The organism is Micromonospora trifolii (assembly GCF_050516465.1).
GTDB classification, from domain to species: Bacteria; Actinomycetota; Actinomycetes; order Mycobacteriales; family Micromonosporaceae; genus Micromonospora; species Micromonospora trifolii.
In genome coordinates this window covers 4,316,821-4,372,807 of sequence record NZ_CP191526.1, presented here as the reverse complement: position 1 = coordinate 4,372,807, position 55,987 = coordinate 4,316,821, and the positions used below count along the sequence as shown (strand labels likewise).

Below are 55,987 nucleotides of genomic sequence, written 5' to 3'. Positions count from 1 at the left end.
GGCGGTGGCTCCAACTTCGGGCACCGCCATGATGGGCGGGTGCAGGACACCGTCGCCGTCGCGCTGATCACTTCTCTGTCCACCTTGGCCGCCGCCGCCCTGACGGGGCTGGTCGGCGCGCTCAGCACCCGTCGGCAACTGGCCCACCAACTCACCGTCGCCCGAGAGGAAAGTGTCGAGCGCCGGGCAACGCGTCGGGATGAGCTGCGGCGGGACGCGTACGTCGGGTTCCTGAGCGCCTGCGACCAGGCGTACCGGCAGCTGGACCGGCGGTGGCTGGACACCGGCGGGGGTGAGCCGGTGCCCGGCTACGACGAGGCGTACGCGGCGATGCGTGCAGTGGACGAGGCGTACAACCTGGTGTTGCTGGAGGGCCCGGCGGAGGTCGCGGTGGCCGGCCGGGCCGTGTTGACCAGCCTCACCACGGAGTACGCCGACCAGCGCCGGTTCGGTGACGAGCCGGGCGACGGGAGCGCGCCGCTGCGCGACCGGCACCGGGAGCGCTGGCTCGCGGCGATCGAGGTACGGACAAAGCGCCGCCTCTCGTTCGTCGACGCGGTGCGCGCGGTGTTGGGTCACGACGGCTGACGAGTCGGCACTCTCCGGCGCGCCTGCCGATCGTCGAGCCACCGCCGGGTCCGTCCGCGGGTGCCGTAGAGGACAGTCCCCGCGACGAGCACCGTCAGCAGTCCCGTCCAGAGCCAGAACCGCCCGCCCACCCCGCCCGGTGGCTGTGCGTCGCGGACCCGTCCGCCGCGGATCACCTGATCGGCGACGTCGACGGCGTTCACCTGGGCGGGCGCGGTCAGCACGGTCCGTGGGGCGGTGGCACCGGGAGTGAGCGCCAGCACCCGTACGCTGCTCACCTGCTCGGCCGTCGCGGGCGGCCCGGTCTGCTCCTCCAGCGGAGGCTCGGGCGCGTCAGGGTCCTGCTGGTAGGCGGCCACCAGCGCCGAACCGTCCGGTGCCCAGCCGAGCAGCCGGATGGAGACCATCCCCGTCACGGCGGGCAGGCGTAGTGGTTCTCCGTCGCGCCCGGTACGGGGGTCGACCCGGCGCAGTGTCCACTGGCCGGTGGCCGGCTGTCGGGTGGCCAGCGTCAACGTGGCGCCGTCGGGGCTCCACGCACCCCTGCCGGCCAGCCAGGATTCGTCGGGCAGGAGGAACGAGGAGAGTTCCCGACCCTGCACGTCGGCCACCGCGACCGTGCGGCCGTACTGGTAGGCGAGTCGGCCCGGGGTGGCGGCGACGGTCGATCCGAAGCGCGCCTCCTGCGCGCCGGAGGCCAACGCGGTCCACCGCCCACCGTCCAGCGGGACGATGCTCAGCACCGACGTGTAGGTGGCTCCGTCGAAGGCGACCGGCACCTCGTCCCGGACGACAAGTGACGCGCCGTCGGCGGACCAGCCGACCGGTGTGCTCGCCACGGTGTTGGTGACGCTCGACTTCAGGTGCCGGGTCCGGCCACTGGCCAGGTCGACGACGTCGACGCCGGGCTCGTCCTCGTCGCCGTCGGGCCGGGCGAGGTGCTGGCCGTCCGGAGAGAGGTGCACCGTCTCGCCGGCCGCCGCCTCCCCACCCGTGCGCATGATCCGATAGCGGTCGGAGTCCGCGCCGACCAGCCCGACGATGCTCGCGTCGTTCCAGCCGCGCAGGCGTGGTGCGGGGCCGCTGAAGATGACCGAGGCGGACCCGAGCCGGGGACGGTCGGTGACGTGCAGCGTGCCGATCGGCGGCAGGCCGAGCCGGTCGGGCAGCGCGGCGTCGGCGGCGGCGGGGTCGAGGGCCGGGGTACGGGTCAGCGGCACCATCACCCCGGCCAGCGCGAGCAGCACCACTGCGCCGGCAGCGGCGGCCAGCCGGCGGCGGCGGGAACGACGGGCGGTGGCGAGAGCGCGCTCGTACACCGGGTAGGTGGGCACGTCCTCGGCGGTGGACCGCAGCGCGTCGCGGAGTCGGACGGTCATCGGGTGCTCCTCTCCGCGGTGTCCTGCACCAGCTCCGGAGCGACGGCTCGCAGCCGGCGCAGCCCGTCGTGGCCGTGTCGCTTCACGGCGCCGATCGAGCAGCCCAGCAACTCGGCGACCTGGGCCTCGGTCAGGTCCTCGTAGTAGCGCAGCACGATCACCGCCCGCTGACGGGGGCTGAGCTGGAGCAGCGCCGCGTTCAGGGTCAGCCGCAGCGTGGTGGCCTCGCTGTGATCCACGTCGGCCCGTTCGGTGGGCGTCGGCTCCAGCCGCTCGATCGGCCGACGGCGTCGCCACCAGGAGATCTGCTGGTGGTACATGACCCGCCGCACGTACGCCTCCGGGTTGCCGTCGCGCACGCGCCGCCAGTGCCGGTAGGTCCGGGCGAGGGCGGTCTGCACCAGGTCCTCGGCGAGCTGGTGATCACCGGTGAGTAGGTACGCGGTCCGGCACAGCGCCGGCGAACGGTGCACCACGAACTCGTGGAACGACTCGACCATGCCCACCCCCTCGTTCAGGAGAAACGCCTCCCACCCAGGAGATGGTTGAGGCCGGGCGGCGCCGGATGGCGCGGCGACGCCGCCCGGGCTCCTCAGCTGGTGAAGCCGCCGTCCACGTTGACCACCGCACCGGTCACGAAGCCGGCCTCGGGGCTGGCCAGGTGCGCGACGGTGGCCGCGATCTCGGCGGGGCGAGCGTACCGGCCGACGGCGGTGAATCCGCTGATCGCCGCCGCGTTCGGTCCGTCCGCCGGGTTGGCGTCGGTGTCCGTCGGCCCGGGGTTGACCAGGTTGACGGTGATGGCCCGTGGGCCCAGTTCACGGGCCAGGCCCCGGGTCAGCCCGACCAGAGCGGTCTTGCTCATCGCGTAGAGCGTCAGCCCGGGAAAGACCGCCCGCTCACCGACGTTGCTGCCGATGCTGATGATCCGTCCGCCGTCGCCCAGGTGCCGCAGGGCCGCCCGCGCGGCGACGTACGGCGCCCGGATGTTGACCGCGATCGTCTGCTCCACCTCTGCCGAGCCGAGCTCGTCCAGGGCGCCGACCAGGAACACCGCGGCATTGTTCACCAGGATGTCCAGCCGGCCCAGCTCGGCGGCCGCCCGGTCGACCGCGCCCCGCACAGCGGCCGGGTCGGCGCCGTCCGCCTGGATCGCCAGCGCCCTGCGGCCCAGCGCCTCGATCTGCTTCACCACGATCGCGGCCCGCTCGGCGTCCTGCCGGTAGGTCAGCGCCACGTCGGCCCCGTCCTGTGCCAGGCGCAGCGCGATGCCGGCCCCGATGCCCCGGGAGCCCCCGGTCACCAAGGCGACCTTGTCGTTGAGTGTCGTCGTCATGCAAACGATCATCTGGCCGCGCCGACCTCCCGTCTGGCGGTCATCGGACGCCTCGCTCCGACCGCCAGGTCCGATACCCGCCAGCGAAGTTGCGGGCATCCCGGGGGTGGGCGGACCATCGCGCCTTACCCTCGCGGGGCGAGCGATTCGGGGAGCGTGTGTAGTGGAACTGGCAGGCATTGGCGCGGTGCTGTTCGACATGGATGGCACCCTGGTCGACTCCGACGCCGCCGTCGAGCGGGCCTGGGAGCGGTGGGCCGCCGAGTATGCCGTCGACCCGGCGGCGGCGTTGGCGATCGCGCACGGCAGCCCGGCCGACCGGACCATCCGTCGGTTGCTGCCCGCGCTCGATGAGGCCGCGGTCGCCGCTGCCGCGGCCCGACAGTTGGCGTTGCAGTACGACGACCTGTCCGACGTGACGGCCACCCCGGGGGCGCACGAGCTGCTGAACGCGCTGGCCCGGATGGCGTTGCCCTGGGCGGTGGTGACCAGCGCCGACGCGCGGCTTGCCGAGGCCCGGCTCGGCGCCGCCGGCATCAAGGCGCCGGTGCTCGTCACGGTGGAGGACGTCAGCGTCGGCAAGCCGGACCCGGAGGGCTATCTGCGGGGCGCGGCGCTGCTGGGCGTACCCGTGGCGCGGTGCCTGGTCGTCGAGGACGCCGAGGTCGGTCTGCGGGCCGGGCGGGCGGCCGGGGCGATGACCGCCGCCCTGAAGGGGCTCGACGGCGACCTGCGTCTGAACGACCTGGCGCAGCTGGCACGCGGCCTGGAGGCGGCGCAGACGGCGCCCTGACCCCGCAGGGTCAACCAGTGCGCCGTCTACTCAGGCGGACGGCGGTCAGGGCGATCAGCAGCAGGGTTCCGCCGAAGAGCAGGGCGTTGAGGGCGACGGTGGGATACCCGAGGCGGGGTACGTCGAGGAACGGGTAGAGGTAGCGGTCCTCGGCCCCGCCGACGGCGCCCCGGATCAGGATCACCGTCAGCCACAGCAGCGGGTAGCCGAGCAGGCTGACCGCGTACGCCGGACGCAGCGCGGCCCGAGGTCGGCGGTGGAGCCACTGCGCGGCGGCCAGCGGCGGCACCACGGCGTGCAGCAGCAGGTTGCCGGCGTCGGAGATCAGCCCTCGAGCCTCGGGGGTCGCCACCATGGCGTAGCCGCTCCACGGGTTGGCCAGCACGAGGACGAAGACCACTGCGGTGCCGACGAGGTAGACGGTGAGCGCGGTGCGCACCCGGTCACCGCAGCCGGCCAGCAACACCACCAGATAGGCCAGGTCGACCTGCACTGTGAAGTAGAACAGCAGCTCGACGGGCTCCTCGCGGGCGGCGATTCCGGCGAGGGCCAGCCCGACGGCGAGCACCACCGCGGTGCTCACCCGCAGGAGCCGGTCGGCCACCGGCGGACGCTACCACCGCCGCATCGATGGTCGCCACGACGAGCAGCCGCGCCCGGTTCCCGGCGCCGGGTCGCCTGGTCGCTCCGACCTGGTCCCCGCGTCACCTCGCCGCGCCTTGGGAATGGCAACTCCCGCTGGGCTGACGGGCGGCAGCGAGGCGTACAGCTTGACCAGCTCGGCCAGGTAGCGCCCGGCGGACCAGGACGTCGCCGCCGCCCGGCCGTCCCGGATCACGGCAGCGCGCAATTCCCGCTCAGTCAGCAGCCGGGTGAGCAACGCCCCGAACGCCGCCGGGCTGGGCTCGGCGACCGGCCGGGTGGTGCCGGTGCCGGGCCGCTCGGCGAGCAGAGTGTCCACCATGGCCACCGGTAGTCCGTACGCCTCGGCCTCGGCGAGCACCAGGCCCTGCGTGTCGGTGGTGGAGGTGAACGCGAGCACATCCGCCGTCCGGTAGTGGGCGCCGACCCGCTGCCGTGGCACCGGACGGAGCAGGTGCAGCGCGCCGGTGACGCCGTACCGGCGGGCGATTCGGCGGACCGCGAGCCGGTGCCGCCGGGCCCCGAGCAGCACCAGCCGGGCGGCCGGCAACTCGCGGCGCACCTGGGCGAACGCGGCCAGCAGCAGCTCCGGGTTCTTCTCCGGCGTGGCCCGGCCCACCGCGAGCAGCACCGGCGCGTCCGCCGGGATGCCCAGCCGGGCCCGTAGCCGCCGCCGGTCGTCGGCGTCGGCACGTGGCGCGGCGGCCGGGGTCGGCAGGACCACGATCGGGGTACGCCCCGCCATCGTCGCCATCATCGCCGCGGTCTTCGCCGACGGGGCGATGAGGACAGTGGTGCGAGCAAGGAGAGTTCGCCCGAGCTCCACCAGCCGGGCCTGGCGACCCGGTCCGGGGTGGGCGAGCGCCCACAGATCCCGGGCCCGCCAGCGCAGGCCCAGCCGCAGGCCGGCGTACGCGGCCCCGATCGGGATCTCCGGGTAGTGCGCGGCGTACGCGACGAGGTCGGTGTGCCAGGTCAGCACGGTCGGTACGCCCCGGGTGGCGGCCCAGCGCAGGCCGGCGACGCCGAGCGGGCCGGTGGTGTGCACGTGCACCACGTCGACCGGTGCGCTGGGCGGCCGGGGCAGCGCCAACCGGTACGGCCGGGTCGGCACCGACAGCGAGGGCACCTCGCCCGGTCGGCGGCGACACCGGAACAGTGGGCCGGGGCAGTACAACACGACCCGGTGCCCGGCGGCGCGCAGCAGCGCCACTGTGGTGCCGACCGAGGTGGCCACCCCCTCCGGGTTGGTGAGGTGGCTGTCGCTGACGTGGGCGATCCGCACATGGCCATCGTCGCCGGCCCGCGCACCCCCGGCCGTGCCGTCCGCCCCGGACGGGGAAACCGTTGGCGTGTCCGGGCCGGTTCTGTTGCACTACCCGCTCGCGACGACGAAGGGGGAGACGCGGTGGAGTTGACGTTGACGCCGATGACGGAACAGGACCTGGCCCGCCTGCTCGGATCACTGGAGCAGGGGTACGCCGAGGACCTGGTGGCGCACCGGGGGATGACCCCGGAGGCGGCCCTTGAGCGGTCGGTCAACCAGATCCGGGAGTCGCTGCCGGCGGGTGCGGCCACCGAGGGGGCGCTGCTGCGGTTGGGCCGGGTCGGCGACACCGAGGTCGGCTGGATCTGGGTGACCCTGCCGACGGCCGCCGCCCCGGACCAGGCCTGGATCCACAACATCGAGGTGCAGGAGGAGCACCGGGGACGCGGGTACGCGCGGCGGATGATCCAGCTCATCGAGGCCGAACTCGCCCAGCTCGGCGTGCCCGTGCTGGGTCTGAACGTCTTCGGTACGAACGCCGTGGCGATCGGCCTCTACCGCAGTCTGGGCTTCGAGGTCACCTCGCAGCAGATGGCGAAGCGTCTCACCTCGGCGAGCTGAGCCGGCGGCGGCCGGGGACGGGTCCCTTCGGCAGGACTGTTCACCTGCCCAGCGGGAAACCGGCGCGGACCGCACCTGGGGAGGAGCGACGGATGACGCATGGCGCCGGACTGACCATCGGTGTGCTCGGCTCGTACGGTGGGCGAAACCTCGGCGACGAGGCGATCCTCACCGGCCTGCTCACCGATCTGCGTACGCAGGAACCGAACGCCCGGATCATCGTCTTCTCCAGGAACCCGGAGCACACCCGGGCCGCACACCCGGACGTCGAAGCGGTGCCCTGGGAGGGCGTGAGCCGGACCGACTCGGCCCTGGTCCTGGCCCAACTCGACCTGCTCATCCTGGGCGGCGGCGGCATCCTGTACGACCGGGAGGCCCGCCGTTACCTGCGGGTGGTCCGGGTGGCCCAGGAACGGGGCCTGCCGCTGATCACGTACGCGGTGGGGGTCGGGCCGCTCAGCGACGGGGTGGACACCGGCATGGTCCGGGAAACGCTCTCCAGCGCGACCCAGGTGACCGTCCGGGACCAGGAGTCCCGGATGGTGCTGGAGGAAGCCGGTCTGCTCAACCCGATCACGGTCACGGCGGACCCGGCGTTCCTCCTGCAACCGGAGGAGTTCCCGGCCCACCTGCTGGCCGAGGAGGGTGTGCCGGTCGGTAAGCGGTTGGTCGGGATAAGCGTGCGGGAGCCGGGCCGGGCCGCCGAACGCCTCGACGTGGATGGCTACCACCGGCTGCTGGCCCAGATCGGTGACTTCCTGGTGCACCGGATCGACGCGTACGTGCTGTTCGTGCCGATGGAGCGCGACGACATCCGGCACGCCCACGGGGTGCTGTCGCACATGGTCGCCGCCGAGCGGGGTCGAATCCTGCACGGCACCTACACTCCGCAGCAGGTGCTGGGGCTGATGCGCCACTTCGACCTGGCCGTCGGCATGCGCCTGCACTTCCTGATCTTCGCGGCGATGGTCGGTACGCCGTTCCTGCCCCTGCCGTACGCCGGCAAGGTCTTCGACCTGGCCCAACGCCTCGGCGTGCCGGCGCTACGCGGCGTGGAGCGGGAGGTCGAGGGGCCGCTGCTGGCCGAGGTCGACCGACTCTGGGACGAGCGGGAGCAACGGGCCGAGGCCACCGCACGACGGGTGGCGGAGGTGTGCGATCAGGCGCGGGGCACCTCGGAGGTCACCCGTGGCGTGCTGGAGAGCCTGCGCAGCCAGGCCCTGACCCGGGTCTGAGCGGCGGTCACACCGCCGGGCCGGTCCACCGGTAGCGCCACTCGCGGGCCTCCTCGCGGGCGGTCTCCAACTCGTAGATCTGCGCGTTGGCCAGCCCACCGGAGCCGAGGTGATGGTGGGTCAGCGGCGGACGGCCGTTGCTGTCCAGTTCGACGGTGATGGTCTGCCCGTCCGCCGTGCCGCCGACGAGAAGGATCTGCACGGATGAAGCCATGCGCCCATCCTGCCCGGCGCAGCGCCCGCCCGCAGCGGATAGCGGGGCAGCGGGGCACCCGGCCCGTGGCTAGGGTCGGCGGATGGAGCAGACGATCGATCCCACGCTCGGTCCGGTGCTCGCCCGCACCGGCGACGAACGCGCCGTCCTGACCTCGTTCCTCGACTTCCACCGGGCCGTGCTGCTGCGCAAACTGCGCGGTCTCTCCGACGCCGACGCCCGCCGCCGGCTGGTGCCGTCGGCGACCACGCTCGCCGGGCTGGTCAAGCACCTGACCCTGGTCGAGCGGAACTGGTTCCCGACCCTGTTGGCCCCCGAGCCCGGCGACGTCTACCTGACCTCCGAGGAGGACGCGGTCGCCAGCTTCACGCTCGGCGACCAGGAAACCATCGTCGGGATCACCGAGGCGTACGAGCGGGCCTGCGCCCGCTCCCGGGCGGTCGCCGCGAGCGTCGACCTCGACCACGTGGTGCCGCACCCGCAGCTCGGTGAGGTGTCGGTGCGTTGGATTCTGGTGCACATGATCGAGGAGACGGCCCGGCACGCGGGCCACGCCGACATCCTGCGCGAGCTGACCGACGGCGAGGCCGGCGCGCTCTGAGCCTCGGTCGGCGCACGCCGTCGACCGTCAACCGGTGGGCAACAGGCCCGGCGGGTACTCCATCCCGTCATGCGTACAGGCCGCAGCGGCAACCCGCCCCGCGTACCGGGCGGCACGCGCCAGTGGCTCGCCGCGAAGCCGAGCGGCGATCAGGCCGGCCGCGAAGGCGTCGCCTGCCCCGTTGCTGTCCACCACCGGCTTGTCCGGGACGGTGGGCGGCACGGGCACCGCCGTGCCGTCACCCGGGTACAACTCGGCGCCGTCCGCGCCGCGGGTCACCACCACCGTCCGGGGCGCCAGCGTGCCGGCGAGCGACGCGGCCCGGTCGCCCAACCGCACCGCGCTCAGCAGAACCAGGTCGGCGACCTCAGCGAACGGCTGATGGTAGGTGTTCTCGCCGTCCCAGTCGTGCAGGTCGGTGGAGAGTGCCACGCCCGCCGGAACGGCAGCCCGCACGGCGGGCAGCAACGGCACCGCCCAATCCATGATCGAGAGGTGGACGTGCCGGGCGTCGCGGACCAGTGCGGCCAATTCGCTGGCGGGAAACGGTGGACCACCCTGCCATGGGCGCGGGTCGTACAGCGACGTGCGCCGCCCGCGCGGGTCCACCAGGTTCACCGACCGGCGGGTGCCGCCCCGGTGCTCGGCCAGCAACGCCGGCACCTCGGCCCGGGTCAACGCCGCCCGGACCAGCTCACCGGCCGGATCGGCACCGAGGGTGTCGACCACCAGTACCCGCAGGCCGAGCGCCCGGGCAGCCAATGCCACCCCGGCACCGGTGTTGCCGATCCGCAGCTCGATCGGCTCGACGGTGTGGGAATCGGCAGCCGGTAGCGGCAGCGCGGGCACCCGAACCCGTACGTCCACGCCAAGCCCGCCAAGAACCAGCAGATCGACCACGACGCTGACGCTAGCCCGTTGCCGCTCCCACCTCCAGCGTCCCGCGATCTTGCACTTTCTGTGGCGACAAAAGGTGCACCGTTCGCAGAACGTCGACACGAACTGCAAGATCGGCGCGGGTGGGCCGGTGGGTGCGGACGCCTGGTCAGGCGGGCCGCCTATTCTGGGGGCGGGCGGCGACTAGGGGGAGCAGGTGCTGGTCATCCACGGGCTGTGGTTGCCCGGCGGCAGCTCGACCGGCGGCCTCGCCGTCTGGGCCGAGGACAGCGCCGCACCGATTCCCGCTCCGCGTTCGGGCCGGGCGGCCCGGGAACGCCCACACCCCTTCGCCGCCGGCCACACCGACCTGGCCGCCGTCCTCGCCGATGCCGCCGAGCCGAGCCGGCCGGACACCGCACTACTCACCCTGCCCACCCTGGCGGGCGCGCCGACCGACTCACCCGAGCTGATCCGGACCACCGTCGCACCTGCGGCCCGCGGCCGGCTCACCCTTGCCGGGTGGCGGGTCCCCACCCTGGTGTACGCCCCGGACGACACCCTTTCGCTGCTGCAAGCCCTGGACGACATCCCGGCGGTGGCCGGGGCCACCCTGCGGCACCTCGCCGAGCTGGCCGACTTCGCCGCCGACCTGGTGACCCGTGGCCGCGTCCTCCCCGGCGTGCGCGCGACGACGGCCGACCAGACGTCCGACACTGGCGCGACGGCGGGTGACTGGATGCGCGGCGCTGGTACGACGACGACGGCGTCGGGCGGTGCCGGGCAGGGGCCCGCGCAGGGGCCCGCGCAGGCGGTCTGGCGTCCGCTGCTGACCGGCACCGACGCCGCTTGGGCGCGCTCGTTGGCGCTGGCCCTTCCGCCGGCGGCCCGAGCCGCCGTCCAGCCGTCCGCCACCGCCGCGCTGCCGCCGCCCACCGCCGCGGCTGCTCAGGGGCCCACCGGGAGCGCCGCCACCTCCGCCCCGGCGACCGTCGGTTCGGGCGGACCTGAGCTGACCGCTGCCGCGCTGGTCGCTGATGCGCTGGATGCGTTGACCGACGCCGCCGCGCGGGCTGCGCTGGCGGCCACCACGCTGGCCCGAGGGCTGCGCCCGGGTGGTCCGGCACCGGCCTGGCTGGCCGCGCTCGCCGGCCCGCAGCGGGACTTCACCATCGACCCGGCCGGGCTGGCCACCCTCTCCGCCGAACTGGACGCCTGGCAGCGCGACGCCGCCGGTGGCCCGGTGCGGGCCAGTTTCCGCCTGGTGGAGCCGGCCCCCGACGAGGTCACCGAACCGATCCTGGCCACCCGGGCGGTGTCCGCCGACAGTGTGCCGGTGCCGGCGTCCGCCGACGGTGCGCCGGTGCCGGCGTCCGCCGACGGTGCGCCAGTGCCGGTGCCTGTCGACAGCGCGTCGGTGTCGGCCGCGTCGATCGGTGCCGGGCGCTGGCGGTTGGAGTTCGGGTTGCAGGCCGCGGACGAGCCCGGCCTGCACGTCGACGCCGGGGAGATCTGGCGAGCGCCGCAGACCCTCGGCGGCCTCGTTGGCCGGACGACCAGCCCGCAGGAGACGCTCCTCGCCGAGCTGGGCCGGGCCAGCCGGCTCTGGCCGGACCTGGACGCCGCGCTGCGTACCGCCGCCCCGGAGTCGATGGAACTCGACGTCGAGGGGGCGCACCGGTTCCTCAGCGCGGGTGCCCCGGTGCTGCACGCGGCCGGTTTCGGGGTGCTGCTGCCGTCCTGGTGGCAGCGTCCGTCGGCGCGACTGGGTGCCCGGTTGCGAGCGCGCAGCCGCACCGCGCCGGGCACTGTGGGCGGCGCCGACGCCGGTGTCGGTCTGGACGCCCTGGTCGACTACCGCTGGGAGATCGCGCTCGGTGACCAGCCGCTCTCCGCCGAGGAGTTGGCGGCGCTGGCCGAGACGAAGACCCCGCTGGTACGGCTCCGCGGCCGGTGGGTGGAGCTGGACCCGGGGCGGCTCGCCGCCGGTCTGCGCCTGCTCCGCTCCGCGGGCGAGCTGACCGTCGCCGACCTGCTCCGCCTCGGGCTGGCCGACGGCGAGGCCACCGGCGAGTTGCCGGTGCTGGAGGTGACCGCCGACGGGGCGCTGGGCGACCTGCTCGCGGGAGCGGTCGAGCGGCGGCTCACCCCGCTGGACCCGCCACCGGGCTTCCAGGGGACGCTGCGGCCGTACCAGCAGCGGGGGTTGGCCTGGCTGGCCTTCCTGCGCTCACTCGGTCTGGGCGGTGTGCTCGCCGACGACATGGGGCTGGGCAAGACGGTGCAACTGCTCGCGCTGCTCGCCGGGGACCCACCGGAGGCCGGGCCGACCCTGCTGGTCTGTCCGATGTCGCTGGTCGGCAACTGGCAGCGGGAGGCTGCCCGGTTCACCCCGGAGCTGCGGGTACACGTACACCATGGTGCCGAGCGGGCGCGGGGGGCGGAGTTCACCGCGGCCGCGCACGGCGCGGACCTGGTCCTCACCACCTACTCGGTGGCCGCCCGCGACGCCGCCGACCTGGCCGGCATCGACTGGCACCGGGTGGTGGTGGACGAGGCGCAGGCGATCAAGAACGCGTCGACCCGGCAGGCCGAGGCGGTTCGCGCGCTGCCCGCCCGGCAGCGGGTGGCGGTGACCGGTACGCCGGTGGAGAACCGCCTCGCCGACCTGTGGTCGATCATGCAGTTCGCCAACCCGGGTCTGCTCGGGCCGGCCGCGACGTTCCGCAAACGGTTCGCCGAGCCAATCGAGCGGCACGGCGACGCCGAGGCCGCCGAGCGGCTCCGCCGGATCACCGGCCCGTTCGTGTTGCGCCGGCTCAAGACCGACTCGTCGATCATCTCGGACCTGCCGGAGAAGCTGGAGATGGAGGTGCTCTGCAACCTCACCGCCGAGCAGGCCGCGCTGTACCGGGTGGTGGTCGACGACATGCTCGCCCGGATCGAGACCAGCGACGGCATCGAGCGGCGTGGCCTGGTCCTGGCCACCATGACCCGCCTCAAGCAGGTCTGCAACCACCCCGCCCAGCTGCTGCGCGACGGCTCGCCGCTGGAGGGCCGCTCCGGCAAGCTGGCCCGGCTCACCGAGATCCTGGAGGAGGTGCTGGCGGCGGGGGAGCGGGCGCTGCTCTTCACCCAGTACGCCGAGTTCGGTGCGATGTTGCGGGGTCACCTGTCGGCGCGGTTCGGCCGGGAGGTGCTGTTCCTGCACGGTGGCCTCGGCAAGGCCGAGCGGGACGCCCTGGTGCAGCGCTTCCAGTCGGCGGAGGGTCCGCCGCTGTTCGTCCTGTCCCTCAAGGCCGGCGGCACCGGGCTGACCCTGACCGCCGCGAACCACGTGGTGCATGTGGACCGGTGGTGGAACCCGGCGGTCGAGGACCAGGCCACCGACCGGGCGTTCCGGATCGGGCAGAGCCGACGGGTGCAGGTCCGCAAGTTCGTCTGCGCCGGCACGGTCGAGGAGAAGGTGGCCGCGCTGATCGCCGACAAGCGCAGCCTCGCCGAGCGAGTGGTCGGCACCGGCGAGCAGTGGATCACCGAGTTGTCCACCGGCCAGTTGAGGGATCTGTTCGCCCTGGAAGCCGGCGCGGTGGTCGAGTGAGCGAGCGGAGCGAGCGAACCATCAGGCACAGCAGCCTTGGGCCTCAAGTCGGCGCGGAGCGCAGCGGAGCGTCGGTGTGAGCACCGACCGTTTTGCCGACTACGGGCGCCCGCGTCGGGTCGACGGGGGTCTGCGGGCGCGCAGCGCCCGGGGGGCGATCGGCCGGTCCTGGTGGTCGCGGCGTTTCCTGGAGGTGCTGGAGTCGTTCGCGCTCGGCACCCGGCTGACCCGGGGCCGGTCGTACGCGCGGGCCGGTCAGGTGCTCACGCTCGACATCACTCCCGGGCGGGTCGACGCGGTGGTGCAGGGTTCCCGGCCGCAGCCGTACCAGGTGTCGATCGCGCTGAAGCCGTTCCCGGCGGCGCTCTGGTCCCGAATCGAGGACGAGCTGGCCGGGCAGGCGTTCTTCAGCGCCCGGCTGCTCGCCGGGGACCTCCCCGACGAGTTGGAGGAGCTGTTCGCCGCCGCCGGCGCGCCGCTCTTCCCGGCCGCCGTGGACGAGTTGACCCAGCGCTGCAACTGCCCCGACTTCGCGGTGCCGTGCAAGCACCTCGCGGCGACGTTCTACCTGCTGGCCGAGGCGTTCGACGCGGACCCGTTCGAGCTGCTGCACTGGCGCGGTCGGTCCCGGGCGGAGTTGCTCGACGAACTCCGCGCCCGGCGGGCCGCGACAACCGGTGCCACCCCACCGCCCCCACCGGTCGACTCACCGTCCGGACCGGACGGTGACGTGTCGACGGTGGACGCGGTGGCACCGGTCGGTGCCGCCCGCGCGCTCGCCGGGCTGTCGGCGACGCCGCTGGCGGAGACGGCGGACCGGTTCTGGTCGGCGCCGGTGCCGCTGCCGGATCGGCCGCCCCGACTGGTGACCGGCACCGACCTGCTGCTTCGCCAGCTCGGAGCGCCCGCCCCGGCCATTGGTGGGCCGGGACTGCTCGAACGGTTGCGCCGCGCGTACCGGGCGTTCGGTCCGGCCGACCGGTGAGCTGTCACGTCCACCGGTTGAGCCGTCCTGTTGAGCGGTTGAACAGTCACGTCCAGCGGCGGCGGAACCGCCACATGATCGCGGCGTTGGCCACCAGCACCACCGCGCAGATCGCGCCGGTGAGTCGACCGGCGAACACGGCTATCGCCGGCAGCGACGCCCACAGCACGATGGTCAACAACATCAGGTAGCGGCCCCTGCGGGCCCGGGCCCGGTGGTCCAGCCGGTTGAAAAAAGCTGGGTCACTTTCCCGGAGCTGACGGGTGATCTGGTCGAATCTGCGCTGATCCTCTTTGCTGAGCATGGCGCTGCCTTCCCCTCACGCGTTCAGCGGTTCGGCGGCATACCCGCTGCGGTGGCGGCTCACGCTCGCCCGCTGTTGCTACTTTTCCTCCGAGCGAGCGCGCTTCATGTCCGGCTTACCTGAACCTTAAGTTTGCCTTTGGTGTTGAACGACGTCGAAACTGCCGCGTACGGCCGCGAGGTCCGATCCGTGCTCGGCTGCCGCGCGTACGCCCTGCTGGGAAGGTCTGCGGGCGGGCCCGTCCCGCCGCCCGCCGCCGAGGTCGCACTGAGCGCTGTCTTAAGTGCCCTCACGAGTGGGTTCCGGCCACCTTGAAGGGCCCTGGGGCCTTGGTTACCTTGCCGTAGCAACCCCCTCAGGCAACAGTCGCCGCACCTGCCGCACCTGCCCGGTAGCAGCTTTCGGCGCTCATCAGAAATCGGGATTGGTACATGGCCGACCAGAATGTGCCACCACGTCGACCGCGGGACGACCGCGGTTGGGACGGACATCAGCACCCCAGCGCTGACGGCTACGGCGACCCCCACACGCCCGCGCCCTACGGCTACGACTCGCCCCACCCCTACCAGGGCGGCTACGCCGCGCAGGCCGACCCGCGTGAGCAGTACGCCGGGCAGCCCGCGCCGGCCCCGCGCGGTCCGCAGTGGGTCGGCCCGGAGGGCCTTGGCCGCCCGGCCCCGGCACGACCGGCCGGCACCGGACTGCCCACCCTCGACGATGACAACGAGCCGGGTCGCAAGGTCGGCCGACGTAAGGCGATGGTGGCCCTCGGCGGCACCGCCGCTGTCGTCGCCGGTGGCGCGGCGCTCGCCATGACCCCGCAGATCCGTGGCCTCTTCGGCGACGAGGCGGCGGCCGGCGACGCGACCGGCAGCACGGTGACCGACGGCACCGCGGCGCGTCCCAGCGGCCAGCAGCCCAGCACCGTGCGTACCTACACCGAGCAGAACGAGAGCTACATGGGCTCCCGGGCCGGTGAGGCGCTGAAGAAGAACGCGCCGGCCGGTGGGCGGACCTTCTCCGGCCCAGCCGCTGCCGCGGCGGCGACCAAGGTGACCGTGAAGACGGTGCTGGCCAAGGACCCGATCCTGCACCTGGCCCGGCGCGCCACCTTCGGCGCGACGCCCGCGGTGGTCGCCGACATCAAGCGCGAGGGCATGGACGCCTGGATCCGCGCCCAGCTGGACCCGGACAAGCTGGAGCCGAGCAAGGGTGAGCTGAAGCTGGCCGAGCTGCCGACCCAGAAGCTCTCCGTGCAGCAGCTGCGCGACCAGCGGGACAAGCTCAACGAGCGGGACGCCCAGCCGGAGCGGGAGATGGTCGACGCCACCATCGCCCGGCAGATCTGGTCCAAGCGCCAGCTGTTCGAGGTGATGGTCGACTTCTGGAACGACTTCCTGCACGTCGCGGCGGACTTCGACGGCGGCGAGGTGTACCGCAACTCGTTCGACCAGGACGTCGTGCGCAAGCACGCGCTGGGTAGCTACCCGGAGATGCTGGTCGCCGCGAACAAGCACCCGGCGCTGCTGATCTACCTGAACCAGAAGGACTCCCGCAAGGACGCGATCAACGAGAACCTCGCCCGGGAGAACCTCGAGCTCTACTCGGTCGGCGTCGACGGCGGCTACAAGGAGCCGGACGTCCGGCAGGCCGCCATGCTGCAGACCGGCCGCGGTGTCGACGACAAGGGCAAGTACGTCTTCCGCCCCGAGCAGCACTACGTCGGCAAGGTGAAGATCCTCGGCTTCACCCACGCGAACAACTCGGCCGACCCGAAGAAGGCCGAAGCGGCGATCGACGCGTACATCACCTACATCGCGACGCACCCGTCGACCGCGAAGTACGTGGCGCAGAGCCTGGCCACCCGGTTCGTCTCGGACACCCCGCCGAAGTCCCTGGTGGACCGGCTGGCCAAGACGTACACGACCAACAAGGGCATGATCAAGCCGGTCCTGATGACGCTGTTCTGCTCCTCGGAGTTCTGGGCCGGTGTGGGCCAGAAGGTGCGCCGGCCGATGGAGTACCTGGTCGCCACGTACCGCACCCTGGGTGTCTCGCCGGAGGCGTCGCCGAAGCACAACAACGGCGACAGCAAGCGCACCGCGTACGCCCGGGGGCTGCGCCAGATCCACGACAAGATGCGCGAGCTGGGCCAGTCCCCGATGGGTCATCCGACCCCGGACGGCTACCCGGACGTCTACGTCGCCTGGACCTCGGCCGGCACCATGGTCAACGGCTGGAACGAGGCGGGCGAGATCCTCGCCGGCTACCGGACCACCTTCACGTACACGGCGCCGGAGAAGCTGGTCGCCAAGCCGCCGGCGACGGCCGGGGCGTACGTGGACGCGCTCTCCCTGCGGCTGGTGGGCCAGAAGCTGAGCACGCGGGAGAAGAACCTCATCCTCGGCGTGGCCGGTGTGGCGACGACCACCAAGGTCGACGCCACGTTCAACGGGGCCATCACCGCCGTCGCGCGGGCGATCCTCGCTTCCCCCCAGCACCACCTCCGGTGAGGCACCCGATGGAGAAGACTGTGTACAACTCTTTCCCCCTGCACCCCGAATGCCCCGACGTGCGACGGCTGGCCGACAACCCGGCCGAGGCGTTGCTGCGCGCCGAGGCGGACATCGTCGCCGCCGAGAACGCCGCCGAGTTCGACAGGTACCGCACCCTGGAGAACCTGGAAGAGGCCCAGCAGGACGGTCGCGGCGTGACCCGGCGGACCTTCGTCGCCGGTGCCGCCGCCACCGCCACCGCGCTGGCCACCGCCCAGTTCGTCACCACCTCGGCGTCGTTCGCGGCGACCAAGACCGGCACCCTGATCCACGTCTTCCTCTACGGCGGGCTGGACGGCCTGAGCCTGATCGCGCCGGACAACGACGCGGTGCTCAACAAGGCCCGGCCCGACCTGCTGCTCGGCAACGACTCGCTGGCCCTGGGCCGCGGCTTCAAGCTGACCAGCGCGTTCAAGCCGCTGGAGAAGTGGCTCACGGCCGGTCAGCTGGGCTTCATCCCGGCGGTCTCCGACGAGCGGCTGTCCCGCAGCCACTTCCAGGCCGCCGACGCCTGCAACCTGGGTGGGCTGCCCAACGAGACCGGCGGCCGGGGTTGGCTCGACGGTCTGGTCGACAACCTGGGCAAGGGCACCGCGTTCCGCAGCGTCGGCATCGGCAGCACCCTGCCCCGCTCGCTGGTCGGCAACAACGGCGCGCTGTCGCTGAACAACGTCGGCTCCCTGCGGCTCAACGGTGACGAGCGGTTCCGGGCCGCCACCGAGAAGGCCATCAAGGGGCTCTTCACCGGGATCAACCACCCGGTCGAGGAGGCCGTGCAGGAGGGCATGGGCGCGCTGGCCACCGCCCAGAAGCTCGCCGCCAAGCCGTACCAGCCCGCCGAGGGCGTCAAGTACGAGGGCGTCGGCAACGCGTTCCAGCAACTCGCCCAGCTGATCAAGGGCGGCGCCAACGTGCGGGTCGCCACCGTCGGCATGGGTGGCTACGACACCCACGAGAACCAGGGCACCCGCGAGGGCGGCCAGCTGCACCGCCGGCTGAACGAGCTGGCCAGCGCCATGGCCGCCTTCTTCACCGACCTCGGCCCGAAGGCCGCCGACGTGACGATCATGGTGTCCAGCGAGTTCGGCCGTCGGGTCGGCTCCAACAACAACGGCACCGACCACGGGCACGGCGGCGTGGTCACCCTGCTCTCCGGCAAGAAGCTGGCCGGTTCGCTGCTCGGCACCTGGAACGGCCTGGACAAGCTGGATTCCGGTGACGTGCCGGAGTACAACAACATGTTCAACGTTTACGGCGCGGTGGCGCAGGGCCGGTTCGGGCTCACCAACGCGGAGGTCGACAAGGTCTTCCCCCGCCAGAAGTACGCCCCGATGAAGCTGTACGCGTGACGCATTCGCACACCCACGCCGCCGGCCGTCGTACCGGGACCTCGTCCCGGCACGGCGGCCGGTCGGCTGCGCCCGTACCCCCGCAGATCCCGGCCCGGCGCGGACCCGGCGGCCGACGGCTGCTGGGCGTGCTGCTCCTGGTCGGCCTGCTCGCCAGCGTGCTGCCGTGGTGGTTGGGCACCCCCGCCGGATCGTTGCGGAGCACCGCGGCCACCGTCACCGCGGCCGGCCGGATCACCGGCCTGATCGCCGGCTACCTGCTGCTGGTGCAGGTGCTGATGATGAGTCGACTGCCGATGCTGGAACGGTGGATCGGCGGCGAGCACATGGCCCGCTGGCACCGGGACGTCGGCGCCACCCTGCTGGTCACCGTGCTGGCGCACATGTCGCTGATCCTGGTCGGCTACGCCGACCTGCGTAACCAGTCGATCCTCGCCGAGGTCGGCACGTTGCTCGGCGACTATGAGGACATGGTCTCGGCGTTCGTCGCCACCGGCATCATGATGCTTGTCGGGTTCAGCAGCGTCCGGGCGATCCGGCGGGCACTGCCCTACGAGCTGTGGCACCTGCTGCACCTGTCCAGCTACCTGATCCTGCTGCTCGGCTTCGGCCACCAGTTCACCCACGGCGCGCAGCTGTACAAGCCCGGCCCGGTGCGCACCGGCTGGATCGCGCTCTACCTGCTGGTGATCGCCGCCCTGCTCTGGGGCCGCGTGATCGCGCCGCTGGCGTTCAACCTGCGCTACAAGCTGCGGGTCGCCGACGTGGTCGCCGAGAGCACCGACACCATCTCCATCTACCTCACCGGGGAGCGGCTCGGCCGGCTGGCGATGCTCGGCGGCCAACACTTCCGCTGGCGGTTCCTCACCCGGGGCTGCTGGTGGCAGTCGCACCCGTTCTCCGTCTCCGCCGCCGCCAATGGCCGCTGGCTGCGGGTCACCGTCAAGGTGGTCGGCACCCACACCGCCGACCTGCGCGACCTGGAACCGGGCACCCGGGTCTGGGCGGAAGGCCCGTCGGGCACCTTCACCGCCGCGCACCGGCTCCGCGAGCGGGCGCTGCTGATCGCCGGCGGCAGCGGCATCACGCCGATCCGGGCGATGCTGGAGGAGTTGCCGCCGGGCGCCGCGCTGATCTACCGGGCCCGCACGCCGGCTGACGTGCTGCTCAGCCGCGAGTTGGACTGGCTGGCCCAGGAGCGCGACACCTCCGTCTGGTACGTCATCGGCTCCCGCGACGACCCCGGCCCCCGCCAGCTGATGAGCCCCGACGGGCTACGGCAACTGGTGCCCGACGTCGCCCGACGCGACGTCTACCTGTGCGGGCCGCCCGGTTTGGTGGAACAGTCGGTGCGTGCGCTGCGGCGGGCCGGCGTGCCCCGGCGGCAGATCCACCTGGCCACGTTCGAGCTGTAGGAAGGGCATCCCCATGCGTCGCGCGCTCCTCGCGATCACCGGCCTGGCCGCCAGCACCACCGCGCTGGTGGTGTTCAAGGGCTCGCCGGGCACCACCCAGGTCGCCCAGAACCTACCGACCGCCCAGCCGGTCAACCCCACCCCGCAGGATGTCGAGCCGAGCGCCGACCCGTCGGGCGTGGCACCGAAGCCGTCGAAGACCGCCGACGCGCCCACGTCGCCCAAACCGACCAAGAGCACCGCCCGCCCGTCCGGCACCCGCACCACCACGAAGGCCGCACCCCGGACCACCACCAAGGCACCCCAGTCGACCACCCGCCGGGTCACCGGCAACGGCTTCGAGAACGAGTACGGGTACGTGCAGGTGCAGATCGTCGTCTCGGGTAGCCGGATCGTCGAGGCCGTCGCGCTGTCGCTGCCCAGCGGGGGTGAATCCGACATCCACAGCGGCGACGTCCGCAACCGTTACGACGGCGGCGGCGGCGAGGTGGTGCAGAAGCAGAACGCGAACCTCAACACCGTCTCCGGGGCCACCGAGACCAGCAACTCCTACAAGCAGTCGCTGCGGTCGGCCATCGAGCAGGCATTCTGACGTGCGGGCCACGCTGACCCGACCGGGGCTGTGCCGGGTCGAACAGATCATGGGTACGGCCATCACCCTGGACCTCGCCGACGACCTGCCACCGGCGACGCTGCGCGAGTTGGCCGATGAGGTCTTCGCCTGGATGCGCGAGGTGGACGCCCGGTTCAGTACCTACCAGCCGAACAGCGAGGTGTGCCGCTTCGACCGGGGTGAGGTGCTGCTCTCCGAGGCGTCCGCGGACCTGCGGTACGTGCTGGAGACCTGCGCCGACCTGTGGGGCGCCACCGACGGGTTCTTCGACGCGTACGCCACCGGTCGGCTCGACCCGTCCGGCTTCGTCAAGGGCTGGGCGGCTCAGGTCGCCTCGGACCGCCTCGTCGCCGCCGGTGCCGTCAACCACTGCGTGAACGCCGGCGGTGACGTACGGGTGCGGGGCCTGTCGCCGTCCGGGGAGCCCTGGCGCATCGGCATCCGGCACCCGTGGGACGCGATGGCGGCCTGCCTGGTGCTCAGCGGGACCGACCTGGCGGTGGCCACGTCCGGCGTGTACGAGCGGGGCCGGCACGTGCTGGACCCGCGCCGGGGCGCACCGGCCAGTGGGCTGCGCTCGGTGACGGTGGTCGGCACCGACCTCGGGGTGGCCGACGCGTACGCCACCGCCGCCCTCGCCATGGGCACCCCCGGTCTCACTTGGCTGGCCCGCCTGAACGACCACACCCACGCGGCGATAACCGACAACGCCCGCCAGCACCACTCCGTCGACCTCCCCCTGACCGACTAGCGGAGGGGGCGGTGGGTGCCGGCTGGGCGGGAGCCGGTGGGGCGTGGGCGGCCGGGGCGGGAGCCGGACGGTCGGGTGCCGGCCCAGCGGCGCCCTGGGTGGCTGCGCCGGGGCGGCTCGGTGCCGCCGGGGTGAGGCGCTCTGTCGTTGCTGGACATCGTTCCCCCGTTCGTGGCGCGCGTTCGCGCTCTTGCCATGTCAACGAGGACCGGTGTCCCGGCGACGCTGTCGGGCACCGGATCGAATCGTCGACCGGGCCGGTTTCACATGCCTCGTCGGGGCAGCGGCAGGTGACCGGGGAGCAGGTCGGGGGCGAGCGTCACCCCGGCAGCGCGCAGCGCCCCGATCAACGTGTTCTGCACGAGGTACGAATCCGGGAGCTGCCAGCGCGCCTGCTCCGGGGCGACCGCCCAGCGGACCGTGCCCTCCGGCAGCCGGGTGGGCGGCGCGGGGATCCACGAGCCCGGCCCGTGCCGGACCACGTGGAAGCAGTGCTCCAACTCCGGCCGGAGCGGATCGCCGGGGCGGACCAGGAACATCCACCGTCCGGTGGGCGTGACCAGCACCGGCCCGCGTACGCCGGTGCCGGCCGGGTGGATCTGGACCGCGTCGAGCACGTGCCGGCCGAGGTGGGCGGGCACCTCCAGCACGTCGAAGGCCCGGCCGGTGGGCAGCAGCACCCCGTGCGGTCGGCTCCGCCACCAGGTCGCCACCCGGGCCGGGTCGGCGCTGGCCGCCAGCTCCCAGTTCTCCAGGGCGGGGTGACAGCCCACTGTGGGACAGCCGGCCCGGCCGCAGACGAAGCGGCTGCGGGCCAGGCAGGCACCCGGGGTGACCTCCCAGCCGTGTACGGCGTACCGGATGGCGACCCGGCGCAGCCGGACCCGTTCCAGCGGCGACAGTTCGGCAACGCGCGGTACGACATTCCCCCACATGTGTGCCAACTCCTCTCGTCGGGCCCGGCGTTCGCCAGGTCGCATGTCGAGCACCGTCACTGCCGTAACCCACGATCGTTGAGGTTGACGAACGGCTCGTGCAACTTGCACGAAAACTACGAGGACTAGCTGTACGGCTGACGTACATCCTGTGCGACCAGCGAAAACCTGAAAGTGAACGGCAGTCGCCGTACCCGCAGACATCGCTCCGACTCGATTGGTCGTCGGTGGCAGGGGAGGATGGGGAGATGGACGAGCTACCCATAGGACGGCGAGTTGCCTACTGGCGGGGGCGACGCAAGATGTCGCAGCAGGTCTTCGCGGACCGGCTGGGCAAGTCCAAGAGCTGGGTGGACAAGGTCGAGCGCGGCGTCCGGCGGTTGGACAAGTTCTCCGTCCTCTACGAGATCGCCGACATCCTCCAGATGGACGTCCAGCTGCTGATGGGCAAGGACCCGGAGCGGCGCGCCGACGCCCTCAACTGCATCGACCAGGTCGAGGTGCAGGAGATCCGGGCGGCGCTGGAACGCTACGACTCGATGAGCGCGTACTTCGACGCGGCGCCGTACCCGCCGCCGATGGACGACATGCGCAAGGCCGTCAACCACGCCTGGCTCACCTACCAGTACGGCCGCTACGGGATGCTCACCCGGGCGCTGCCGAAGCTGCTGCGCGACGCCCAGGCGGCCGACGCCGCCTACGGCGGTGAGCAGGCCGCCGAGGCGGCCCACCTGCTCGGCCAGGTCTACCAGATCGCCTCCTCGGTGCTGCGCAAGCTCGGCGAGTGCGAGCTCGCCTGGTTGGCCGCCGACCGGTCGATGGCGGTGGCCCAGCGGGCCGACGACCCGCTGCTGGCCGGGATCGCCACCACCCGGGTGTGCAACGCCCTGGTCGCGATGGGCCGGGCTCGCCCCGCGCTGGAGCTGAACGTCCAGATCGCCAACCGGCTGGCACCGGGTGGCAGCAACGAGGTCTCTCCGGCCCGCCTCTCCGTCTACGGGATGCTGCTGCTCCAGGGCGCGATGGCCGCGTCCCGCATCGGCGACTCGGCCAGCGTCGACGACCTGATCAACTGCGCGCAGGAGGCCGCCACCCTGCTCGGCGGCGACCACAACCACTACTGGACGTCGTTCGGTCCGACCAACGTCGAGCTGCACCGGGCCGCCGCCGCCGTGGAGCTGGGCGACGGGGGGCGGGCCGTGGAGGTGCACCAGCTGCGCATCGCGGAGCCCTCCTTCAACGCGCTGCTGCCCGAGCGCCGCGCCCACCACCTGCTCGACATCGCCCGCGGGTACGCCCAGATAGGTGACGTGGCGAACGCCGGCGAGATGCTGCTGCTCGGTGATCGGCTCGCCCCGTCGGAGATCCGCTGCCGGCCGATCGCGCACGAGGTGATGTCCGACATCCTCCGTCGCACACGTGGTGCGCCGCCTTCTCCGGTAGCGGAGTTGGCTGAGCACATGGGAGTAGGGGTATGAGCGCGGAGCCGGTCTGATGGCCGGTGCAGCGCACAACAGCGGGCACCGCGAGGTGCTCTACGTCATCGCCTGCGGTTCGCCGCTGGCCCGGCACGTCGGTCGTCTGGTCGACCTCGCCCAACAGGACGGTTGGGACGTCTGCGTGGTCACCACGCCGGACGGCGCGAAGTTCGTCGACCAGTCGGCCCTGATTCGGCAGACCGGCCACCCGGTGCGGACGCACTACAAGAATCCCGGTGACCCGGACGTGCTGCCGCCCGCCGACGCCATGATCGTCTGCCCGGCCACCGTCAACACTGTCAACAAGTGGGCCGCCGGGATCACCGACACCCTGGCGCTCGGGCTGTTGGTCGAGGCCCAGGGCAAGGGCGTCCCCATCGTGGCGGTGCCGTACACCAACGCGGCGATGGCCTGCCACCCGGCGTTTCGTGCCGGGGTGGCGCGGTTGGCCGAGTGGGGCGTCACGGTGCTCTTCGGCGACGACGTGATCGCTCTGCATCCGCCCGGCACTGGGGAACAGCACCTGCACGCCTTCCCCTGGGCGATGCCGCTGGCCGCATTGCAGACCGTCTCCTGGAGCGCCGCCTAGCGCGTCCGGCAGATCTTCCACCCGAAGCGGCCGGGCCGGGTGTCACCGCCCGGTGGCCCCGACGCCGGTAAGCTGGCCCGCCGTGAGCACAAGCGGATCCGCCCCCACAGTCAGCGACGTGGTGGCCGCGCTGGAACGGCGCTTTCCGCCGGTCTGGGCGGAGGAGTGGGACCGGGTGGGCCTGGTGCTCGGTGAGCCGGCCGCCCCGGTCCGCCGGGTGCTCTGCGTTGTCGACGTGGTGCCCGAAACGGTCGACGAAGCCCTCGCCGCCGACGCGGACATGATCGTTTCGCATCACCCGCTGCTGCTGCGCGGGGTGTCCTCGGTCGCCGCGACGACCTTCAAGGGGCGGATCATCCACCAGTTGATCCGGTCCGGGGTGGCGCTCTACGCGGCGCACACCAACGCCGACGTGGCCTCCCCGGGCGTCTCCGACGCCCTCGCCGCCCGCTTCGGGCTCACCGGTCTGCGCCCACTTCAACGACCCGCGCCCGGCTCGCCCGCCCACGGCGACGACCGGGGTTTCGGCCGGATCGGCGAGCTGCCCCAGCCGATGACCCTCGCCGAGCTGACCCGGCACGCCGCAGCGGTGCTCCCTGTCACGTCCTGGGGAGTTCGCGCGGCGGGGGATCCCGGGCGTATGGTTCGTACCCTCGCCGTCAGCGGCGGGTCGGGGGACAGCTTCCTCGGCGCCGCGACCGCCGCCGGGGTGGACGCTTTCCTCACCGCCGACCTGCGGCACCACCCGGCCGGCGAGCACCTCGCCGCCGATGGTCCCGCCCTGATCGACGCCGCCCACTGGGCGACCGAACGACCGTGGCTGGACGACCTGGCCGCCTTCCTCCGGGAGGCGCTGGACGTCGAGACGCTGGTGTCCGACCTGGACACCGACCCGTGGACCGTGCACGCCGCCGCACCCGTTGTGGACGACAAGGAGCCCGACCGTGAAGGCTGACCCTCAGGTGCAGCGCCGCCTGCTCGACCTCCAGGCGATCGACACCAACCTCGCCCAGCTCGCCCACCGTCGGCGAACGCTTGCCGAGCGGGCCGAGCTGGAGTCGCTGGCCCGGGAGCTGTCGTCGATGGAGGACGAGCGGGTCCGCGCCCAGGTGGCGGTGGACGACCTGGACCGGGACATCGCCCGGTTGGAAAAGGACGTCGAGCAGGTCCGGGCCCGCAAGGAGAAGGACGAGAACCGGCTTGCCGCCGGCACCGGCCCGGCCCGTGAGCTGGAGGCGCTCCAGCACGAGCTGGTCTCGCTCAAGCGCCGCCAGGGCGACCTGGAGGACGCCGAGCTGGAGCTGATGGAGCAGCGGGAGACCGCGCAGGGCGTACTGGACGGCGTGGAGCAGCGGCTGGCCGAGACCCGGGACAAGCGGGCCGCGACCGAGCAGCGCCGCGACGAAGCGCTGGCCGAGATCACCAAGGAGGAGGAGTTCAAGCGGGGCGCCCGTCAGCCGCTCGCCGGCGACCTCCCCAGCGAGCTGGTCAACCTCTACGACAAGATCCGCGAGGACACCGGGCTGGGTGCCGCGCTGCTCACCGGGGGCCGCTGCGGCGGGTGCCGCCTGGACCTGTCCGGCGCCGACCTGGCCCGGATCCGCAAGGCCGCCCCCGACGACGTGGTCCGCTGCGAGGACTGCCGACGGATCATGGTCCGCACCAACGAGTCGGGCCTGTAGGTCGTGGCGCCGCGCGTGGTCTCCATGGAGGCCGACGGTGGGTCCCGGGGCAACCCCGGCCCCGCCGGCTACGGCGCGGTGGTCCGCGACCCGGAGACCGGCGAGGTGCTCGCCGAGCGCTCCGAGTCGCTCGGCACTGCCACCAACAACGTCGCCGAGTACCAGGGCCTGATCGCCGGGCTGACCGCCGCCGCCGAACTGGGCGCCGCCGAGGTGGACGTCCGGATGGACTCCAAGCTGGTGGTCGAGCAGATGTGCGGCCGGTGGCAGATCAAGCACCCCGGCCTGCGGCCCCTCGCCGCCCAGGCCGCCGCGCTGGTGGGCCGGTTCACAGCGGTCCGGTTCAGCTGGATTCCGCGCGAGCAGAACCGGCACGCCGACGCCCTCGCCAACGCCGCCATGGACGCCGCCGCGGGTCGCCCCCCGGCGACTGCGGCCCCCGCCCGTCCTGCGACGGCTGCAACCACCGGCCAGCCCTCGACGACGCCCGCCACCCCGATCGTCGGCAGCGACCCGGCGACCGCGCCGGCCTCCTGGGAGCCACGGCCGACCTTCACCGCCACCCGACTGATCCTGGTCCGGCACGGCGAGACCGAGTACACCGAGCAGCGCCGCTACTCCGGGCGCGGCGACGTGCCGCTCTCCGAGCGTGGCCGGGCCCAGGCCCGCGCCACCGGCACCCGGGTGGCCGAGCTGGCCCCGTCCGTCGCGGCCGTGCTCAGCTCACCGTTGTCCCGGTGTACGGCCACCGCGGCGTCGATCGCCGGGGCGCTCGGTGACGTGCCGGTCCGCACCGAGGACGACCTGATCGAGTGCGACTTCGGCCAGTGGGAGGGGCGCACCTTCGCCGAGGTGCGCCAGCAGTGGCCGGGGGAGATGGACGCCTGGCTCGCCTCACCCCGGATCGCGCCGCCGGGTGGGGAGTCGTTCACCCACGTCGCCGAACGCGCGCACCGCGTCATCAGCGGGCTGCTCACCGCGTACCCCGGTGAGACCGTGGTGGTCGTCTCGCACGTCTCGCCGATCAAGCTGGTGCTGCGCGACGCCCTCGCGGCCGGCGACGGCTTCCTGCACCGGCTCTTCCTGGACGCGGCCGGCATCTCGGTGCTCGACATGTGGCCCGACGGTGGCGTGGCCGTGCGCACTGTCAACGACACCGCCCACCTCTCCACGCTCGACTGAGCCGCCGCACCCTCCGTTCGTAGGGCCGGTCGGGCGCGCCGTTCGGCGCAGCCGGCCGGCCGTTCGGCGCAGCACCCTCCGAGCGGGCAAGGTGGCCGCCATCACAGAGTCGTAGCCTCCGGCCGTTACATCGAGAGCCACGACTCCCCGGAGGTGTGTCAGATGGCTGCACCCGAACCGGAGGCGCCGCCCACGGCGCCGACCAGGGCGAAGGACCACAGCCCCTGGAACTGGTTGCTCTTCATCCCCATCGTGGTGCCGCTGATCCCGGCGTTCTTCAATGGCGACTCGCCCCGGGTCTTCGGCTTCCCGCGCTTCTACTGGCTGCAACTGGCCTTCATCCTGCTCGGCGTCGGCACCACCACGTTGGTCTACCAGATGACGAAGAAGCGGGGAGGCCGCTGATGTGGCGCGACCATCTCACCGAGATCATCGTCTTCTCCCTGCTGTTCCTCCTGGTCAGCGTGATGGGCTTCGTGGCCGCCCGGTGGCGGGCACCGAAGGACATGGCGCACCTGGACGAGTGGGGGCTGGGCGGGCGCAGCTTCGGCGGCTGGATCACCTGGTTCCTGGTCGGCGGTGACCTCTACACCGCGTACACCTTCGTGGCGGTGCCGGCGTTGATGTTCGGTGCCGGCGCGGCCGGGTTCTTCGCCGTGCCGTACACCATCGTCATCTACCCGCTGGTCTTCCTGGTGCTGGTGCGACTCTGGTCGGTGTCGCACCGGCACGGGTTCGTCACGCCGGCCGACTTCGTCCGCAACCGGTTCGACTCGCCGGTGCTGGCGCTGCTGATCGCGATCACCGGCATCGTCGCCACCATGCCGTACATCGCGTTGCAGCTGATCGGCATCGAGGCGGTGCTCAAGACGATGGGCGTCACCGGCGACAACGCGCTGGCCCGACACCTGCCGATCATCATCGCGTTCGCCATCCTGGCCGCCTACACGTACCAGTCGGGGTTGCGCGCGCCCGCGCTGATCGCGTTCGTCAAGGACAGCCTGATCTACATCGTGATCCTGGTGGCGGTCATCTACCTGCCGTACAAGCTGGGCGGCTGGGGTGACATCTTCGCCGCCGCGGACGCGAAGTTCGACGCCTCGCCCAACCCGAACGACGGCATCCTGCTCAACGGCAACAACCAACTTCAGTACGTGACGTTGGCGCTCGGCTCGGCGTTGGCGCTCTTCCTCTACCCGCACAGCATCACCGGTGTGCTGGCCAGCAGGAACCGCGACGTGATCAAGCGGAACATGTCGGCGCTGCCCGCGTACAGCCTGCTGCTCGGGTTGATCGCGCTGCTCGGCTACATGGCCATCGCGGCCGGCGTGAAGCCGCTGCCCGGCGCGAAGGAAGGCACTGTCGACAGCAACACCGTCGTCCCGCTGTTGTTCGACCAGCAGTTCCCGGACTGGTTCGCCGGTGTCGCGTACGCGGCGATCGGCATCGGTGCGCTGGTGCCCGCGGCGATCATGTCGATCGCGGCGGCGAACCTGTTCACCCGCAACATCTACAAGGAGTACCTGAAGAGGGACGCCTCCCCGGCCCAGGAGGCGAACGTCTCGAAGATCACCTCGCTGGTGGTGAAGGTCGGCGCGGTGGCCTGCATCGTCTTCCTCGACCCGCAGTTCTCCATCGACCTCCAGCTGATCGGTGGCGTGATCATCCTTCAGACGCTGCCGGCGGTGGCGCTGGGCCTCTACACCCGTTGGTTCCACCGCACCGGCCTGATCGTCGGCTGGGTGGCCGGCATGGGGTTGGGCATGTGGATGCTCTACCAGGTGGCCAGCCCGACCCGGAAGCACTTCGGCGGCTCGGCGTTCCCGCTGTCGGAATTCGGGTTCGACACCACCCGGACGATCTACGTCGGCATCGTGGCGGTGGCGGTCAACCTGGCCGTGGCGGCGCTGGTGACGCTGGCACTGCGGGCCGCGAAGGTCGAGGAAGGCGTCGACGGCACCGAGCCGGACGACTACTTCGCCGACGAGGGCGACCCCCGCATCACCCCGGGCCCCGAGCGCGACGCCGACTCGGCCCGCGAACCGGTCGCCTGACCCCAGGCACACGTACGCCCGGGCGCCGACGTGGTTCGGCGCCCGGGCGTCCCTGTTTGCGCGCGCTGTCCCGCGCTGGCCCGCGTCGATCTTGCCCGCGCGCTGTCCCGCGCGCTAGCCCGCGCGCTGGCCCGCGTCGATCTTGCAGTTGTGGTGCCCGATCGGTGGTGATTCACGCCGATCGTCCCCCACCACAAGTGCAAGATCGGCGAAGCGGGGGTGCGGCGAAGCGTGGCGGGGCGGGTGGCGCGGGGTGGGGGCTGCGGCTGGGGGTTAGCGGGGGCGGTTGCGGTTTATCAGGGCCTGGTTTAGGCGGCCCAGTAGGGCTGCCAGGGTGGAGCGGTCCTCGGGGCTCCAGTCGGCCAGCATGTCGCCGTAGAGCCGGGTGCGGGCGGCCTGGACGGCGGCCATCCGTTGCAGACCGGCCGGGGTGGGGGAGATGACAGTGCCGCGGCCGTCGGACGGGTCCGGGGTGCGGGTGATCAGGCCGTCGCGCTGAAGCGCGGAGACCTGCCGGGTGACTGTCGAGCCGTCCAGGTTGAGTCGGGCGGCGAGCGCCGAGACGTTCTGCGGGCCGGCGTCGGCCAGGTGGCGCAGGATGACGTACGCCGCGCGGTCCAGCACCCGGTGCTCGGCGGTGCCGGTGGCCCGCCGGGTGGCCTCGCCGAAGCGCATCAGCAGGGCCACCTCGGTCTCGATCTGGCCGAGGGTGCTCTCGTCATGGTCGTCACTCATAGCTGCATGATACAGAATAAGTATCTGTACGATACAGCTATCTGAGGAGTCGGAGTGGATCGGCGTTCCGAACCGAACCGCAGTGCCATCTAGGCCACCACACTGGTGGCCTTCCTCGCCATCGCCGGCATCGCCGTCGTCGACCCGATCCTGCCCGCCATCGGCGAGGCGATCGGGGTCACCGCCTGGCAGGTCGAGCTGCTGTTCACCGCGTACATCGCGGTCATGGCCCTTGGCATGATCCCCGCGACGCTGGCCAGCGGCCGGTTCGGCTTCAAGCCGGTGCTCATCACCGGCGTCTCCGTGGTCGGCCTCGCCGCGATCCTCGCCTCGTTCAGCGACAACATCGTGCAGCTCTCCGTGCTGCGCGGCGTCTGGGGGCTGGGCAACGCGATGTTCTTCGCCACCGCCATGGTGGTGCTGGTCAACCTGGCCATCGACCGGGAATGGGTGGTGGGCCTCTTCGAAACCGCCCTGGGTCTCGGCTTCGCCGTCGGACCGCTCATCGGTGGCCTGCTCGGCGAGGTCAGCTGGCGGCTGCCGTTCTTCGTCTGCGGCGTCTTCATGGTCCTCGCCCTCGGCGTGGCCTCCCGCAAACTCCGCGAGCCCACCAACCGCCAGGCACCGGTACGCGTCGGCCAGATCTTCGCCACCTACCGCCGGCCGGCGTTCATCGCCCTCTGCGTGGTCACCGCCGCGTACAACTTCGTGTTCTTCGTGGTGCTCGGCTACACGCCGCTCTTCCTCGGCCTGGACGTCATCCCGCTGGGGCTCGCGTTCACCGGCTGGGGGCTCGGCCTGGCCGCCGGCATCATGGTGATCGGCCACCGGCTGGCCCACCGGATCGGCGCGGTACAGACCGTCGGCGTGGCCATCGCCGGGCTGCTGGTCTGCATGGTCCTCTTCGCCACCTCCACCAGCACCGCCGAGGCACTCGTGGTGCTGGTGCTCGCCGGACTCTGCATGGGCCTGGCCAACGCCAACCTCACCGACCTGGCGCTCGGCCTCGGCTCCAGCGACCGACGCGTCGCCACCGGCGCGTTCAACCTGGTCCGCTGGGGCGCCGCCGCGCCGGCACCGATCATCTCCGGCAAACTCGCCGAGCAGTCGCTGTCGCTGCCGTTCTGGGTCGGCTTCGGGGTGCTCGCCGTCGGCGTGCTGGTCTACCTGGCCTTCGCGCACCTGATGGCCGCCGGCTACGGCGAGCGGGTTCTCTGGTCCCGCTGGAACCGCGCCGCCGCCGACACCGAACACGAGCCCGTCGGCGAGACCTATTGACCGCCGGTCGGGCGGGTCAGTTCAGGGCGCGCCAGAGCAGGTAGAGGCCGATCGTCGTGCCGAACACCACGATCACCGTCTTGAGCACCACCGGCGGCAGCCGGCGGACTAGCCGGGCGCCCGCGTACCCCCCAATCAGGGTGGCGGGCGCGACCACCGCGACCGCCGCCCAGTTCAAGGGGCCGAACAGGGCGAACACCACGAGCGTCGTGAACCCCACCACCGCGGAGAGCAGATTCTTGATCGCGCTCACCCGGGCCAGTGTCGCGTCCAGCACCAGGGCCAGCCCGGCCACCAGCATCACCCCGAGCGCCGCACCGAAGTAACCGCCGTACACCGCACCGAGCGCGACCATCGTCTGCACCGCAACCGTCCGCCGCCGTGGCGACAGGTCCCGGGGGTGACCGACCAGGCGGCGCAGCGGGTCCTGGAAGGCCAGGACCGCTGTCGCGCCGAGGACCAGAAAGGGTACGACCAGCTCGAACGCGCGAGCCGGAGTGGCCAGCAGCAGCAACGCCCCGACAATCGTGCCCACGATGGTGGTAGGCACGAGCGTGGCTAGCGCGCGGGGGCGCGGCAGGTCCTGCCGGCTGCCCGCCACGCTTGCCAGGTACCCGGGGAAGACGGCGACGGAGTTGCTGACGTTCGCCGGCACCGGGGGCAACCCGATCGCGATCATCGCCGGAAAGGTGATCAGCGAACCGCCACCGGCCACCGCGTTGACAGTGCCAGCGGCGAGACCGGCGGCGAGCAGCAGCGCGGCGTGGGAGAGATCCATAGCCCCACGAGGCTAGCCGTTGCCCTACGACACGCATTCGGCGGATCGTTCGTGAGCTGCGCGATCTTGCCCAGGCGGGGCGGGAGTGTTGGAGCAGCGTCTGTCGTTAGGATGAGAGCGCGACGGACGAGTCGACCGGGCGGCCGCGTCGGCGGGCTTCGGCCCGCCGCCGAGGAACGTCCGGACTCCACAGGGCAGGGTGGTTGTTAACGGCAACCCGGGGCGACCCGCGGGAAAGTGCCACAGAAAACAGACCGCCGACCCCAACGGGGACGGTAAGGGTGAAACGGTGGGGTAAGAGCCCACCAGCACCCCGGGTGACCGGGGTGGCTCGGTAAACCCCACCCGGAGCAAGGCCAAGCAAGGGCCGTCACCGCAAGATGACGACCCGGCGCAGACGCTTGAGGGCTGCCCGCCCGATGTCTGCGGGTAGGCCGCTGGAGCCTGCCGGCAACGGCAGGCCGAGATGGATGGCCGCCGCCGGCGCAAACCCCTTGGGGTACGCGCCGAGCACAGAATCCGGCGTACAGGTCGACTCGTCCGTCGCCCCACCAGCCCAGAGATCCGATCTAGGCTCTGATCTGGTCATTCGTTGGGTGCCGTTGCGGAGTGCGATGCTTGAACTAGAAGCGATCTATTCGGCGGCGTTGCGGCGTCCTCTGCTGGATCCACAAGGATCCGCGACACGCGTCCGCCAACTTGACATGCAACAGATCCAGAGTGCATCGCTATGCTCGTCCCTCGGCGCTGCGGCCGGTTCGAAGGATGTACGCGGGCATCGGCGAGCTGCTGCAGCTCGTCGAGCGTCAGCAGGTAATCGAATCGATCGAATCCGCGCTTGCGGCTGTCCATGATCCGGCGATACTCGCCCAGCATCCGCATGTAGGTGTCGAGCATCCGCGAGTGGGAGTTTCCGCGAGTGGGAGTTTCCGCGGTCGTTCCGCTCGACCTGCGGCTTGAGCTCCGACCATCGATCATCTCGCATCTGGTACTCGACGTACGTCGCCATGTGGCCTTCTAGCGCGTCGTTGTGGTCGAAGCCCCGGAACTCAAGCTGGAAGGCCAGCTTCTCGTCCACCGGCGTGCCGCCCTCCTTGAGGTGGTCGATGCTGAAGGTGATGATCCGGAACATCTCGAGGATGTCGGACACTCGACCGCAGTCGCGCTTCGACAGCTCGGTCCTGAGTCCCGCGACCTCCAGCCAGTACTCACCGGCGAACCCCTCTTCGAGGATCTTCGTGCGCTTGAGCTGGTACTCCAGGTCACCGTCGACGTCGTTCGCGTCCTGCGGCAGCACACGCGCGAGGATGCGGTGCAGCAGCGAGAGAACCTGCCGGTCGAGGGTCCGCATGCTCTCGGGCGCAGGCGCATCGCCGTGCCTCACGTCCGCCGCATACACGGGCACCACAGCCTCTAGCAGTAGATCGCGGACGTATTCGCTGAGGGTCACCCCCTCGGCGTCCGCCATCTCCTTGAGCTGATCACGGACATGGTCGTCCACTCTTACATTCAACACAGCCACGTTGTCCTCCGAATGAACCGGATGACGCTACCTGTCGTCGTGTCATACGGTTTATCATGATCGAGGACCATCGGATGAAAGGTCCATGCGGCGGTGCGGCGCGCTTGTGTGAGTGCGAGGACCCACAGAACGCGAAGGCGTAGCCCTCCTCGGCCTGAGGCCCGGGCTCACGCCACCGAGGGAACAACGTGCAATGTGTCCGCTACTGCCGCGATCAGCGGGCTGAGGCCTCGCAGACCAGGTGGCGGACACGTGTCGCGCATCAGTCGAACGGAGAACATGCTACGTTTTCTGCCGTTGTTTCCTTATGTGTACTCCAAGTCTTCTGGGTTGCCCGTGCAGCGACCGGACTGTGGCGGCGATTCGCCGCACGGACCCGGCGTGTCCTTCCCTATGCTGCTTGCGCTTGGCCCGGCTGCCGGCCTACTAACATCCACCACCCTCGGCACACCGCCTACGACGCTCAGTGCTTTTCGCCCTCTCGCGCCATGAGTTCAGCAATCTGCATCCGAGGCGTCAGTCTGATCATTCCTAAATTCCAAATTCCTTATTTTTCGCGTTGCTGCAGCGTTGACCCTGAAGGTGGCGAAAGTGTCAGAAATTGGTCCTCACTCTTATCGCGGCGTCGTCCAGATCCTCCTGCGACTACTGCAACCTTCACTAGATAGGCGACGGATCCAACTTAATGCCGATAGAGCCCTTCAGGTTCCAGGTGGCGGAGCTGTCGGCGACATCATAGACACCTTATCCAGCGAGCAACTAAGCGGCCTGCACGACTACCTTATGAGTCCTGATCTAGATTATGTGGCACACCAATTTTATGCCGCCAGGTCTCTCGAACAGCGCGGCAAGAACTCGGAGGAATTGCTGTCCGCTTGCCGACAGCAACTGCGATCAGGAATACGGAATCGTTTAGATTTGAAGGATGACAGTCTGTTTGAGGTGGCGGAGCTGATCTTCTCGACCGTCTTAGTAGCGACCCAGACAGCTTGGAACCAAGCGAATGGCTCAATACTTCACTCGACTTTGGATTTCGCAATCGCTGGCCGACTCACGGCCGCGGCCGTCCGGAATGCTGACTTGCTTTCGAAGATCGACCATCTCAGTCAACTTCATGCTTTCGAGAACGAGCTGCGCAGCCAGATCGCTAGTCTCCACGCGGAGATGCGCCTACCTCACGCCGGCACAAGTAGGGCTGTTCCCTACTCGCAGCTGTACGTTCAGCCCATCCTCTGCCACATCGACGAAATCGACAATCTCAAGAGAGAGCGGTCAGCGTCAAGGATCAGAGATTCCACCGTACAGATCGCAGATTGTCTAGCACCTGGTGGCCGGCTGGTAATTCTAGGCGCCCCAGGAGCCGGAAAGTCGACGCTAGTAAGTAAGCTGTCCCACGATCTCGTTACCAATTCGGATCCAACCTTGCCCCAGCTGACGCCCTTGATTTTGATTCTCAGGGACATTGTGGACGGGCTGACACGTGGCGGTTCCAGCATTGTCGATTATATTGTCGACAGGTGCAAGGATCCCTACAACATAGAGCCTCCGGAGAATGCAATTGAGTACCTGCTTCTGAATGGTCGCGCTGTTGTCATTTTCGATGGGCTCGATGAGCTTGTTGACACATCTCTGCGAACCAAAGCCGTAAGATTAATCGAAGGATTCGTTTCTCGTTATCCACTGACGCCAATTCTAATCACTTCTAGACGTGTAGGCTACGATGCGGCTCCCTTAAACGAAAGCGTCGTAACCGTAGCCATCTTGTCTGACTTCGACGAAGAACAAGTGGAGCAATACGCCTCGAACTGGTTCCGCCTTGACGACTCGATTCCTGCCGGTGATAGATTCGCGCTAAAGGATTCGTTTATTCGAGATAGTGCGATGGTACGCGACCTCAGGGTCAATCCTCTCATGCTATCGCTCCTTTGTAGTATGTATGCCACCGAGCGCTATATCCCACGAAACCGTCCAGACATCTTCGAGAAGTGCGCAACGATGCTATTCGAACGATGGGATAGGATGCGTGGCATTGAGAGCGGAGTGCCCTTCGGGGCGCACATAAGAAGCGCTGTTCAGCACTTGGCGTGGGAACTATTTACCAAGCAGAAGTATGGCGGGGCCATGCCGAGGAGAGAGCTTATTGAGAAGCTGGCTGCCGAGTTTTTCGGCAAGCGTCACCAGGACCTGGACTTAGCGAGGGATGAGGCAGAACGATTTCTCGACTTCTGCACTGGTCGAGCATGGGTCCTTACAGACGTGGGCGCCACTGAGACCGAGCCTCGCTACGGTTTCGTCCACAGGACGTTTCTTGAGTTCTTTACGGCTGAACACCTCATTCGTACTCGTGAAAGCTCCCCAAGGCGTGTTCTCCAGGCGTTAGGGCGGCGATTGGAGCGTGAGGAGTGGGAGATCGTCGCCCAACTAGCGCTACAGATCCTGGAAAGGAACGTTTCCAGCGGTGCGGACAAGTTCTTCGCTGCCCTTGCGGACCGCGCCGCCCAGGCTCCTCAGCCTCAGTCGGCAAGCCTCCTGTCCTTCGTGGTTAGAAGCGAGCCATTCGTGACGCTATCAGTCGCTACTGCGCAAAAGCTTCTGAAAATCATGATTGAACATGAATTGCAAATCCATGACTCCTTCCGGTACTGGAATGATTTTCAAGCATGGGCGGCGAGAATATCTCGGGCACCAGAGGCGTTCTCTGGTACTTTCGAGTTCATAGATCAAGTGTCGGCAGAAAACAGCCCTGTGATCGCAAGAGCACTCGCCAATGAGCTATCGGAGCGAGTGGCCGACCTGGCAGACGAAGACATAGCAGGAGCTGCCTACCTCTATCACGCGGCATGCCTTTCCGAGAGTCAGGATGTACGCAGTGCCGTATCTGGATTGGATCTGGCCGCTTACCCACTAGTGCAACGGTATGTCGACTCGTCCCCAGGCATCGGCTACTACCAAGTGCTTGCGTCGAAGGATGCGCCTGCCGTGCAACTGGAGTCCGCATTAACGAGACTCGGTGGTACGGTATTGTTTCAGAGCCCGAGGGCGAGTGTTTTTCGGTCTGCTTACACAAGCATCTCTGAGCAATTATTGTCGGAATCCAAGTCGCGTTTTACTTCCGATGACAATGTGCTTTTCGCAATTGATCGATTCCTGGGTCGACTTGATTCGCGGCCATGGTTTCTCATTTCGGAGAATGAACCGTCACTTCTCTCGATTGATCTTAGGTATGGCAAGGAGAATGACATGACACCGATGCAGCAATCTCTCCGGTTGGCGATTCTTGCACCCTACGTTGAAATTGGACTCTTGAGCAAGAGGCCATTTGATGTGCCGGATTGGCATCGCCTCGTTATTGCGCGGACTGGGTCAGATCCCAGTGTGATCAAGGGCATCTTGGGGGCCAATGCTGCTCAGGCAGTGGGTGTGACAGCATTCCTGGAGGCGTGGGCGGCGGGAGAACTGAACACCGTCGCCTACTCCGGAGGCGCACGTATTCCTTTGCAGAGTCAGGAGCCGGCCATTCCGTCTGCCGTCAACCCGCTCTAGGGATCGTCGACCCCGCTCTAGAGAGCAAAGTGGCGTACGGCCGGTCACATCAATCGGGCGTACGGCTCGCAGGCCACTGGCGGCTCGGGCGGCGATCTGCTCGGCTTGCCCGGGTTGACGCAGGCGCCGGAGCCTGGGCGCGCGTCTGTCGCTCCGCTGACGCTCCGGCTCTGGCCACGCAACAGCTTCGGCGGCTGGCGCGGAAGCGAGAAGCCTGAGGGCCGCCGCAGGCCGACGGGGGATAGGGCCGGCATCCGGCCGAGCCGCGCGGCCGCGAGGCTCGCGCGGCGTAGGAGAAAGCACGCCGGTCGTGTCGTCGAGGTGGCGGCGGTTGCGGGGTTTGGTTAGTGCCCCTCCGGCTTGGCGCTGGCCGAAGTTGCGCTGGCGGGACATTTTAAGGGTGGGGGCGGTAGGGCATCTAGCCAGCGACCCGCTCAGGGCCGCTCTCAGGATGTATCGAAGGTGCGAAGTGTTCTACGGCCAAGGCTGCGGCGTATCTCCGCGGTCATGGGATGGTCTGGTCCTTGAGCTGCCTCACTAATCGCCAGCGCGCGCTGGAGCAACGACACCGCTTCCGCCGGCCTGCCCAGCGCGTCCAGTATTTGAGCGAGCATGTTGAGCTTGATAGCGACATTGGGGTGGTGTGGGCCCAGCGCTGCCTCGCTGATGGCCAGCGCCCGCTGCTGCAGTGGCAGCGCCTCGGCGAACTTTCCCCGCTCGGCCAAGGTGCCCGCGAGGTTGTTCAGACCGGTGGCGACCTGGGGATGGTCTGGGCCGAAGGCAGCCTCACTGACTGTCAGTGCACGCTGCTGCAACGGTAGGGCCTCCACGGTCCGACCGAGATTCTGAAGTGCATACGCAAGGTTCCCTAGGGCGATGGCGACGGTCGGGTGGTTCGGACCGAAGGTCGCCTCAATGATCGACAGTGCACGCTGCAGCAGCGGTAGTGCTTCGGAGGCCCGGCCCACGGTGACGAGGGCTCCGCCGAGATTGAGCAACCCCTTGGCGACGTCGGGATGGTCGGGCCCGAGGGCCGTCTCACCAATTGCAAGCGCACGCTCCCGTAGCGGCAACGCCTCCGTCGCCCGGCCCAAGGCGTCGACGGTTTGCGCAAGGTTGCTCAGCCAGATAGCAATAGTCGGATGGCCAGGGCCTAGGGCGGCCTCGCTGATGACCAGTGCACGCTGCTGTAGCGGCAATGCCTCGGCCGGCTTGCCCAGATCGTTCAACGTCTGCGCAAGGTTGTTGAGCCGGACACCGATCGTGGGGTGGTCGGGTCCGAAGGCGGCCTCGCTGATCGTGAGCGCACGCTCCCGTAGCGGCAACGCCCGCGCCGGCTTACCCATCGCTTCGAAGCTCAGTGCCAAGTTGTTTAGCCGGGCGGCGAGTTCAGGATGATCGCGGCCTAGAACGGTCTCGCTGATTGCCAGCGAACGCTGATGGAGTGGCAATGCGTCGGCGGGCCTCCCCAACTCGGTCAACGTTACCGCCAGATTGCCCAGACGGATGGCCACGGTGGGATGGTCGGGTCCGAAGGCAGCCTCACTGATCACAAGGGCACGCTCCCGCAGCGGCAATGCCTCTGCGGACTTGCCCAGCGCCTCCAAGGTTCCCGCGAGGTTGTTGAGCGCGATGGCGACGGTGGGATGGTCAGGAGCGTAAACAGCCTCATTAATTGCCAGCTCACGCCGCCGCAACGGCAGCGCCTCCGCCGGTCTGCCAAGCTCGGTCAACGCCCGCGCGAGGTGGCTCAGCCCGATACCGACGTCCGGGTGTTCCCGGCCGCGGGCAGTCTCAGTGATCGTCAGACCCCGTTGCAGGAGCGGCAGTGCCTCCGAGGCCGCGCCGAGCGCGGTCAATGTCTGCCCGAGGTTGAACAGTCTGGTTCCCACTACGGGGTGATTCTCTCCCAGGCGGGTCTCGGTAATGGCCAATGCACGTCGTTCTTGTGGGAGAGCAACCTTATGTTGACCTTGGGTCGAGGCGAAGAAAGCTGATTTCGCCAGCAGTGCTGCGGTTCCTACAGTCGCCTGATTGTCGGTAGTCGCGCGGGTTAGTGCATCGACGTGAGGTGTCAACTCACGCCAAGCTGGCCATATCCCGATGTTGATATGAGGGTCCGCATGAGGTACCGCGTCGGTAAGGAATCGTGTGGCGGTCGCAACCGGGGTCTCGGTGCGGAAAATTTCATCGTATAGGTCGCTGTCTTGTTCTCGCAGCACAGCTTGCACGAGTCGATGTATCGCGACGCTTTGCTGGTTGAGAATGATCATACTGTATGACGCAAGGAGGCCAAGAGATTTGTCTGCCGCGTCGGCATCAGACGCATCGGCGACCAGGATGCGGCGGGGAATGTTGTCGGGGGCGAAGTACGCCATGACACGCAAAAGAAATTCCGCTCGCGGATCCTTGCCCCTAATTGCTTCCAACGTGATATCCCAGACGCGTGCTATTGTGCGTGATGCTTGCCCGCCCTCGTCTACGCCCAGGAATGCTTTAGCAGGCTTCCTTCTTAGAAGGTTCAGATACTTTGCAACTGCAATCCGCTGCTCCGCGATATAGGCGCCTGCCTGCTCTAGCGCGAGCGGAAGGTAGCCAAGTTCCGCCGCAAGGTCGGCCAATGCTTCAGCCTCGACAGGGCTTCCCACAAGGTCCACTAGCAGATCGACGGAAGCGTCGGAAGTGAGGACGTCCAGTAGCAACGGCTTGGCCGACCCCCGCCAATTGATGTTTCGGCGTGTGGTGATAACGATATGCCCGTGCCGGCCGACCTGAGCAAGGAAAGCAGCGATGGTCGCATGATCTTCGACATTGTCCAGTACTAGCAGCCAGTTCGAATGGCATTGCAGCCATTGCATCGCCCAGCCGGCAGCATCAACCGTCGTGCTCCCCAACAATGAATGGGCCGGTTCGAGCTTGCGAGCTAACTCCGCTAACGACTCTTGCAGTACCTCGCCGTCTTCGGCGGATGCCCACCAGATCAGCGGGTGAACGTCGATATGGCGGGCGGCGTACTGCAACGCCAATTCGCTCTTGCCCACCCCACCTAGGCCGTAAACTGCCTGTGTTACCACGCTGGCCCGATGTCCGTGGAGGGCCTGATCTAGAAGCTGAAGGTCAGCTTCACGACCCACGAACGGATCGGCCGGCGAACGGGGGAGGCTGGCCAGCCGCGCCGGCATCGGCACCTCATCCGGCGCCCGTAAGGCACCCACGGAGACATTGATGACTTTGGCGTTATCGCCACTGATCGCCGTGCCGCTGTTCGTTCCGATAGCAATCGAACGCGTACCTATAGCGGTCGGCCCAGGGTCGATGGCGTCAGTCACCGCTGAATCGTGGCATTCTCGCCCGTGCTGGCAACGCCCGAATTGTTGTCGATCGCGATCGATCGTTCTCCGGACGCCTCGACATGCACCGACCCGGCTGGCAGCATGGCTGTCACCTCTCGGGCAAGCTCAGGGTCGGCCGCAAGCGCCTTTCGGATCTGCAGTTTGAGTGCGGCGGCGCTGTCCTCCTCGCCGGCTGCCACGTCGATGACGGCACCCTCGATCGCCTGCCGCGACTCTTCGCGGCCCAGAATGCGGTTCAGCAGCCGATGGCCCACCCCCACCGTCGCGTCGGACGTCTTCTCCACGACCGTGTCGCGAACCCTGTCCAGAGTGCTCATGCCGTACGTTGTCACCGCGGCGGTCACGTAGGGCATTACCGCCGCAGCGGTCTGCGCAACTTCGAGATCCACCTCACCTGCATACACCAGGCGGTGATATCTATGGAAGTGCCATCCGGGACATTCGCCGCTGGCGAGACACGAACCAGCCGAACAGTCAGGGCTTACCAGAGCAGTTCTAGTAGGTCCGCATGAGGACGGGACGCCCGCCAGACCAGCCGAGTGGTGCGCTGCGTGGTTAAGGCCGCACGACAACTTGGGCGACGAACGCGGCCCAGTCAGCGGGAGCGAAGGTCAGTGCCGGTCCGGTGACGTCCTTCGAGTCGCGGACAGCCACAACACCGGGCAGGTTGCTTGCCACCTCGACGCAGTTGCCGCCGCTCGCGCCGCTGCGGGTGGACTTGCGCCACCGGGCGTTACTGAGGTCCATGATGGCTCTCAACTTCCTTCAGCAGGTCGATGGACTGCCGGCGCGGTAGAGCCTCGTTCCGGACGCTCTCCCACCTTGCCTGAAGCGTAGCTACATCATCGTCCTTGTCGATGACGTCCCCGCCAAGCTGGTTTTCAAGGTGGCCAACCCACACGCCCTCGCTGGACCGAGCCAGCGCGAACGGTCCGGACAGCCCGATGTGCAGGCCGCTGCCGATCGGAATGACGTGGACGTGGACGTGCGGAAGTTCGGCCATCGCGACCAGGTGGGCAACCTGCTGGGCCATGATCCCGCCCAGACCGTCACCCGTACGCCTTATCGCGGCTTCGTCCAGCACGGCGACAAACTGCGGCCGGCGCTCGCCGGTCAGGATCGCCTGCCGACTCATGCGCCCCTGCACGCGTTGCTCAACCTCGTCATCGGTGAGGCTTTCGACTGTTCGCAGGACGGTTCGGGCGTAGTGCTCCACCTGTAGAAGTCCGGGGATCAGGTTGGGCTCGAAGTAGCGGAGCTGTGTCGCTTCGCGCTCAGCGTCCAGCCAGGGCAGGAACCACGACGGTGCGCCGAACTTCGTCGCCAGGCGCTCGAAGAGCCCGCCGTTGCTCAGCGCCCGGTCGGCACCCTTGATGAAGTCGATCGTCAGCGCTCGCGTGCTGCTCTCGACGGCGCTGACATGTGAAGCACTGAAGCCCGCAGCGCGGCCGAACGACTCTTGCGTCATGCCGGAGGCCCCTCGGGCGCGGCGGATCTCGCCAACGATGAACGCCGATAACGGCCCTGGTACGTCAGCCATACAACGCCCCTCAACTCAAAGATCGACTGCCCGAGGTGCCACACGTCGGCTCCCTGTTAGGCCAGGTCACCCCGGACCTCGGTTGCACCTTCCGAGCGTAACTACCTCCACAGCAGAGTGTCACCAGGCGGCGCGGCCGGCAGGCCCACGAGATCCGGCGGTCGCGTTCGTAGCGGGGCCGCTTCCGACGGGCGAGCACTCACGGGAGCGGCCCCTTCCCACCAGCACCAAGGGGAGACCGTGCCCGACGACAAGCCCGAGAAGATCGGGAAAATGAAGGCCGGCGACGTGGTCCACCTGACCACCGCGGCGAGCGTGCAGTTCCTGCGCCCGATCTTCGTACGCGTCATCCGTGAGCTACCCGAGCGGCACACGTACGACGGATGGGTCTGGATTGAGGGCTACGAGCTGAACGCGGCGGGCGACGCGGTGGCGCGGCGCGAGCTGTACGTGATGCGGGCGGGCGTGCGCTTGCAAGCCCTGCCCGTCAAACCGACCAGCAAAGCCAAACGCCGGTGGCACCCGGTGAGGGTCGGATGACCGCGCGTCCTCGCCCGCACCTGCCGATGCGCCCGGCGTGGCTGTGCCGCAACTGCGCCGCGCCCTGGCCGTGTGCCCCGGCTCAGCTCGCCCTCGTGGCCGAGTTCTACGGTCATTCGATCGTGCTGGCGTTCTACCTGGCCGCGTCGATGCAGGAGGCGATCGACGATGTGTACGGCCTGGGGCTGCGCCCCGACCCGTCCGCGATGCACGCCCGGTTCCTCGGCTGGTTGTCCCTGGCCCGCCGACCCCACCGACGCTAAGCCCAGCCAGACAACGAACCGGCCGGGTGGGTTGCCCCACCCGGCCGGTGTCCGGATCCCTGCAAGCAGACTTTAGTGCTTCTTGAACACCGGCATGGTGTCCAGCGTGGTGGTGATGTTCTGCGTGGTGCCGCCCCGGTACGTCTTCCCGGTGAAGATGTCGGTCCAGCTGTTGCCGGGCGGGAACCACACCGACGTCGTGGCGGTGGTGCCGGGCGTCGTCACCGGTGCCACCAGGTAGTCCGGGCCGTAGAGGTACTGGGAACCGGCGGTGGCGTACGCGGCCTGCTCATTCGGGTACGCCAGGTACATCGAGCGGACGATGGGCGTACCCGTGCGGGTGGCCTCCTTGGCGGCGGCGTAGGTGTACGGCAGCAGCTTCTCCCGCAGGTTCAGGAACTTCTTGGCCGACGCGTTCGCCGCCGGGCCGTACTGCCAGGGCAGCCGGTCGCTGTGGTTGGAGTGCAGCCGGTCGATCGGCTGGAACGTGCCGAACTGCACCCACCGGGCGTAGAGGTCGTCGGGCAGCTTGGTGCTGCCTGGTTCGCTGCCCGGCTCCTGGAGGCCGCCGGTGTGCCCGCCGATGTCGTGGCTGACCGCGGCCAGCCCGGTCGCGGCCGACTCGCCCGGCGTGTAGCCGACCTCCATCTGGAGGGTCGACCAGTCGGAGGTGGTGTCGCCGGTGAAGTGCAGCGTGGTGCGCTTGTCGGCCCACGGTCCGGTCGACACCGGGGTCGGGCTGCTGTAGCCGCCGGCCTGCAAGGAGCCGTACGCCCGGGAGAAGGCGAAGCCGGTCTTGTCGGCGTACTGCTGGTTGATCCACGCGTCAGCGGTCACCCCGGCGAGCGAGGACTTCGTGTTGTCGCAGCACCAGTCCAGCCACCACAGGTCCGGGCCCTTGCTGCCCTTCGGGATCATCCCGTCGTGCAGCTGCATGTACGCAGTGAGCTGGTCCGGGTCGCCGAAGTCGAACGCGTAGCAGTCGGCGCCGCCGTTGCAGCCGACGCGCTGGAGCTTGCCCTTCGCGGTGGCCTGCGCCTGCGCGAACTTCGGGTCCGAGCCGAGGATGCTCGGGTGGATGTTGATGCCGGTGTGCAGGCCCTGCTTCCTGGCCCAGTCGAAGAACGCCTTCGGGTCGGGGATCCGGGTGGGGTCGATGCTCCAGCCGTTCCACTTGTCCGGCGCCTTGACGTCGGTGTCGAGAACGAGCACATCCAGCGGCACACCCTCGGCCTTGGCCCGGGTCACCAGGTTCTGGAACTCGGTCGCGGTGCGGTCGTAGTACTCGGAGTACCACACGCCGTACGCCCACTTCGGCAGCAGCTTCGTGGGGCCGGTCAGGGTCGACAGGTCCTTCAGGGCACGGGTGAAGTCCTGCCCGTACGCGAAGACGTAGCCGTCCTGTTCGGCGGCGGGCCGGGGCTTGGTGTCGCTCAGGGCCGAGGCCGAGTCGTCGAGCAGGTACCAGCCGTCCTGGTAGAGCAGGCCCGGAGCGGTGAGGGCGGAACCGGTCACGCCGTCCAGGCCCCGCCGGTAGCCGCCGAGCGGCGCGTGCGGGGCGAGCAGCGGGGAGCCCTTGCCCGTGACGGCGACCGTGTCGACGTTGACGTTGCAGCTGGCGTCAGTGGGACAGCCCAGCGTCACGGTGTTGGTGCCGCGGTTGAGGTGGACCGGGACGGAAACGGTGTTCCAGTAGTCCCATCCGCTGGTCGGCGGAAGGGTCGCCGTGACCGGCGCCGCCGTTCCCGCGGTGACCGACATGGTGCGCGTCTGGCTCGGCTGGGCGCCGGCCTGGCCGTTGGCGTAGCGGATCTGCACCTGGTAGTCACCGGCCGACGGAACATCAGTCACGGTGAGCGTGTCGGCGGACGTGGTGCTTTCCAGGCCGGCCAGGAATCCCGTACCGGAAGCGCCGTTGTGGTCGTTCGCGGGCCTCGCGCCGCCGGTCAGCGCGCCGGTCTCAGCCTCTCCCAGGGTGCCGAACCGCAGGGGCTGCGGCTCGGGCGTGGCCGGCGCCGGGAACGGATCACCCGGGTTGACCACCGCGAGGCTGTCGACGTTCACGTTGCCGGAGTCGTTGGGACCCCGCACGACACGGATCTCGTGCCGGCCGGCGGTGAGGTCGACCGGCACGTTGGCCAGGCCCCAGGTGTCCCAGTTCGCGGTGGGCGGCAGCGTCAGCGTGTGGCCGGCGTCGCCGTCGACCTGCACGGTCAGAGTGCGGTCCACGTTCTGGCCGTCGCCGCCGGTGCTGTTGGCGTAGCGGACGGCGAGCTGCTTCGTGCCGCCTTCGGGAGCGTCGAGCGCGAACGTGACCGAGTCGCCGGACGAGGCGAAACCGGCAGCGAAGCCGCGTCCGGTGAATCCCTGGTGGTCGGTGGCCACGCCGGGGCCGTTCAACTGCAGCGATTCGGCCTCGCAGAGCGCTCCGAACGCGCAGGCCGGGGCGGTGTGGCCGGCCCAGGGTTGGCCCTGCACGACCTGCTTGCCGGTCTTGAGCTGCACTGTGAGGTTGTCGGCGGTGAACGCGCCCGAGCCGACCCGGTACCGCAACGTCATCGCGCCGGTGTCGATGGTGAGCCAGCCGTGGTCGACGTGCTTCGTGAAACGCGTACGGGGGAAATCATCGCGCCCGATGGCGTTGAACGTGGCGGCGTCGGTGAACCTGCCGTCCTTCTGGTACTCGGTGCGGATCAGGGTGGGGGACAGCACCTCGAAACGTGCGTCGCCCGACCGTACGGCTTCGTCTTGCGCCCGGTGGCGACTGGCCTGGGCCGGCGCGGACGGGGCGAGCGCCAGCCCCGTGATGAGAATGCCGACTGCCGCGGCCGCTGTCGCGCTGCGGCGGGGTGAGTTCCGATAGAGCAAGATGCGCTCCTCGTCTCAAATGGAGGAAATGAGTCGATGACAACGCTGTCACTCGCTCGAAACGCATGTCAACGGGCCCCGGAGGGTGTCCCTTCTCTCTTTCGTCACCCGCCGCACTCGTCCGGCAGGCGTCGCTGCGGACGGTGACGAAAACGGGTGCCAGGAGGTGGACTACCGCACGACCACCAGCTCAGACGTACGGGGTCCAGGGCTCGGGCTGCTCGGCGTCCCAGCCCAGCTTGTCGAGTGCACGCAGGACCGCGACCGCGCGGGGAGTCCAGAAGAGCAGGATCTGGTCGCGTCCCTCGACGTCGAAGCAGACGGCGGTCGCCGGCACCGGAAACCGTCGGTGAAACGGATGGTGCGCCAGCGCGGCCACGTAGAAGTGTTCCAGGGTGTCCGATCCGGTACGCGACGTGAAGGTCAGCGTGCTGTCGTCGGCGTGCAGCTTCACTGTCGGCCAGGCCATCCGTCGGACAGCTCGGAGGGGGTCGCCTCGGGTGAAATCGAGGCGGTCAACGTAGGTGAGCCCGCCACGCGCATCGAAGGTTTCCGAGATCATCATCGGATGGTACGGCGGGTCCGAAGCGCGGCGGTGGCGGCTACCAGATAAGTGCGCGCTCGTCGATGAATCGAGGCGGTTCGCCGAGGAAGGTGTCGGCCGGAACTGCGCCGTGCGCCAGATTGAGCGTGTCCAAGCGGTACAGCCAGGCGCCGTCAGTCGTGCCGGTGAAGCGGTAGTTGATCTGCCAGCGCAGCCATTCGCCGTGCGCGAGTCGCACCGCGGGCGGCCGGCGGTGACGGCGCGGCCTACCCCAGGCCGACGCGAGCAGTTCAACCCGGAGTTGGCCGTCCACCAGCCGGAGACGCACCTCGCTCCGGTACGACACGCGTCGCAGGCCCTCGCGAGGCTCGAACCCATCGGCCTCCGCCATGTCCACCTCGTGGGTGAGCGGTGCCGTCCGTGCCGGCAGGGCGAACGACACCGGTACGGCGTTACGCCGGACCGCCTCGGCGCCGCCACGCGAACGCTTGGTCCACGACGTGCGAACCCACTGCACCACAGCATCCACCCGGCGATACTCGGCCGCTACCTGTCCTGCCGCAACCCGGATTCGCTCTCCCATCGTTTCAACACGACGGGCTTCTCACTCGGGGCCGGCCACACCTGCACCCGCAGCCGCTCCATCGTCTGCGGGGATTCGTCGGAGTCGACCCCCAAGCGCTCCGCCTCGGCAAGGTTGCTGCTCGCTGCCCGGACACGAACGGGCCCTACCGGCACCCGGACCCTCGCGGCACCCGGCTCGTAATCGGTGCAACCCATGACCACGATGCGGCCCGACCGAACCTGCATGCTCCCCTCGACCACATGGTCGTAGCCGGCGGAGTCGTCGACGGGCGGAGCGTCCAACACGTCGACTATCACCGCGACCGTGACGTTGACCGACGTGCCGATGGCCATCGCGTCGTCGACCACGGCCAGCCGGTCGACAACCGCCTGGTCCGTCCATGCCTCGCTCAGGTCACCCGTCGACCCGTCGTCGCTCAGGTGAATCTGGTGGTAGTCCGCGAAGAGTTCCACGTCCAACGAATCCACGCCACGCTCCTATGTCGATCGGCCTGCGATGATGTGGTACATGACTCGCCGACGCGCAGACAAGTTGGCGAATGCTGTCGGTCTCGTGACGCTCGGCTTCGGTGTGGTGTTGACGGCCATGCCACGACGCAGCGCGGCAGCCCTCGGATTGGGTGATCGCCCCGTCCTGGCCCGAGCGGTCGGTTTGACTGATCTCGTCGTCGGTTCCGGCGTCTTGTGTGGGCGCCCCCGTTGGCCGTGGATGGCGGCGCGCGCTGCTTTGAATCTCGTGCTGACCGGCTGTTACGCAGCGGAGGCCAACCGCTCGGACGGTGCCCGAGGGGCCCACGCGGGAGCCATTGCCATGGCGTCACTCACCGTCGTGGACGCGACCTTAGCCCGTGCCTTGGCGGCCCAGCGTGGCGGGCAGTGACACCCGTACTGCTTCCGTCGGCGAGTGTGTCGTCAACCGCGTGCCTCGGTGCTTGTCGAGAAATTCGGTCAGTCCGCTGAGCGGAGCAGCCGTCATGAGCGGGTGATCGTCGGCTTGCGGAGAGAACGCCGCAAGCACAGCCGACCGCAGGTCCGCGTCGAGCAGCGGCAAGACGTAGGGCGTTGAGGAATCGGGGTGGAAGTTCTCCGGGCAGGTGCCGCGCAGGAACATCAGGTCGAAGACCCGGCGGGTGGGGCTGCCGAGTTGCGGCTCGTCACCTGTGGTCAGGATCGTCCCCAGCCGAAATCCGGGCGCGGACGCCGCAAGGCGGTCCAAAAGCTCCGTTTCCTTGCTGTTCCACCACCGTCTGACCTCATCGTCGGGCACCTCCTCGACGATCGCGACCAGCCACAGCTCTTCGATCACCGCCTGCCGCCGCTGCGGCCCGTTCAGTAGTGCGGGCTGCCAGCCCTGCCGGTATCGGGGGAATGGGGATGCCGCTCCAGGGTCAGTCAATCGATGCGCTCAGTCGACTGATGACCCGGAGCAGCTCGTCCCGATTGTGTGCGGCCTTGAGCCAGTTCGGCAGACGTGCCACCAGCGTCATGCCACCAGGCTGCGGGCCCCGCTCCCGAAGTCGAGCGCCGATGTATCCGGACAGGAGGTCGAGGTGGGTGCGGTTGAACGCCCAGAGCATGTGCCCGCCACAGCACTGGGCCCTCAGCCACAAGGGTAGGTGGAAGAACGGATCCACTGGACCGTTCCAGGACGAGACCGCAGATCCCTGTGGGGACCAGGACGCTGAGTACGCGCACCCTGGGCACGTGAGTCGACGGGGCCACGAGGCCACCCACCTACTGTTGCTCGGCTGTGGGGCGTTGACCGCCCGGTGCCCACAGCGTGGGCAGACGACGTAGATGTCCTCGCCTGCCAGCTCGTACAAACTGACCAACGGATCGCGGAACCGATCCTGCTCGTCGCCCTGGCTTTCGTTCACGACGGAGACTCTGCCGCGTCTCGTCCAGCCAGCTTTCGTCGTCGAGGAGGCTGGTGGACCGATATCGGCTTGAGGTCTTCATGACCCAGCCGGTGTGCGATGGCCTGGGCTTGAACATCCGGGTCGGTACCGTCGACCGGGAAGGTCACGACGTAGCTTCCCGGTAGTGCATAACGCTGCCCGCTCAGGTCGCGGGCGTAAAAGCTGATCTCGACCAGGTCCGGACGATCCTCGGGCGCACGGATCGCTACGTAGCTGCGGATCCAGGCTCCGCCGTCCTGGTCCCACCCCTCACGCCACAGCGTGGCCTCAAGGTTCTCGGCGACCGACCGGGCCGGCCACGTCCGGGTGGTGCGCTCCGTCGCCTGGGCTATCTCCTGCGCGTACGCGTGCGAGTCGAACCGGAAGCTGCCCAGCCCGAGCTCCGGCCCTTCCTTGTGCACCCTCTCGATGACCGTCAGACGCCAGCGGTCCCAGATCACCTCAGCGCCGGCCTGACGGACGCGGACCGTCAGCTGGTCCTCGCCCATGTCGGATCCGCCTACCGCGACCTCTCGGGCTTCCGGCGCGACAGCAAGCCCGCCCGGTCCCAGTACCGATGAGGGCGTGAATCCCGCTACCGGCTGTCCGTGGAAGCCGTCTGCCGGGTACGCCGTCGCAACGACGTCGAGGCCGTTGACGAGGATTCGCATGCGGTGCGCCGTGAACTCGGCGGGGAACAGCAGCGGCTCCAGCCTCAGGACGTCGACCACCGGGGCAGTCTAGCCAGCGCGAACCTCTGCCAGCCGCTGCTTTTTGCGGTGCCGCGACCCAGTCAGTCGAGAGCGAGCGGTCAGCAGCGGGGGCGGTCGAGTGGAACGGCGGCACCCGCGAGCGCTTCGACAGTCGCCGTCGGTGCGGCCGACTCCGTCGGCGTCGCTGAGGGCGCGATGGTGGGGCTCGGCGGGGCCGAGGGTGAGCTGCTGGGCGTGGGGGAGGCGCTGGCGAGGGTGGCCGTGCTGCGTTGCACCTGCTTGGTGACCAGGCGGATGCCGGTGGCGGTCGTCTGGCGTCCGTACACGTCGGTGACCCTGATGCTGTACGGCCCGGGGCCGATCCCGCCCTCGATGGTCCAGTGGTTGTCGCTCTGCCGGGCGGCCTTGCGGAAGCCGCCGCCCGATCCCTTGGCCTCGACCGAGCGGAGCGGGTTGCCGTGGTTGCCGACCTGCACCGCGAACCAGTATTTCGAGGCGCCGCCCTTCATCCGGAAGGTGAGCCCTCCGTCGAGCGGCGGGTTCACCACCGCCCGGTACGTCACTGACGCGATGCCCTGCGACCGGTCGGCGATCTTGGTGAACGCCTCGGTGGACAGGTCGATCTTGCTGGGTCCGCAGCCGCCGCACTGGTCCATGACCATGACCCGCACCGTGCCCTTCGGACCTGTCACCTCCAGGTAACTGCCGCAGGCCGCCGATCCGGAGTACTGGGACGCGCCGAGGGCCACGTACAGCCGGTCCGCCGGCGGGCCGGGGAAGGAGCAGTTGCCGCCCGAGCGGCCCGCGTCGTAGAAGCTGGCCTTTCCCTTGTGGACGGCGCTGCCCGTCGGCGGCGCGGCGCAGGCCGGGGTGGCGCCGCCGCGGACGGCGAGGGTGATGCCCAGGACGGCGGCCAGGGCGGTGACACCGGCGCCGGCCAACCAGTGTCTGCCCCGTCGACTCGACCGGAGCGTGCCGTTGTCGCCGGCCGGGGTGTCGTTGTCGGGGGCCGTGCCTGGTGCCGTCACGGCGCCTGATGTTGCCGCACCGCGCTGTGGCAGCGCAAAGCCGTCCCACCGATCGTCACTCGCTGAATCGGCGGGGGCGCAATCCGTTGAGGGCGGTGGCGACGACGAGGTCGGCGTACTCGGCGGTGAGCGGCCCGCTGCGTTGCAGCCAGCGGTTGAGCACCGGCCCCCAGATCATGTCCACCGCCACGCCGAGGTCGACGTCGTCGGCGATCTGACCGGCCTGCTGGGCGCTGCGCAGGCGCTGCCGTTTGGCCTCCTTCAACGGTCCGTCCAACCGTTCGGCGTACGAGGCTGCCAGCTCGGGGTCGAGCGCGATCTCGGTGGCCAACGCGCGCATCGGTTGCTCGTACCGGGGGTCGTTCATCTCCTCGACCGTCGCGCGCAGCACCAGGGTCAGGTCCGCCGCCAGGTCGCCGGTGTCCGGCAGCGTCGGCGGCCCACCCTCGGTGGCCTCGCTGAGCATGAGGAAGGCGTCGAAGATGACCGCGCCCTTCGACGGCCACCAGCGGTAGATGGTCTGTTTGCCGACGCCGGCCCGCGCGGCGATGCCCTCGATGCTGAGCTTCGCGTACCCCGTTTCCTGGAGCAGGTCGAAGGCCGCGGTGAGGATGGCGCGTCGGGAGGTCTCTCTCCGGCGGGCCGTGTTGGGCGTCATGGGCAGAACGATACCAGCGAACGAGACGGACCGTCTCGTCTTGACGGTGGTGGTGTCGTGGGCCTAGTCTCGGCACATCACGAGACGGACCGTCTCGTCTTGAAACGCTTGGAGAACACATGCGTACCTGGTTTATCACCGGTGCCAGCCGCGGCCTGGGCCGCGCCTTCGCCGACGCCGCACTCGACCGGGGTGACCGGGTGGTCGCCGCCGCCCGGACCATCGCCACTGCCGACTTCGACGAGAAGCACGCCGACCGGCTGCTAACCCTGACCCTCGATGTGACCGACCGCGCGGCGGTCATCGCCGCCGTGAACACCGCCGTCGAGCACTTCGGCGGGCTCGACATCGTCGTCAACAACGCCGGCACCCTGTCCATGGGCATGATCGAAGAGTTCACCGAGGCCGAGGCGCGCGCCCAGTTCGAGGTCAACCTCTTCGGCGCGCTCTGGGTCAGCCAGGCCGTGCTGCCGCACCTGCGCGCCCAACGGTCCGGCCACATCGTGCAGGTCTCCAGCATCGCCGCGCTCGGCGGCTTCCCGAGCACCGGCCTGTACAGCGCGAGCAAGTTCGCCCTGGAGGGCATGAGCGAGGCGCTGGCGATGGAGGCGGCGGCCTTCGACGTCACTGTCAGCATCGTGCAGCCGGGCGGATACTGGACCGACCTCTACACCAGCGTGCGTGCCACCACCCCGATGGACGCCTACGCGCCACTGCGCGCCGAACTGGAGCGGCAGTGGGCGGAGGGCTCGATCGACAGCGAACCCCGGCTGGCCGCCGAGGCGCTGCTGCAACTGGTCGACAGCGACGAGCCCCCGCTGCGGCTCCTGCTCGGCAGCATGGTGTACGACCTGGCGTTCGACATCGCCCGCCGGCGGATGGACACCTGGGCGAGCTGGGAGCAGGTCAGCCGCGCCGCCGAACATGCCGTCGCGGCCCCCGGAGCTGACAAATGAGAGGGCTGCTCGTATCGCCACGAGCAACCTGTGCGGCGTTCTAGGCTCCGAGATATGGCGGCGGCGTGCCCAATCGTTGGCACATAAGTCCGGGCAGCCTTTCACCCCAATGATTTCTCCTCGCGAGGCGCAAACCTAGACGGAGAGGAAACACGCATGGCTGTCAAAACCAAGACTCGTCCGGGCACCACGGAGATTCGACCGTTCTCGGTCGACATTCCTCAGGCCGACCTCGATGACCTGAAGAGGCGCATCGCGGCCACGCGCTGGCCGGAAAAGGAAACGGTGCCCGACCAGTCGCAGGGTGTGCAACTCGCGACCATCCAGACTCTCGCCCGCTATTGGGAGAAGGAATACGACTGGCGCAAGGTCGAGGCGAGGCTGAACGCCCTGCCGCAGTTCATGACCGAAATCGACGGCCTCGACATCCACTTCCTGCACATTCGCTCGAAGCACGAGGACGCGTTGCCGCTCATCGTCACCCACGGCTGGCCCGGCTCAGTGATCGAGCAGCTTAAAATCGTCGGCCCGCTCACCGACCCCACGGCGCACGGCGGCAGCGCGTCGGACGCCTTCCACCTGGTGATCCCCTCGCTGCCCGGCTACGGCTTCTCGGGCAAGCCGAGCAAGCCCGGCTGGGGTCCGGAACACATCGCCACTGCCTGGACAGAGCTGATGAAGCGCCTCGGCTACACGCGGTTCGTGGCGCAGGGGGGCGACTGGGGTGCGCTCATCACGGAGATGATGGCGGTGCAGGCGCCCCCGGAGCTGCAAGGCGTCCACGTCAACATGCCGGGCGTGTATCCGCCGGAGATCGATGCGCTGCTCCAGTCCGGTATCACCGGAGCCAACAACCCGTTGGGTTCGCTCCCAGCCAATCTCTCGAACGACGAGAAGCGCGCCTGTGAGCAAGCGGACTTCTTCTGGAAGCACTCCAGCTACGCCCTCGAGATGGGTCGCGCCCAGACGTTGACCGGGTTGGCGGATTCGCCCGTCGCCCTGGCGACCTACATGCTCGACCATGACGCGGCCAGCCTGAAGCTGATCTCCGAGTCGGTCGCCGGGCAGCCCAGAGGCATCACGCCAGAGGATCTCCTCGACAACATCACGCTCTACTGGCTGACGAACACAGGGGTTTCCTCGGCTCGTCTCTACGCGGAGAACACGCTCTCCTTCTTCTCAGCCAAGGGCATCTCCATCCCGGTGGCCGTGAGCGTCTTCCCCGACGAGCTGTACGAGGCGCCGCAGAGCTGGGCCGAGCAGGCGTACTCCAACCTCGTCTACTACAACAAGCTCGACGTGGGCGGGCACTTCGCGGCCTGGGAACAGCCGAAGATCTTCTCCGAAGAGCTTCGTACCGCCTTCCGGTCGCTGCGCTAGATGGCCGTGCACCTGCCCCCGCTGAACGGGGCGGCCGAGTGGCTCAACTCCGAGCCACTCGGCCCCGCCGACCTGGGTGGGCGCGTCGTCCTGGTCAACTTCTGGACGCTGACCTGCATCAACTGGTTGCGCCAAGAGCCGTACGTGCGGGCCTGGTCCCAGGCATACCGCGACGACGGGCTTGTCGTCATCGGGGTGCACACCCCGGAGTTCGGATTCGAGCACGACGTCGACTGGGTGCGGAGGGCGGTGGCCGCCCGATCGATCGACTACCCGGTGGCGGTCGACAACGACTACGCGATCTGGCGCGCCTTCGCCAACAACTACTGGCCGGCGCTCTACTTCGTCGACACCGACGGCGTCATCCGCGACGACCACTTCGGCGAGGGACGCTACGAGCAGTCCGAGCGGGTGCTCCAGCAACTGCTCGGCATCGAGCGGAAACCCGTATCCGTGAAGGGGCTCGGCCCGGAGGCGGAGGCCGACTGGGGCAGCCTGCGGACGCCCGAGACGTACCTCGGTTTCAGTCGCGGCGAACACTTCGCGTCGCCGAACGGCCCTGCGCTCGACGAACGCCGCGCCTACCAGGTGCCGGAGAGCCTCGGCCTCAACCAGTGGGCGCTGGCGGGGGAGTGGACGATCGGGTCGGAGAACGTCGTCCTGGACCAGGCCGGCGGCGGCATCGCCTTCCGGTTCCACGCCCGCGACGCGCATCTCGTGCTGGCCCCCGGGGCGGGGCAGTCGATCCCGTTCCGCGTGCTGCTCGACGGCGCGGCTCCCGGCCCGTCACACGGCGTCGACGTCGACGCCGACGGCAACGGCGTACTCCAGGACGGCCGGCTCTACCAGCTCGTCCGCCAGGACGGCGCGGTCCGGGAGCGGACCCTGGAGATCACGTTCGGCGAGCCCGGCGCCGAGGCGTACGCCTTCACCTTCGGGTAGGGCGTGTGTCGAATCCCTGGCCGGGCTTCGACACACGCCTGGGCCGCTCAGCGGCGCAGGTCGACCATGCTGACGGTGCCGGAGACCGGCGAGACGCTTTCCACCCGCGAGCCGGGGCGCAGTCGGGCGTCGCTGGCGTACCGGTCGGCGAGCGCCTTCTCCGCGGCCTCGTCGCCGTCGTCGGCGGCGAGCAGCAACGCGGCGATGTCGTCCACGAAAGTGAGGTCGGCGGTGGCGACGTCGTCGGTCATTGCGTCGAGGCTGTCCCAGAGCAGCAGCTCGTCCTTCTGCCGGTGGGCCAGCTCCAGCAGGACGTAGTCGTGGATGAACCAGTCGCCTCGGATCGGCAGCTCCGGGCTCACGCCGTAGACGTCGGGATCGATCGCCCCGGCCCGGTACGCCGACCACACCCGCGATGCCGAATCGAAGAGGCCGGCCTTCGGGTCGATGTCGTAGCCGTCGAACCCCCAGTCGCCGGCCGGGTCGAGCTCCGGGTCGGCCCACACCCACCGGTCGCCGTTCCAGTACTCCACCAGGACGTGGTCGTGGTGCCAGCCGGGCACGAAGTACGAGGCGAAGCCGACCCGGCTGCGGCTGGGAATGCCGTGCTGACGGAGGATCGCGATCGACAACAGGGTGTGGTCCCGGCAGCAGCCGGCCACCCGTTCGGCTGCCGGACGCCCGGTCGTGAGAGGCAGGGGAAATCGGGACTGGTCGGTGTCGAGGATGAGGTCCACCCAGCGACGGTTCACCTCGTCCAGCCGGTCGTCGGGCAGCTCGACGCCGCCGGCCCGGTAGTGGACGATCACGTTGCGGGCGGTCGCCGCCACGGTGGGAAAGTCGGTCGCCACGGCGTCGAGGAGCCCGCCGTGCCGACCGGGGTCGCTGTAGGGGGAGTGTCTCCGGTAGTCATCGAGGTCCATGGGGCCAGTCTGCGGTCCGCCACCGGGTCAGGGTCAAGGCGCTTTTCCGGATAGTGTCGACTGCTGTGACAACGCCTGAGATCACCATCGCCACCCCGGCGGACCGCTCTGCGGTGGTCGCTTCGCTGGTCGCCGCGTTCGTCAAGGATCCCATCCTGCGGCACCTGTTCCCCGACGAGGAGACCTATCCGCGGTACGCCGCCACCTTTTTCGGAAACCTCTTCGACAAGCGGGTGCACCGGTCGTCGATCTGGACGATCAATGGGGGCGCGTCGGTTGCCATCTGGGAGCCACCGGCAGGGTCGCTGACCGGGTCGCCGGAGGGCGGGCTCGCCGCTCACTACCCCGCCGACGTGCTGGCTCGGGTTGAGAGCTACGACGACGCCGTGCACGACGCCCTGCCGACGTTCCCGTTCTGGTATCTGGGCGTGCTGGGCACCCACCCGGACAGCGCCGGACGCGGTTGGGGTCGTGCCGTCATGCGGGCCGGGTTGGATCGCGCCTCCGCAGAGGGACTGCCGGCGCTCCTGGAGACCAGCAAACCGGCCAACGTCGAGCTGTACCGCCGCGCCGGCTGGGAGGTGGTCGGCTCCATGGCCGAGCCCGTGCCCACCTGGTTCATGCAGCAGCCGCCGCGCTGAGAAGTAACGGTTGGCGATGACCTGCGACCCCGTTCCGCTGGCTGGCCGACCTGCGTCCACGGTCCGCCGCCAGATCTTGGACAGTTTCCGTTCGCTCGGGCGGGCTCAACCGGTGGTTGCAACACCCTTCGGTGATTTTCGTTGGGGTGGCTATGGCGTCGAGGTTGAGTCCGCTGGAGCGGGAGCAGATCGGGTTGGGTCGGGCTGCGGGTGAGTCGTTGCGGTCGATCGCGCGAAGGTTGGAGCGGTCAGCG

At 69.4% G+C, this 55,987-nt stretch carries 53 protein-coding genes, 1 other RNA gene and 1 pseudogene (1 of these 55 cut by a window edge); 29 read left to right on the top strand and 26 right to left on the bottom strand.

What is annotated here, in order from left to right; translation table 11 throughout:
- Positions 1-39: 39 nt before the first annotated feature.
- Positions 40-588, top strand: a complete 549-nt coding sequence (locus ACQRWP_RS20165; RefSeq protein ID WP_430496880.1) for a hypothetical protein — start codon at positions 40-42, stop codon at positions 586-588.
- Here the strand turns inward: ACQRWP_RS20165 and ACQRWP_RS20160 are convergent.
- From ACQRWP_RS20160 to ACQRWP_RS20150, 3 genes are all read right to left on the bottom strand, one after another.
- Positions 576-1,967 carry a hypothetical protein gene (locus tag ACQRWP_RS20160; protein WP_430496878.1) on the bottom strand — a complete coding sequence of 464 codons (1,392 nt, stop codon included), beginning with the start codon at positions 1,965-1,967 and terminating at the stop codon, positions 576-578. The two genes, ACQRWP_RS20165 and ACQRWP_RS20160, sit on opposite strands and share 13 nt — an antisense overlap.
- Positions 1,964-2,467, bottom strand: coding sequence for a SigE family RNA polymerase sigma factor (locus tag ACQRWP_RS20155; RefSeq protein ID WP_430496876.1), 504 nt, complete (start codon positions 2,465-2,467; stop codon positions 1,964-1,966). Before ACQRWP_RS20155 ends, ACQRWP_RS20160 begins: the two co-directional genes overlap by 4 nt.
- A 92-nt stretch (positions 2,468-2,559) precedes the next feature.
- Positions 2,560-3,303, bottom strand: a complete 744-nt coding sequence (locus ACQRWP_RS20150; protein WP_430496874.1) for an SDR family NAD(P)-dependent oxidoreductase — start codon at positions 3,301-3,303, stop codon at positions 2,560-2,562.
- A 163-nt stretch (positions 3,304-3,466) separates the two neighbouring features.
- On the opposite strand from ACQRWP_RS20150, the gene ACQRWP_RS20145 reads away from it, so the two are divergent.
- The gene (locus ACQRWP_RS20145; protein ID WP_430496873.1) at positions 3,467-4,096 is read left to right on the top strand and encodes an HAD-IA family hydrolase; all 630 of its coding nucleotides are present in this window, start codon (positions 3,467-3,469) and stop codon (positions 4,094-4,096) included.
- A 10-nt stretch (positions 4,097-4,106) separates the two neighbouring features.
- On the opposite strand, the gene ACQRWP_RS20140 is transcribed toward ACQRWP_RS20145, so the two are convergent.
- The gene (locus tag ACQRWP_RS20140; protein WP_430496871.1) at positions 4,107-4,700 is read right to left on the bottom strand and encodes a Pr6Pr family membrane protein; all 594 of its coding nucleotides are present in this window, start codon (positions 4,698-4,700) and stop codon (positions 4,107-4,109) included.
- 9 nt (positions 4,701-4,709) lie between these two features.
- Positions 4,710-6,023, bottom strand: a complete 1,314-nt coding sequence (locus ACQRWP_RS20135) for a glycosyltransferase (RefSeq protein WP_430496870.1) — start codon at positions 6,021-6,023, stop codon at positions 4,710-4,712.
- 123 nt (positions 6,024-6,146) lie between these two features.
- On the opposite strand from ACQRWP_RS20135, the gene ACQRWP_RS20130 reads away from it, so the two are divergent.
- Complete coding sequence (locus ACQRWP_RS20130; RefSeq protein ID WP_430496869.1) at positions 6,147-6,626, top strand: GNAT family N-acetyltransferase; 480 nt, start codon at positions 6,147-6,149, stop codon at positions 6,624-6,626.
- A gap of 92 nt (positions 6,627-6,718) precedes the next feature.
- Complete coding sequence (locus tag ACQRWP_RS20125; protein ID WP_430496867.1) at positions 6,719-7,861, top strand: polysaccharide pyruvyl transferase family protein; 1,143 nt, start codon at positions 6,719-6,721, stop codon at positions 7,859-7,861.
- Positions 7,862-7,868: 7 nt separating this feature from the next.
- Here the strand turns inward: ACQRWP_RS20125 and ACQRWP_RS20120 are convergent, their stop codons facing one another.
- Entirely contained in the window at positions 7,869-8,075 is a 207-nt protein-coding gene (locus ACQRWP_RS20120; protein ID WP_210783471.1) for a hypothetical protein, read from the bottom strand.
- Positions 8,076-8,157: 82 nt separating this feature from the next.
- On the opposite strand from ACQRWP_RS20120, the gene ACQRWP_RS20115 reads away from it, so the two are divergent.
- On the top strand, positions 8,158-8,676 hold the full coding sequence (locus tag ACQRWP_RS20115) for a DinB family protein (RefSeq protein WP_354942420.1): 519 nt from the start codon (positions 8,158-8,160) through the stop codon (positions 8,674-8,676).
- A 27-nt stretch (positions 8,677-8,703) separates the two neighbouring features.
- Here the strand turns inward: ACQRWP_RS20115 and ACQRWP_RS20110 are convergent, their stop codons facing one another.
- Positions 8,704-9,576 (bottom strand): carbohydrate kinase family protein, encoded by an 873-nt coding sequence (locus ACQRWP_RS20110; protein ID WP_430496864.1) that lies wholly within the window; start codon positions 9,574-9,576, stop codon positions 8,704-8,706.
- Between the two features lie 193 nt (positions 9,577-9,769).
- Between ACQRWP_RS20110 and ACQRWP_RS20105 the strand changes: the two genes are divergently transcribed.
- Together ACQRWP_RS20105 and ACQRWP_RS20100 are read left to right on the top strand one after the other, a co-directional pair.
- On the top strand, positions 9,770-13,153 hold the full coding sequence (locus ACQRWP_RS20105; RefSeq protein WP_430496862.1) for an SNF2-related protein: 3,384 nt from the start codon (positions 9,770-9,772) through the stop codon (positions 13,151-13,153).
- Between the two features lie 76 nt (positions 13,154-13,229).
- Positions 13,230-14,138: an SWIM zinc finger family protein gene (locus ACQRWP_RS20100; RefSeq protein ID WP_430496860.1), complete on the top strand. Its 909-nt coding sequence runs from the start codon at positions 13,230-13,232 to the stop codon at positions 14,136-14,138.
- Between the two features lie 46 nt (positions 14,139-14,184).
- Here the strand turns inward: ACQRWP_RS20100 and ACQRWP_RS20095 are convergent, their stop codons facing one another.
- Positions 14,185-14,442, bottom strand: coding sequence for a DUF3040 domain-containing protein (locus tag ACQRWP_RS20095; protein ID WP_091409372.1), 258 nt, complete (start codon positions 14,440-14,442; stop codon positions 14,185-14,187).
- Between the two features lie 431 nt (positions 14,443-14,873).
- Between ACQRWP_RS20095 and ACQRWP_RS20090 the strand changes: the two genes are divergently transcribed.
- The 5 genes from ACQRWP_RS20090 to ACQRWP_RS20070 are packed head-to-tail and all read left to right on the top strand — an operon-like array spanning position 14,874 to position 21,125.
- Positions 14,874-16,955 carry a DUF1800 family protein gene (locus ACQRWP_RS20090; protein ID WP_430496858.1) on the top strand — a complete coding sequence of 694 codons (2,082 nt, stop codon included), beginning with the start codon at positions 14,874-14,876 and terminating at the stop codon, positions 16,953-16,955.
- Positions 16,956-16,963: 8 nt separating this feature from the next.
- A complete protein-coding gene (locus ACQRWP_RS20085; protein WP_396794071.1) occupies positions 16,964-18,346 on the top strand; it encodes a DUF1501 domain-containing protein in 1,383 nt (460 codons plus the stop codon).
- Positions 18,343-19,761 carry a ferredoxin reductase family protein gene (locus ACQRWP_RS20080; protein WP_430496856.1) on the top strand — a complete coding sequence of 473 codons (1,419 nt, stop codon included), beginning with the start codon at positions 18,343-18,345 and terminating at the stop codon, positions 19,759-19,761. Before ACQRWP_RS20085 ends, ACQRWP_RS20080 begins: the two co-directional genes overlap by 4 nt.
- Before the next feature lie 13 nt (positions 19,762-19,774).
- The gene (locus tag ACQRWP_RS20075) at positions 19,775-20,353 is read left to right on the top strand and encodes an FMN-binding protein (RefSeq protein ID WP_430496854.1); all 579 of its coding nucleotides are present in this window, start codon (positions 19,775-19,777) and stop codon (positions 20,351-20,353) included.
- A 49-nt stretch (positions 20,354-20,402) separates the two neighbouring features.
- The gene (locus ACQRWP_RS20070) at positions 20,403-21,125 is read left to right on the top strand and encodes an FAD:protein FMN transferase (protein WP_430503236.1); all 723 of its coding nucleotides are present in this window, start codon (positions 20,403-20,405) and stop codon (positions 21,123-21,125) included.
- 263 nt (positions 21,126-21,388) lie between these two features.
- Here ACQRWP_RS20070 and ACQRWP_RS20065 read toward each other — a convergent pair whose 3' ends face one another.
- The gene (locus ACQRWP_RS20065) at positions 21,389-22,060 is read right to left on the bottom strand and encodes a bifunctional DNA primase/polymerase (RefSeq protein ID WP_091409390.1); all 672 of its coding nucleotides are present in this window, start codon (positions 22,058-22,060) and stop codon (positions 21,389-21,391) included.
- Positions 22,061-22,308: 248 nt separating this feature from the next.
- Here ACQRWP_RS20065 and ACQRWP_RS20060 point away from each other — a divergent pair, with 248 nt between their 5' ends.
- The 7 genes from ACQRWP_RS20060 (at position 22,309) to mctP (ending at position 29,045) form a co-directional block, all read left to right on the top strand.
- Positions 22,309-23,538 carry a helix-turn-helix domain-containing protein gene (locus tag ACQRWP_RS20060; RefSeq protein ID WP_238680500.1) on the top strand — a complete coding sequence of 410 codons (1,230 nt, stop codon included), beginning with the start codon at positions 22,309-22,311 and terminating at the stop codon, positions 23,536-23,538.
- 16 nt (positions 23,539-23,554) lie between these two features.
- The gene (locus ACQRWP_RS20055; RefSeq protein ID WP_238690551.1) at positions 23,555-24,127 is read left to right on the top strand and encodes a flavoprotein; all 573 of its coding nucleotides are present in this window, start codon (positions 23,555-23,557) and stop codon (positions 24,125-24,127) included.
- A gap of 118 nt (positions 24,128-24,245) precedes the next feature.
- Positions 24,246-25,082, top strand: a complete 837-nt coding sequence (locus ACQRWP_RS20050; RefSeq protein ID WP_430503235.1) for a Nif3-like dinuclear metal center hexameric protein — start codon at positions 24,246-24,248, stop codon at positions 25,080-25,082.
- Positions 25,072-25,809, top strand: coding sequence for a zinc ribbon domain-containing protein (locus ACQRWP_RS20045; RefSeq protein WP_430496851.1), 738 nt, complete (start codon positions 25,072-25,074; stop codon positions 25,807-25,809). The genes ACQRWP_RS20050 and ACQRWP_RS20045 overlap by 11 nt, the downstream gene beginning before the upstream one ends.
- A gap of 3 nt (positions 25,810-25,812) precedes the next feature.
- Positions 25,813-26,991, top strand: coding sequence for a bifunctional RNase H/acid phosphatase (locus ACQRWP_RS20040; protein WP_430496849.1), 1,179 nt, complete (start codon positions 25,813-25,815; stop codon positions 26,989-26,991).
- Between the two features lie 162 nt (positions 26,992-27,153).
- Positions 27,154-27,396 (top strand): DUF3311 domain-containing protein, encoded by a 243-nt coding sequence (locus tag ACQRWP_RS20035; RefSeq protein ID WP_091409411.1) that lies wholly within the window; start codon positions 27,154-27,156, stop codon positions 27,394-27,396.
- The gene (mctP, locus tag ACQRWP_RS20030) at positions 27,396-29,045 is read left to right on the top strand and encodes a monocarboxylate uptake permease MctP (RefSeq protein WP_430496847.1); all 1,650 of its coding nucleotides are present in this window, start codon (positions 27,396-27,398) and stop codon (positions 29,043-29,045) included. Before ACQRWP_RS20035 ends, mctP begins: the two co-directional genes overlap by 1 nt.
- Before the next feature lie 273 nt (positions 29,046-29,318).
- Here mctP and ACQRWP_RS20025 read toward each other — a convergent pair whose 3' ends face one another.
- Positions 29,319-29,780 (bottom strand): MarR family winged helix-turn-helix transcriptional regulator, encoded by a 462-nt coding sequence (locus ACQRWP_RS20025; RefSeq protein ID WP_091409418.1) that lies wholly within the window; start codon positions 29,778-29,780, stop codon positions 29,319-29,321.
- Between the two features lie 105 nt (positions 29,781-29,885).
- Here ACQRWP_RS20025 and ACQRWP_RS20020 point away from each other — a divergent pair, with 105 nt between their 5' ends.
- A complete protein-coding gene (locus ACQRWP_RS20020) occupies positions 29,886-31,058 on the top strand; it encodes an MFS transporter (protein WP_430496844.1) in 1,173 nt (390 codons plus the stop codon).
- Between the two features lie 16 nt (positions 31,059-31,074).
- Here ACQRWP_RS20020 and ACQRWP_RS20015 read toward each other — a convergent pair whose 3' ends face one another.
- Complete coding sequence (locus ACQRWP_RS20015) at positions 31,075-31,836, bottom strand: sulfite exporter TauE/SafE family protein (protein WP_430496842.1); 762 nt, start codon at positions 31,834-31,836, stop codon at positions 31,075-31,077.
- 127 nt (positions 31,837-31,963) lie between these two features.
- On the opposite strand from ACQRWP_RS20015, the gene rnpB reads away from it, so the two are divergent.
- Positions 31,964-32,379: RNase P RNA component class A (gene rnpB / locus ACQRWP_RS20010), an RNA gene on the top strand.
- A gap of 42 nt (positions 32,380-32,421) precedes the next feature.
- Here rnpB and ACQRWP_RS20005 read toward each other — a convergent pair.
- A complete protein-coding gene (locus ACQRWP_RS20005; protein ID WP_430503234.1) occupies positions 32,422-32,712 on the bottom strand; it encodes a hypothetical protein in 291 nt (96 codons plus the stop codon).
- An 88-nt stretch (positions 32,713-32,800) separates the two neighbouring features.
- Positions 32,801-33,187 (bottom strand): annotated as a pseudogene (locus tag ACQRWP_RS20000) (YfbU family protein); the annotation flags it as partial.
- 762 nt (positions 33,188-33,949) lie between these two features.
- On the opposite strand from ACQRWP_RS20000, the gene ACQRWP_RS19995 reads away from it, so the two are divergent.
- Positions 33,950-36,901: an NACHT domain-containing protein gene (locus ACQRWP_RS19995; protein ID WP_430496840.1), complete on the top strand. Its 2,952-nt coding sequence runs from the start codon at positions 33,950-33,952 to the stop codon at positions 36,899-36,901.
- A 446-nt stretch (positions 36,902-37,347) separates the two neighbouring features.
- On the opposite strand, the gene fxsT is transcribed toward ACQRWP_RS19995, so the two are convergent.
- The 4 genes from fxsT to ACQRWP_RS19975 all read right to left on the bottom strand — a co-directional run bounded on the left by fxsT (position 37,348) and on the right by ACQRWP_RS19975 (position 41,794).
- The gene (gene fxsT / locus ACQRWP_RS19990) at positions 37,348-40,230 is read right to left on the bottom strand and encodes an FxSxx-COOH system tetratricopeptide repeat protein (protein ID WP_430496838.1); all 2,883 of its coding nucleotides are present in this window, start codon (positions 40,228-40,230) and stop codon (positions 37,348-37,350) included.
- Complete coding sequence (locus ACQRWP_RS19985; protein ID WP_430496836.1) at positions 40,227-40,658, bottom strand: hypothetical protein; 432 nt, start codon at positions 40,656-40,658, stop codon at positions 40,227-40,229. The genes fxsT and ACQRWP_RS19985 overlap by 4 nt, the downstream gene beginning before the upstream one ends.
- Before the next feature lie 151 nt (positions 40,659-40,809).
- On the bottom strand, positions 40,810-41,001 hold the full coding sequence (locus tag ACQRWP_RS19980; protein WP_430496834.1) for a DUF397 domain-containing protein: 192 nt from the start codon (positions 40,999-41,001) through the stop codon (positions 40,810-40,812).
- Positions 40,988-41,794, bottom strand: a complete 807-nt coding sequence (locus tag ACQRWP_RS19975) for a helix-turn-helix domain-containing protein (RefSeq protein ID WP_430496832.1) — start codon at positions 41,792-41,794, stop codon at positions 40,988-40,990. Before ACQRWP_RS19975 ends, ACQRWP_RS19980 begins: the two co-directional genes overlap by 14 nt.
- A 273-nt stretch (positions 41,795-42,067) precedes the next feature.
- Between ACQRWP_RS19975 and ACQRWP_RS19970 the strand changes: the two genes are divergently transcribed.
- Positions 42,068-42,334: a hypothetical protein gene (locus ACQRWP_RS19970; RefSeq protein WP_430503233.1), complete on the top strand. Its 267-nt coding sequence runs from the start codon at positions 42,068-42,070 to the stop codon at positions 42,332-42,334.
- Entirely contained in the window at positions 42,331-42,597 is a 267-nt protein-coding gene (locus ACQRWP_RS19965; RefSeq protein ID WP_430496830.1) for a hypothetical protein, read from the top strand. The genes ACQRWP_RS19970 and ACQRWP_RS19965 overlap by 4 nt, the downstream gene beginning before the upstream one ends.
- Positions 42,598-42,669: 72 nt before the next feature.
- On the opposite strand, the gene ACQRWP_RS19960 is transcribed toward ACQRWP_RS19965, so the two are convergent.
- From ACQRWP_RS19960 to ACQRWP_RS19925, 8 genes are all read right to left on the bottom strand, one after another.
- A complete protein-coding gene (locus ACQRWP_RS19960; protein ID WP_430496828.1) occupies positions 42,670-45,465 on the bottom strand; it encodes a TIM-barrel domain-containing protein in 2,796 nt (931 codons plus the stop codon).
- Between the two features lie 190 nt (positions 45,466-45,655).
- Entirely contained in the window at positions 45,656-45,934 is a 279-nt protein-coding gene (locus tag ACQRWP_RS19955) for a hypothetical protein (protein ID WP_430496826.1), read from the bottom strand.
- Positions 45,935-46,067: 133 nt separating this feature from the next.
- Positions 46,068-46,538 carry a hypothetical protein gene (locus ACQRWP_RS19950; RefSeq protein WP_430496824.1) on the bottom strand — a complete coding sequence of 157 codons (471 nt, stop codon included), beginning with the start codon at positions 46,536-46,538 and terminating at the stop codon, positions 46,068-46,070.
- Between the two features lie 17 nt (positions 46,539-46,555).
- Positions 46,556-47,062, bottom strand: a complete 507-nt coding sequence (locus tag ACQRWP_RS19945; RefSeq protein WP_430496822.1) for a hypothetical protein — start codon at positions 47,060-47,062, stop codon at positions 46,556-46,558.
- A 373-nt stretch (positions 47,063-47,435) separates the two neighbouring features.
- Complete coding sequence (locus ACQRWP_RS19940; RefSeq protein ID WP_430496820.1) at positions 47,436-47,900, bottom strand: hypothetical protein; 465 nt, start codon at positions 47,898-47,900, stop codon at positions 47,436-47,438.
- 567 nt (positions 47,901-48,467) lie between these two features.
- Positions 48,468-49,223, bottom strand: coding sequence for a hypothetical protein (locus tag ACQRWP_RS19935; protein ID WP_430496818.1), 756 nt, complete (start codon positions 49,221-49,223; stop codon positions 48,468-48,470).
- Positions 49,224-49,303: 80 nt separating this feature from the next.
- A complete protein-coding gene (locus ACQRWP_RS19930) occupies positions 49,304-50,233 on the bottom strand; it encodes an expansin EXLX1 family cellulose-binding protein (RefSeq protein ID WP_430496816.1) in 930 nt (309 codons plus the stop codon).
- A 55-nt stretch (positions 50,234-50,288) separates the two neighbouring features.
- Positions 50,289-50,891: a TetR/AcrR family transcriptional regulator gene (locus ACQRWP_RS19925; RefSeq protein WP_430496814.1), complete on the bottom strand. Its 603-nt coding sequence runs from the start codon at positions 50,889-50,891 to the stop codon at positions 50,289-50,291.
- A 119-nt stretch (positions 50,892-51,010) separates the two neighbouring features.
- Between ACQRWP_RS19925 and ACQRWP_RS19920 the strand changes: the two genes are divergently transcribed.
- The 3 genes from ACQRWP_RS19920 to ACQRWP_RS19910 all read left to right on the top strand — a co-directional run bounded on the left by ACQRWP_RS19920 (position 51,011) and on the right by ACQRWP_RS19910 (position 54,169).
- A complete protein-coding gene (locus ACQRWP_RS19920; RefSeq protein WP_430496812.1) occupies positions 51,011-51,847 on the top strand; it encodes an SDR family oxidoreductase in 837 nt (278 codons plus the stop codon).
- A gap of 156 nt (positions 51,848-52,003) precedes the next feature.
- The gene (locus tag ACQRWP_RS19915; RefSeq protein ID WP_430496810.1) at positions 52,004-53,227 is read left to right on the top strand and encodes an epoxide hydrolase family protein; all 1,224 of its coding nucleotides are present in this window, start codon (positions 52,004-52,006) and stop codon (positions 53,225-53,227) included.
- Positions 53,228-54,169: a redoxin domain-containing protein gene (locus tag ACQRWP_RS19910; protein WP_430496808.1), complete on the top strand. Its 942-nt coding sequence runs from the start codon at positions 53,228-53,230 to the stop codon at positions 54,167-54,169.
- Positions 54,170-54,216: 47 nt separating this feature from the next.
- Here ACQRWP_RS19910 and ACQRWP_RS19905 read toward each other — a convergent pair whose 3' ends face one another.
- Positions 54,217-55,092 (bottom strand): transglutaminase domain-containing protein, encoded by an 876-nt coding sequence (locus ACQRWP_RS19905; protein WP_430496806.1) that lies wholly within the window; start codon positions 55,090-55,092, stop codon positions 54,217-54,219.
- Positions 55,093-55,157: 65 nt separating this feature from the next.
- Here ACQRWP_RS19905 and ACQRWP_RS19900 point away from each other — a divergent pair, with 65 nt between their 5' ends.
- On the top strand, positions 55,158-55,733 hold the full coding sequence (locus ACQRWP_RS19900) for a GNAT family N-acetyltransferase (RefSeq protein ID WP_430496804.1): 576 nt from the start codon (positions 55,158-55,160) through the stop codon (positions 55,731-55,733).
- A 152-nt stretch (positions 55,734-55,885) separates the two neighbouring features.
- Positions 55,886-55,987, top strand: partial view of an IS30 family transposase gene (locus tag ACQRWP_RS19895; RefSeq protein ID WP_430496802.1) — the 5' end (the start) only. It continues 915 nt past the right edge of the window; only the first 102 of its 1,017 coding nucleotides appear in the window; the start codon lies at positions 55,886-55,888; its stop codon lies beyond the right edge, outside the window.

Coding starts and splice junctions, on each gene's coding strand:
- ACQRWP_RS20160 (WP_430496878.1), bottom strand. CDS start 1,967: ATGACCGTCCGACTCCGCGACGCGCTGCGGTCCACCGCCGAGGACGTG.
- ACQRWP_RS20155 (WP_430496876.1), bottom strand. CDS start 2,467: ATGGTCGAGTCGTTCCACGAGTTCGTGGTGCACCGTTCGCCGGCGCTG.
- ACQRWP_RS20150 (WP_430496874.1), bottom strand. CDS start 3,303: ATGACGACGACACTCAACGACAAGGTCGCCTTGGTGACCGGGGGCTCC.
- ACQRWP_RS20125 (WP_430496867.1), top strand. CDS start 6,719: ATGACGCATGGCGCCGGACTGACCATCGGTGTGCTCGGCTCGTACGGT.
- ACQRWP_RS20120 (WP_210783471.1), bottom strand. CDS start 8,075: ATGGCTTCATCCGTGCAGATCCTTCTCGTCGGCGGCACGGCGGACGGG.
- ACQRWP_RS20115 (WP_354942420.1), top strand. CDS start 8,158: ATGGAGCAGACGATCGATCCCACGCTCGGTCCGGTGCTCGCCCGCACC.
- ACQRWP_RS20095 (WP_091409372.1), bottom strand. CDS start 14,442: ATGCTCAGCAAAGAGGATCAGCGCAGATTCGACCAGATCACCCGTCAG.
- ACQRWP_RS20090 (WP_430496858.1), top strand. CDS start 14,874: ATGGCCGACCAGAATGTGCCACCACGTCGACCGCGGGACGACCGCGGT.
- ACQRWP_RS20085 (WP_396794071.1), top strand. CDS start 16,964: ATGGAGAAGACTGTGTACAACTCTTTCCCCCTGCACCCCGAATGCCCC.
- ACQRWP_RS20075 (WP_430496854.1), top strand. CDS start 19,775: ATGCGTCGCGCGCTCCTCGCGATCACCGGCCTGGCCGCCAGCACCACC.
- ACQRWP_RS20070 (WP_430503236.1), top strand. CDS start 20,403: ATGGGTACGGCCATCACCCTGGACCTCGCCGACGACCTGCCACCGGCG.
- ACQRWP_RS20065 (WP_091409390.1), bottom strand. CDS start 22,060: ATGTGGGGGAATGTCGTACCGCGCGTTGCCGAACTGTCGCCGCTGGAA.
- ACQRWP_RS20060 (WP_238680500.1), top strand. CDS start 22,309: ATGGACGAGCTACCCATAGGACGGCGAGTTGCCTACTGGCGGGGGCGA.
- ACQRWP_RS20055 (WP_238690551.1), top strand. CDS start 23,555: ATGGCCGGTGCAGCGCACAACAGCGGGCACCGCGAGGTGCTCTACGTC.
- ACQRWP_RS20035 (WP_091409411.1), top strand. CDS start 27,154: ATGGCTGCACCCGAACCGGAGGCGCCGCCCACGGCGCCGACCAGGGCG.
- mctP (WP_430496847.1), top strand. CDS start 27,396: ATGTGGCGCGACCATCTCACCGAGATCATCGTCTTCTCCCTGCTGTTC.
- ACQRWP_RS20025 (WP_091409418.1), bottom strand. CDS start 29,780: ATGAGTGACGACCATGACGAGAGCACCCTCGGCCAGATCGAGACCGAG.
- ACQRWP_RS20015 (WP_430496842.1), bottom strand. CDS start 31,836: ATGGATCTCTCCCACGCCGCGCTGCTGCTCGCCGCCGGTCTCGCCGCT.
- ACQRWP_RS20005 (WP_430503234.1), bottom strand. CDS start 32,712: ATGCTGGGCGAGTATCGCCGGATCATGGACAGCCGCAAGCGCGGATTC.
- ACQRWP_RS19980 (WP_430496834.1), bottom strand. CDS start 41,001: ATGGACCTCAGTAACGCCCGGTGGCGCAAGTCCACCCGCAGCGGCGCG.
- ACQRWP_RS19975 (WP_430496832.1), bottom strand. CDS start 41,794: ATGGCTGACGTACCAGGGCCGTTATCGGCGTTCATCGTTGGCGAGATC.
- ACQRWP_RS19970 (WP_430503233.1), top strand. CDS start 42,068: ATGAAGGCCGGCGACGTGGTCCACCTGACCACCGCGGCGAGCGTGCAG.
- ACQRWP_RS19965 (WP_430496830.1), top strand. CDS start 42,331: ATGACCGCGCGTCCTCGCCCGCACCTGCCGATGCGCCCGGCGTGGCTG.
- ACQRWP_RS19955 (WP_430496826.1), bottom strand. CDS start 45,934: ATGGCCTGGCCGACAGTGAAGCTGCACGCCGACGACAGCACGCTGACC.
- ACQRWP_RS19925 (WP_430496814.1), bottom strand. CDS start 50,891: ATGACGCCCAACACGGCCCGCCGGAGAGAGACCTCCCGACGCGCCATC.
- ACQRWP_RS19920 (WP_430496812.1), top strand. CDS start 51,011: ATGCGTACCTGGTTTATCACCGGTGCCAGCCGCGGCCTGGGCCGCGCC.
- ACQRWP_RS19915 (WP_430496810.1), top strand. CDS start 52,004: ATGGCTGTCAAAACCAAGACTCGTCCGGGCACCACGGAGATTCGACCG.
- ACQRWP_RS19910 (WP_430496808.1), top strand. CDS start 53,228: ATGGCCGTGCACCTGCCCCCGCTGAACGGGGCGGCCGAGTGGCTCAAC.
- ACQRWP_RS19905 (WP_430496806.1), bottom strand. CDS start 55,092: ATGGACCTCGATGACTACCGGAGACACTCCCCCTACAGCGACCCCGGT.